General features: G+C 59.5%; 55 protein-coding genes (2 of these 55 cut by a window edge). 36 read left to right on the top strand and 19 right to left on the bottom strand.

Going from position 1 to position 57,073, the window contains the following annotated elements; all coding sequences use genetic code 11:
- Together secD and secF are read left to right on the top strand one after the other, a co-directional pair.
- Window positions 1-1,382 carry the 3' portion of a protein translocase subunit SecD gene (gene secD, locus KBY49_RS03385; RefSeq protein WP_254933345.1) on the top strand. 97 nt of this gene lie to the left of the window's left edge, so 1,382 of the gene's 1,479 nt are visible here — the last part of the coding sequence; its start codon lies off the left edge, out of view; it ends in the stop codon at window positions 1,380-1,382.
- Window positions 1,379-2,356 (top strand): protein translocase subunit SecF, encoded by a 978-nt coding sequence (gene secF, locus KBY49_RS03380; protein WP_254933344.1) that lies wholly within the window; start codon window positions 1,379-1,381, stop codon window positions 2,354-2,356. The genes secD and secF overlap by 4 nt, the downstream gene beginning before the upstream one ends.
- A 186-nt stretch (window positions 2,357-2,542) precedes the next feature.
- Here secF and KBY49_RS03375 read toward each other — a convergent pair whose 3' ends face one another.
- The 4 genes from KBY49_RS03375 to mnmH are packed head-to-tail and all read right to left on the bottom strand — an operon-like array spanning window position 2,543 to window position 6,096.
- Window positions 2,543-3,544 carry an AI-2E family transporter gene (locus KBY49_RS03375; RefSeq protein WP_254933343.1) on the bottom strand — a complete coding sequence of 334 codons (1,002 nt, stop codon included), beginning with the start codon at window positions 3,542-3,544 and terminating at the stop codon, window positions 2,543-2,545.
- Entirely contained in the window at window positions 3,541-4,629 is a 1,089-nt protein-coding gene (locus tag KBY49_RS03370; protein ID WP_254933342.1) for an AI-2E family transporter, read from the bottom strand. The genes KBY49_RS03375 and KBY49_RS03370 overlap by 4 nt, the downstream gene beginning before the upstream one ends.
- Window positions 4,630-4,633: 4 nt before the next feature.
- Window positions 4,634-5,017 carry a photosystem II reaction center protein Psb28 gene (psb28, locus tag KBY49_RS03365; RefSeq protein ID WP_254933341.1) on the bottom strand — a complete coding sequence of 128 codons (384 nt, stop codon included), beginning with the start codon at window positions 5,015-5,017 and terminating at the stop codon, window positions 4,634-4,636.
- Between the two features lie 23 nt (window positions 5,018-5,040).
- On the bottom strand, window positions 5,041-6,096 hold the full coding sequence (gene mnmH / locus KBY49_RS03360) for a tRNA 2-selenouridine(34) synthase MnmH (RefSeq protein WP_254933340.1): 1,056 nt from the start codon (window positions 6,094-6,096) through the stop codon (window positions 5,041-5,043).
- A 61-nt stretch (window positions 6,097-6,157) separates the two neighbouring features.
- Between mnmH and KBY49_RS03355 the strand changes: the two genes are divergently transcribed.
- Both KBY49_RS03355 and KBY49_RS03350 read left to right on the top strand, forming a co-directional pair.
- Window positions 6,158-6,880 (top strand): GUN4 domain-containing protein, encoded by a 723-nt coding sequence (locus KBY49_RS03355; protein ID WP_254933339.1) that lies wholly within the window; start codon window positions 6,158-6,160, stop codon window positions 6,878-6,880.
- A 44-nt stretch (window positions 6,881-6,924) separates the two neighbouring features.
- The gene (locus KBY49_RS03350; protein WP_315856989.1) at window positions 6,925-7,308 is read left to right on the top strand and encodes an ATP-binding protein; all 384 of its coding nucleotides are present in this window, start codon (window positions 6,925-6,927) and stop codon (window positions 7,306-7,308) included.
- Here the strand turns inward: KBY49_RS03350 and KBY49_RS03345 are convergent.
- A complete protein-coding gene (locus KBY49_RS03345) occupies window positions 7,305-7,598 on the bottom strand; it encodes a DUF6439 family protein (protein ID WP_254933337.1) in 294 nt (97 codons plus the stop codon). The genes KBY49_RS03350 and KBY49_RS03345 overlap by 4 nt on opposite strands.
- 53 nt (window positions 7,599-7,651) lie before the next feature.
- Between KBY49_RS03345 and KBY49_RS03340 the strand changes: the two genes are divergently transcribed.
- Complete coding sequence (locus KBY49_RS03340; protein WP_254933336.1) at window positions 7,652-7,927, top strand: hypothetical protein; 276 nt, start codon at window positions 7,652-7,654, stop codon at window positions 7,925-7,927.
- Between the two features lie 4 nt (window positions 7,928-7,931).
- On the opposite strand, the gene KBY49_RS03335 is transcribed toward KBY49_RS03340, so the two are convergent.
- Window positions 7,932-9,029 carry a class I SAM-dependent methyltransferase gene (locus KBY49_RS03335; protein ID WP_254933335.1) on the bottom strand — a complete coding sequence of 366 codons (1,098 nt, stop codon included), beginning with the start codon at window positions 9,027-9,029 and terminating at the stop codon, window positions 7,932-7,934.
- 62 nt (window positions 9,030-9,091) lie between these two features.
- Complete coding sequence (gene glnA, locus KBY49_RS03330) at window positions 9,092-10,510, bottom strand: type I glutamate--ammonia ligase (protein WP_254933334.1); 1,419 nt, start codon at window positions 10,508-10,510, stop codon at window positions 9,092-9,094.
- Between the two features lie 209 nt (window positions 10,511-10,719).
- Here glnA and KBY49_RS03325 point away from each other — a divergent pair, with 209 nt between their 5' ends.
- Window positions 10,720-11,238 (top strand): allophycocyanin subunit beta, encoded by a 519-nt coding sequence (locus KBY49_RS03325; RefSeq protein WP_254933333.1) that lies wholly within the window; start codon window positions 10,720-10,722, stop codon window positions 11,236-11,238.
- A 57-nt stretch (window positions 11,239-11,295) separates the two neighbouring features.
- On the top strand, window positions 11,296-12,471 hold the full coding sequence (locus tag KBY49_RS03320; protein WP_396099291.1) for a pyridoxal-phosphate-dependent aminotransferase family protein: 1,176 nt from the start codon (window positions 11,296-11,298) through the stop codon (window positions 12,469-12,471).
- Here KBY49_RS03320 and KBY49_RS03315 read toward each other — a convergent pair.
- Window positions 12,413-12,886, bottom strand: a complete 474-nt coding sequence (locus tag KBY49_RS03315) for a nucleoside deaminase (RefSeq protein ID WP_315856988.1) — start codon at window positions 12,884-12,886, stop codon at window positions 12,413-12,415. The genes KBY49_RS03320 and KBY49_RS03315 overlap by 59 nt on opposite strands.
- Window positions 12,887-12,988: 102 nt before the next feature.
- On the opposite strand from KBY49_RS03315, the gene KBY49_RS03310 reads away from it, so the two are divergent.
- Complete coding sequence (locus tag KBY49_RS03310) at window positions 12,989-14,419, top strand: aminotransferase class V-fold PLP-dependent enzyme (RefSeq protein ID WP_254933331.1); 1,431 nt, start codon at window positions 12,989-12,991, stop codon at window positions 14,417-14,419.
- A 137-nt stretch (window positions 14,420-14,556) separates the two neighbouring features.
- On the opposite strand, the gene KBY49_RS03305 is transcribed toward KBY49_RS03310, so the two are convergent.
- Genes KBY49_RS03305 through KBY49_RS03290 form a run of 4 tightly spaced genes read right to left on the bottom strand, consistent with a single transcriptional unit; the run spans window position 14,557 to window position 19,302 of the window.
- Window positions 14,557-16,110 carry a YcjF family protein gene (locus KBY49_RS03305; RefSeq protein ID WP_254933330.1) on the bottom strand — a complete coding sequence of 518 codons (1,554 nt, stop codon included), beginning with the start codon at window positions 16,108-16,110 and terminating at the stop codon, window positions 14,557-14,559.
- Window positions 16,111-16,125: 15 nt separating this feature from the next.
- The gene (locus tag KBY49_RS03300) at window positions 16,126-18,285 is read right to left on the bottom strand and encodes a transglycosylase domain-containing protein (protein ID WP_254933329.1); all 2,160 of its coding nucleotides are present in this window, start codon (window positions 18,283-18,285) and stop codon (window positions 16,126-16,128) included.
- Window positions 18,266-18,733, bottom strand: coding sequence for a signal peptidase II (gene lspA / locus KBY49_RS03295; protein ID WP_254933328.1), 468 nt, complete (start codon window positions 18,731-18,733; stop codon window positions 18,266-18,268). The genes KBY49_RS03300 and lspA overlap by 20 nt, the downstream gene beginning before the upstream one ends.
- Window positions 18,730-19,302, bottom strand: coding sequence for a biotin transporter BioY (locus KBY49_RS03290; RefSeq protein WP_254933327.1), 573 nt, complete (start codon window positions 19,300-19,302; stop codon window positions 18,730-18,732). Before KBY49_RS03290 ends, lspA begins: the two co-directional genes overlap by 4 nt.
- Window positions 19,303-19,383: 81 nt before the next feature.
- Here KBY49_RS03290 and KBY49_RS03285 point away from each other — a divergent pair, with 81 nt between their 5' ends.
- Entirely contained in the window at window positions 19,384-19,614 is a 231-nt protein-coding gene (locus KBY49_RS03285) for an NAD(P)H dehydrogenase assembly family protein (RefSeq protein WP_254933326.1), read from the top strand.
- Window positions 19,615-19,645: 31 nt separating this feature from the next.
- Here KBY49_RS03285 and KBY49_RS03280 read toward each other — a convergent pair whose 3' ends face one another.
- Together KBY49_RS03280 and KBY49_RS03275 are read right to left on the bottom strand one after the other, a co-directional pair.
- Window positions 19,646-20,920 (bottom strand): pitrilysin family protein, encoded by a 1,275-nt coding sequence (locus tag KBY49_RS03280; protein ID WP_254933325.1) that lies wholly within the window; start codon window positions 20,918-20,920, stop codon window positions 19,646-19,648.
- Entirely contained in the window at window positions 20,917-22,185 is a 1,269-nt protein-coding gene (locus KBY49_RS03275; protein ID WP_254933324.1) for a pitrilysin family protein, read from the bottom strand. Before KBY49_RS03275 ends, KBY49_RS03280 begins: the two co-directional genes overlap by 4 nt.
- Before the next feature lie 47 nt (window positions 22,186-22,232).
- Here KBY49_RS03275 and KBY49_RS03270 point away from each other — a divergent pair, with 47 nt between their 5' ends.
- From KBY49_RS03270 to KBY49_RS03220, 11 genes are all read left to right on the top strand, one after another.
- Window positions 22,233-22,988, top strand: coding sequence for a phycocyanobilin:ferredoxin oxidoreductase (locus KBY49_RS03270; RefSeq protein WP_254933323.1), 756 nt, complete (start codon window positions 22,233-22,235; stop codon window positions 22,986-22,988).
- A complete protein-coding gene (locus tag KBY49_RS03265) occupies window positions 22,988-23,908 on the top strand; it encodes an efflux RND transporter periplasmic adaptor subunit (RefSeq protein ID WP_254933322.1) in 921 nt (306 codons plus the stop codon). The genes KBY49_RS03270 and KBY49_RS03265 overlap by 1 nt, the downstream gene beginning before the upstream one ends.
- Window positions 23,909-23,961: 53 nt before the next feature.
- Window positions 23,962-25,092: an ABC transporter permease DevC gene (gene devC / locus KBY49_RS03260; RefSeq protein ID WP_254933999.1), complete on the top strand. Its 1,131-nt coding sequence runs from the start codon at window positions 23,962-23,964 to the stop codon at window positions 25,090-25,092.
- An 8-nt stretch (window positions 25,093-25,100) separates the two neighbouring features.
- Window positions 25,101-25,784 carry an ATP-binding cassette domain-containing protein gene (locus tag KBY49_RS03255; protein WP_396099543.1) on the top strand — a complete coding sequence of 228 codons (684 nt, stop codon included), beginning with the start codon at window positions 25,101-25,103 and terminating at the stop codon, window positions 25,782-25,784.
- Window positions 25,785-25,820: 36 nt separating this feature from the next.
- The gene (locus KBY49_RS03250) at window positions 25,821-25,976 is read left to right on the top strand and encodes a hypothetical protein (RefSeq protein ID WP_011293689.1); all 156 of its coding nucleotides are present in this window, start codon (window positions 25,821-25,823) and stop codon (window positions 25,974-25,976) included.
- Between the two features lie 122 nt (window positions 25,977-26,098).
- Complete coding sequence (locus KBY49_RS03245; RefSeq protein WP_254933320.1) at window positions 26,099-27,034, top strand: glycosyltransferase family 2 protein; 936 nt, start codon at window positions 26,099-26,101, stop codon at window positions 27,032-27,034.
- A 111-nt stretch (window positions 27,035-27,145) separates the two neighbouring features.
- Window positions 27,146-27,859, top strand: a complete 714-nt coding sequence (gene rpsB, locus KBY49_RS03240) for a 30S ribosomal protein S2 (protein ID WP_254933319.1) — start codon at window positions 27,146-27,148, stop codon at window positions 27,857-27,859.
- 55 nt (window positions 27,860-27,914) lie between these two features.
- Window positions 27,915-28,574, top strand: coding sequence for a translation elongation factor Ts (gene tsf, locus KBY49_RS03235; RefSeq protein ID WP_254933318.1), 660 nt, complete (start codon window positions 27,915-27,917; stop codon window positions 28,572-28,574).
- Window positions 28,575-28,616: 42 nt separating this feature from the next.
- A complete protein-coding gene (locus tag KBY49_RS03230) occupies window positions 28,617-29,735 on the top strand; it encodes a hypothetical protein (RefSeq protein WP_254933317.1) in 1,119 nt (372 codons plus the stop codon).
- Window positions 29,699-32,257: an ATP-dependent DNA helicase RecG gene (gene recG / locus KBY49_RS03225; protein ID WP_254933316.1), complete on the top strand. Its 2,559-nt coding sequence runs from the start codon at window positions 29,699-29,701 to the stop codon at window positions 32,255-32,257. Before KBY49_RS03230 ends, recG begins: the two co-directional genes overlap by 37 nt.
- Window positions 32,258-32,278: 21 nt before the next feature.
- A complete protein-coding gene (locus KBY49_RS03220) occupies window positions 32,279-32,998 on the top strand; it encodes a M15 family metallopeptidase (protein WP_254933315.1) in 720 nt (239 codons plus the stop codon).
- Here the strand turns inward: KBY49_RS03220 and sir are convergent.
- Complete coding sequence (gene sir / locus KBY49_RS03215; RefSeq protein ID WP_254933314.1) at window positions 32,995-34,746, bottom strand: sulfite reductase, ferredoxin dependent; 1,752 nt, start codon at window positions 34,744-34,746, stop codon at window positions 32,995-32,997. The two genes, KBY49_RS03220 and sir, sit on opposite strands and share 4 nt — an antisense overlap.
- Before the next feature lie 95 nt (window positions 34,747-34,841).
- Here sir and glyS point away from each other — a divergent pair, with 95 nt between their 5' ends.
- Window positions 34,842-37,007: a glycine--tRNA ligase subunit beta gene (glyS, locus tag KBY49_RS03210; protein ID WP_254933998.1), complete on the top strand. Its 2,166-nt coding sequence runs from the start codon at window positions 34,842-34,844 to the stop codon at window positions 37,005-37,007.
- Window positions 37,008-37,035: 28 nt separating this feature from the next.
- Here glyS and chlP read toward each other — a convergent pair whose 3' ends face one another.
- Window positions 37,036-38,391, bottom strand: coding sequence for a geranylgeranyl reductase (chlP, locus tag KBY49_RS03205; RefSeq protein WP_254933313.1), 1,356 nt, complete (start codon window positions 38,389-38,391; stop codon window positions 37,036-37,038).
- A gap of 116 nt (window positions 38,392-38,507) precedes the next feature.
- Between chlP and KBY49_RS03200 the strand changes: the two genes are divergently transcribed.
- The 8 genes from KBY49_RS03200 (at window position 38,508) to ccsB (ending at window position 47,527) form a co-directional block, all read left to right on the top strand.
- Complete coding sequence (locus tag KBY49_RS03200; protein WP_254933312.1) at window positions 38,508-39,251, top strand: D-alanyl-D-alanine carboxypeptidase family protein; 744 nt, start codon at window positions 38,508-38,510, stop codon at window positions 39,249-39,251.
- Entirely contained in the window at window positions 39,251-41,815 is a 2,565-nt protein-coding gene (locus KBY49_RS03195) for a U32 family peptidase (RefSeq protein ID WP_254933311.1), read from the top strand. Before KBY49_RS03200 ends, KBY49_RS03195 begins: the two co-directional genes overlap by 1 nt.
- Window positions 41,816-41,905: 90 nt before the next feature.
- A complete protein-coding gene (typA, locus tag KBY49_RS03190; RefSeq protein ID WP_254933310.1) occupies window positions 41,906-43,714 on the top strand; it encodes a translational GTPase TypA in 1,809 nt (602 codons plus the stop codon).
- 18 nt (window positions 43,715-43,732) lie between these two features.
- Complete coding sequence (locus KBY49_RS03185; RefSeq protein ID WP_254933309.1) at window positions 43,733-44,131, top strand: DUF309 domain-containing protein; 399 nt, start codon at window positions 43,733-43,735, stop codon at window positions 44,129-44,131.
- 77 nt (window positions 44,132-44,208) lie between these two features.
- Entirely contained in the window at window positions 44,209-44,646 is a 438-nt protein-coding gene (locus KBY49_RS03180; protein ID WP_396099541.1) for an LPS-assembly protein LptD, read from the top strand.
- Window positions 44,643-45,371: an LPS export ABC transporter ATP-binding protein gene (gene lptB / locus KBY49_RS03175; RefSeq protein ID WP_254933307.1), complete on the top strand. Its 729-nt coding sequence runs from the start codon at window positions 44,643-44,645 to the stop codon at window positions 45,369-45,371. The genes KBY49_RS03180 and lptB overlap by 4 nt, the downstream gene beginning before the upstream one ends.
- The gene (locus KBY49_RS03170; RefSeq protein WP_254933306.1) at window positions 45,368-46,543 is read left to right on the top strand and encodes an LptF/LptG family permease; all 1,176 of its coding nucleotides are present in this window, start codon (window positions 45,368-45,370) and stop codon (window positions 46,541-46,543) included. The genes lptB and KBY49_RS03170 overlap by 4 nt, the downstream gene beginning before the upstream one ends.
- 54 nt (window positions 46,544-46,597) lie before the next feature.
- Window positions 46,598-47,527: a c-type cytochrome biogenesis protein CcsB gene (gene ccsB / locus KBY49_RS03165; protein ID WP_254933305.1), complete on the top strand. Its 930-nt coding sequence runs from the start codon at window positions 46,598-46,600 to the stop codon at window positions 47,525-47,527.
- Here the strand turns inward: ccsB and rpe are convergent.
- Complete coding sequence (gene rpe, locus KBY49_RS03160) at window positions 47,524-48,198, bottom strand: ribulose-phosphate 3-epimerase (protein ID WP_254933304.1); 675 nt, start codon at window positions 48,196-48,198, stop codon at window positions 47,524-47,526. The genes ccsB and rpe overlap by 4 nt on opposite strands.
- A gap of 180 nt (window positions 48,199-48,378) precedes the next feature.
- Here rpe and glpX point away from each other — a divergent pair, with 180 nt between their 5' ends.
- The 7 genes from glpX to KBY49_RS11710 all read left to right on the top strand — a co-directional run bounded on the left by glpX (window position 48,379) and on the right by KBY49_RS11710 (window position 55,299).
- Entirely contained in the window at window positions 48,379-49,383 is a 1,005-nt protein-coding gene (gene glpX, locus KBY49_RS03155; protein ID WP_254933303.1) for a class II fructose-bisphosphatase, read from the top strand.
- A 34-nt stretch (window positions 49,384-49,417) separates the two neighbouring features.
- Window positions 49,418-50,746 (top strand): glutamyl-tRNA reductase, encoded by a 1,329-nt coding sequence (locus KBY49_RS03150; RefSeq protein WP_254933302.1) that lies wholly within the window; start codon window positions 49,418-49,420, stop codon window positions 50,744-50,746.
- Window positions 50,747-50,845: 99 nt separating this feature from the next.
- Window positions 50,846-52,141, top strand: a complete 1,296-nt coding sequence (locus tag KBY49_RS03145; RefSeq protein WP_254933301.1) for a glucose-1-phosphate adenylyltransferase — start codon at window positions 50,846-50,848, stop codon at window positions 52,139-52,141.
- A gap of 116 nt (window positions 52,142-52,257) precedes the next feature.
- Window positions 52,258-53,676, top strand: coding sequence for an NADP-dependent phosphogluconate dehydrogenase (gene gndA, locus KBY49_RS03140; RefSeq protein ID WP_254933300.1), 1,419 nt, complete (start codon window positions 52,258-52,260; stop codon window positions 53,674-53,676).
- Window positions 53,677-53,687: 11 nt separating this feature from the next.
- A complete protein-coding gene (pgl, locus tag KBY49_RS03135; RefSeq protein ID WP_254933299.1) occupies window positions 53,688-54,410 on the top strand; it encodes a 6-phosphogluconolactonase in 723 nt (240 codons plus the stop codon).
- Complete coding sequence (locus KBY49_RS03130) at window positions 54,411-54,950, top strand: CIA30 family protein (RefSeq protein ID WP_254933298.1); 540 nt, start codon at window positions 54,411-54,413, stop codon at window positions 54,948-54,950. It abuts the gene before it with no gap.
- Between the two features lie 190 nt (window positions 54,951-55,140).
- Window positions 55,141-55,299, top strand: coding sequence for a hypothetical protein (locus tag KBY49_RS11710; RefSeq protein ID WP_315856987.1), 159 nt, complete (start codon window positions 55,141-55,143; stop codon window positions 55,297-55,299).
- Here the strand turns inward: KBY49_RS11710 and ilvD are convergent.
- The gene (ilvD, locus tag KBY49_RS03120) at window positions 55,290-56,972 is read right to left on the bottom strand and encodes a dihydroxy-acid dehydratase (protein WP_254933297.1); all 1,683 of its coding nucleotides are present in this window, start codon (window positions 56,970-56,972) and stop codon (window positions 55,290-55,292) included. The genes KBY49_RS11710 and ilvD overlap by 10 nt on opposite strands.
- A 32-nt stretch (window positions 56,973-57,004) precedes the next feature.
- Window positions 57,005-57,073: the final stretch of a hypothetical protein gene (locus KBY49_RS03115; protein WP_254933296.1), read on the bottom strand. Its footprint extends 255 nt past the window's final position; 69 of the gene's 324 nt are visible here — the last part of the coding sequence; the start codon falls outside the window, past its right edge; its stop codon occupies window positions 57,005-57,007.

Raw genomic sequence — 57,073 nt, 5'->3', positions numbered from 1 at the left:
TCCAAGGTGGAAGCCAGCTCACCCTCCAGGTGCTCCCCAGTGGGGCGATCAAGAAGGTGGAAAAGGAACAGCTGGAATCCGTAAAGGAGGTTTTGGATCGGCGCATTAATGGACTCGGGGTATCCGAATCAACTCTGCAAACCGTTGGCAATGACCAGCTGATCCTGCAACTGCCAGGCGAGCAGGACCCCAGTAGGGCTGCCAAGGTGCTTGGCACCACTGCCCTACTTGAATTTCGGGCCCAAAAAGCTGGCACCGATGCGGAAATGCAGGGCCTGTTGAAACTCAAGCGCCAGGCCACTGCTGCCCGGATCAAGGTGGCCAGTGAAGATCCATCGCCCGACACGAAAATCAAGGCAGAGGAACTGGCGGACGCCCTGAAGGCCCTGGGCATTGCCGTGCCCCCAGGCAGCAGTGAAACCGATCAACTGGAGCTGTTGCTGGCAACGGTTAACACTAAGATCGTTGGCCTCTATGAGCCCTCCCAGCTCACCGGCAAGGATTTGGTGGGTGCGGGCCGGCAGCAGCAGCAAACTGGCAACGGCTGGGATGTGACCCTGACTTTCAACCGTGAGGGCGGCGAAAAGTTCGCAGAACTAACTAAGTCGATTGCCGGTAGCAACCGTTTGCTCGGCATCGTTTTGGATGGACGCTCAATCAGTGAGGCCAGCGTGGGGCCCCAATTCCAGGTGGCAGGAATTACCGGAGGTGCCGCCAGCATTACGGGCAATTTCAGCTCAGAGGAGGCCCGGGATCTGGAGGTTCAGCTCAAGGGTGGCTCCTTGCCCCTACCGGTGCGGGTGATCGAACAGCGCACCATTGGGGCAACCCTGGGCACTGAAAACGTGCGCCGCAGCCTGGTGGCGGCCCTTTCTGGCTTGGCCCTAGTGGCCCTGTTCATGGTGGTTGTGTACCGCCTGCCTGGGGTGGTGGCGGTGATCGCCTTGAGCCTCTACGCCCTGTTCAACCTGGCCATCTACTCACTGATTCCAGTCACCCTCACCCTGCCGGGGATCGCGGGATTCATCCTCTCAATCGGCATGGCAGTGGATGCGAATGTTTTGATCTTTGAGCGGGTCAAGGAGGAATTGCGCTCGGGCAACACCCTGATTCGCTCAATGGACACCGGCTTTTCCCTGGCCTTCTCTTCGATCATTGATGGCCATGTGACGGGCCTGATCAGCTGCGTGGCCCTATTTGCCCTGGGCACTGGCCTGGTTAAGGGCTTTGCCGTAACCCTGGCAATCGGTCTGCTGCTGAGCCTGTTCACCGCCCTCACCTGCACCCGCACAATCCTGCGACTGTTGCTCAGCTACGGCGCTTTGCGCCAGCCCAACTATTTCCTACCCGCCAACCAATTGCCCGTCAAAGCAGCCGGATGATTTCTTCAGCTTCCACCCCTTCTCAGCCCCGTTTTCGGATCAGTCGCCACCGGCATACGGCCTGGTGGGGTTCCGGTGTGGCCGCCATTTTGAGTGTGGTCGGCCTGGTCCTCTGCTGGTTAAACCCATCTATTCAGGCGCCCCTCAAGCCTGGCCTTGATTTCACCGGCGGCACCCAGATCCAGCTGGAACGGGTCTGTGACCAGCAAGCCTGCTCTGGGATCAGTGCCCCTGAGATCCAGGCGGCCCTTGCCCAGTTGAGCCTGCCCGCCCAGGACGGCCAGCCGGCCCCAAACCTGGCCAATGCGGTGGTTCAGGTACTTGATCAGGGCCACTCCCTAGTCATGAGGCTCCAGGATCTGGGCCCCATCCAGACGGCAGCCCTGGTGCAGCAGATGCCAAAAATTGTGGGTCCCCTTGATCCAAATGGCATTTCTGTGGACACGATCGGGCCAACCCTTGGCCAACAATTACTGCAGGGCAGCGTTCTTTCCCTTTTGGTGAGCTTTGCCGCCATCGCCGTTTATATCACTTTTCGCTACAACGGTGTCTTTGCCTTCCTGGCCCTTTTCACCCTTGGCCACGATGTTTTGCTTACCTGTGGAGCCTTTGCCTGGCTTGGCTTATTAGCCGGTGTGGAAGTGGATTCCCTTTTTGCCGTTTCCCTAATTACGGTTGCTGGCTATTCGGTAACTGACACAGTTGTGGTTTTTGACCGGATCCGTGAACAGCGCACAACCCTTGCCGATTTGCCGCTAGTTGAACAGGTGGATGTGGCTGTTGATGCAACCCTCACCAGATCCTTGTACACATCTCTGACCACCATTTTACCCCTGCTGGGCTTGATATTATTTGGCGGCGCTAGTCTCTTCTGGTTTGCGGTGGCGCTGACCATAGGTATTGCCGTGGGCAGTTGGTCAAGTATCGGTGTTGCCCCCACACTTTTGCCAGTGCTTTCTAGGCCCCGCAATTGAATCAGCCACTTCGCTGGCTGCCATTTTTTTTGGCGGTTCTGGCAATTCTTGATTTACGAGTCGAGTTGGTGCTGCTACTAGATCACTTCACATTTACTAGCTTGGCAACGGGAATTGCAACCCATCCTTTGGCCATTGCTGTGCTGGTGTTAATGCCGTCGTTAATACGTCGATATCGCTAGTTGATCAGGCCCAGCGATCCATTAGCTCCTTGACGATCACTTCTTCGCATATTACCTGTAAGACAACTACCAGGGGCAGGGCAAGCAGCACCCCCGGCAGCCCCAGTAGGGCCCCTAGGCACAACTGGGCCATCAGGGCAACAGTGGGCAGCAGGTTAACCGTGCGGCTTAGCAGTATTGGCGTGATTAGGAATGCTTCAACATTCTGAATGATCAGCCTTAGAATCAATACCTGAACTAGGGCTGTTGGTGATACCAGCAGAGCCACCGCAAGGGGTAGCAAGGTGGCCACCGTAGGGCCAATGGTGGGCACAAAGGTGAGCAGACCACAGGCCAAGGCGCTCAGTAGGGCCAGGGGTATCTTTAAAAGCGACAGGCCTGCCCAGGTAAGTAGGAAGACGCTTGCCGCCGAAATTGTCATGCCGGCTAGCCAGCCACCCAGGGCTACGCGGCACTCCCCAAGCACTTCCTTGGTCTTATATCTCCAGAGCTTTGGGGTGATCGCAATTAGGAGGTTTTGATGATTGCGAGGATCTAATGCCAACAGCAGGGCAAGTAAGACCATCAATAGCAACTGAATGCTTGTGTTTGCGGCCCCGCCCGCCAGGCCCAGCAGCTGGCTGCCCACCGGCTGTAATTTTTCCAGTAGTCCGGGTTGAAGCAACTGGTTTTCTATTGAGGGCAGCCAGTTCACATGGCTGGCCATCGCCACTATTCGCTGAGACAGCACCGGGATCAGGATCGAAAGCTGGTTGATTTGATCGAGAAGCTCAGGAATTAGCAGCCGTCCCAGCCAACCCCCAACAACCACGATCGCCACGATCACGCTTACCAGGGCGGCCGGTCGATTCAGGGGCAGGATTCGACGCAACAGGGTGATTGGCACATCCAGGGCCACCGCAAGAACCACCGCCCCATACAAAACCAGCAGCACCCAGCGCAGTTCCCAGGCCAGCAGGCCCAGCACCACAAGCGCCAGCAGGCCAAGCAGAGCCCTGTTGTTCATGTCGGGCGCATCCTTTTCCAGGGATCCAGCACATCACGGATTAGCACCTCCCGCACAATCACCTGCAGGCATACGGCCATCGGTAGGGCCAGCAACAGACCCAGGGGGCCAAAGATCACGGTGAAAAGCAGTTGGGCAGCCAGGGTTAGGCCCGGCAGCAACCTCAACTGGTGGTGCATCACGGATGGGGTAATTACATAGCTCTCCAGGTTTTGGACGGTTATGTAAAGCAGCAACACGGCCAACGACTTCCAGGGCGCGTCTAACAGGGCGACGGCCATGGGGAAGACCGTGCTCAGGGTGGGGCCGATGTTGGGAATGATGTTGAGCAGGCCGGCCAGCACGGCATTGGCTGCCACCAGCTTCACCCCCAGCAGGCTTAGGCCAATGGCCGCCAGCGTGCCCACGCAAAGGGAGCTGATCAGCACCCCCACCATCCAGGCACTGAGGGCATCACCGCAGAGGATCAATACCTGGCGCAGCCGGCGTCGGTAAAAGGATGGAGCCAGCAGTACGACCACCTCCCTATAGGGGGTTGGCTGAATGGCGACCATTAGGCCAACCGCGGCCACGAACAGACCTTGCAATACGGCGCCACCCAGGCCACTTGCCAGGCCCAGGAGACCCATCAGGCTGGCCAGCCAATTGGTTCGGCCAGCGTCCTGGCCGCCGAAATTGATTTTGCCAAGCTCTACATTGCCGAACCGGTCCCTAAGCCAGCTGAGATTTCCATCTCCCTGGCCATAGATCATCTGACCGACATTGCTTAGGCCGGTGCGCAGTAGTTGCGCCAGGGTGGCTGCGGCATCAGGCAGCTTGGCCAGGAGTTGGCTGAATTCCCCCACAAAAGGAGGGATCACCACCGTGGCAATTAGCAATGCCGCCAGCAGGATCAGTCCGAGCCCTAGGGCCAGGGCCACTGGGCGGCCACAGCCAAGCCTTTGGCGCACCCAATTGACCAGGGTGCAAAGGGCTATGGCCACCACTACGGCGGCAAACAGGATGATCAGGCTTTGGCGCAGGCTCCAGAGCAAGGTGGCGGCTGCCACCAAGGCAAGAATCCCTAGCCATTGGCCGAATTTCAAAGGATCAGTCCCCTTCGGGCTCCTGGCCCCCTTCCTGTTCGGCCTCTTCCTCCTTGCCGGCGAAGCCGAGATCGTGACTTTCGGCGTAGCGCTGGGCAAAACGCATGAAGCGCTCGAAATCTGCGCTTGTCTTCCAGGTATAGGTGGCCTCTAGGGCCGCAGCCTTGCCGTTGACAAACCGGGCGTTGACCTCCCTCGTCACCATCTGGCCCTCCTCATCAAGCATGTACATGCCGCCGATATCCCCCATTGCTTCTGGGGCTAGGGCCTCAGGCTGCTCAAAAACAAAGATCGCTTGGCCGGTGCGGCCGTCCCGCGAGCGGGTCATGCGGATGTCGGGCACGACCGGTTCATCCACCCCTTGGAAGAACTGAATGGCAGCGCCCATAGCAACCGGATCAAAAAATGATCTTAAAGGTGGCTGGTTGCGACAAGGGCCTGCGCCAGTAGTTGTTTAGAAGCTTCTTGGTCGTCAAGACCGGCCAGATCGAGGCTGGCCAGGGCCGGCTGCTGGCGGCGGGCCAGTTCGTGGTCGTAGCAGCGGTCGTAGTAATCGAGCATCTGCCCACAGGCTTCCTGCAGGTTGCCCGTGGCGATGGCCCCAAGGGCGATGGCCGTTCGCTGGGGGCCCAGGCGCCTGGAAATGCGCTCGGTTGCCTCCGCAAGTTCGCCCCGGTCGTGGGGGCCGTAAACGGCCACTAGCCGCTCCAATCGTTCGACCATGGGCCGCTGGATTTCAATGGTTGGGGCCTGTTGCATTTGGCGCCAGATGGCGGTTGGGATCCGGCATCGCCCCACCTGGGCGCTCTCCGCCTCAACCCAGATCCAGCTGTCATCTCGACAGCCATCGAGCACGGAGGCCAATTCGTTTTCGAAGTGCTCATTGCTTGGCTGGGGCGCCTGACCCAGCCCGCCAAAGCTGCTGCCGCGGTGGTTCGCCAGTCCCTCGAGGTCCAACACCTGCTGGCCCTGGTCCCTCAGGGCCAATAGAAGATCGGTTTTGCCCGTGCCGGTCCGGCCACTGAGCAAAAGCAGTCGCCTGGGTTGCTCCAAGCTCGCCAAAACCCATTGTCGATAGGCCTTGTAACCCCCCTCAAGCAATAGGCAGGGTTGGTCCCCAACCCCCGCCAGCCAGGCAACGCTGGCTGATCGCATGCCACCCCGCCAGCAGTGGATCCGCAGGGCTTCCTGGCTTTGGTCCGGGTCAGACTGATGGCCGGCAAGGGCTCTGCCGAGCTCGGCCAATTTCGGGCCCACCAACTCCAGCCCGAGTCCCACAGCCGCTGCTCGGCCCTGCTGCTTGTAAGCGGTGCCCACCAGGGCCCTTTCCTCATCAGAGAAGAGCGCCAGGTTGCGGGCCCCGGGAATGTGGCCTTGGCCAAATTCTCCTGGGCTGCGCACATCAATGATCGGCCCAGGTTCCTGGAGGAAACTTTCGACCGACAACCGCGGGCAGTCGGCTTCCATCACGGGCCCCTATCTCTGCTGACATAGTGGGCCATACGAGGCACGAGCACTTTCGGTACCCATGCTTTCTGGCCCCCAGGTCACGGCAACAGCTAGCCCAGAAGCGCTGCTTGACACCTTTAGGGCAGCCTCCCAGCGCCAGAAGCGTGCCCTGATTACCCAGCTTGAGCAGAGGCTGCCTGAGCTGCAGCCACTGCTGGCGGGCGAGCTCGATCAATTCGATGCCACCGGCGACGATTGGGCCGCCGGCCTATTGATCCAGTGGCTGGTGGCCGAGCCAGGGTACGAACGAGATCAATTTTTTGGCCAATATCCCTCCGGCTGGCTGGCAACCCCCAGCTCCCAGGGCATTGATTACGCCCCCCTGCAAAAAGCCCTTGTTTTGCAGCAGTGGGAGGAGGCAGACCGACTCACCAGCTCGATCCTGCGGGAGCTGGCTGGTGGAGAAGCCGTTAGGCGCGGCTACGTCTATTACAGCGAGGTGGCTGCCATGGGAGCGGCAGATCTGGAGAATCTTGATCGTCTCTGGGTTTGCTTCTCTAGGGGGCGATTTGGTTTTTCCGTTCAAGGGCGTCTGCTGGGGGCCTGTAACGGCCGCTGGGAGGACCTATGGCTCAAGCTTGGGTGGAAGCAGGGGGGCATTTGGACCCGCTATCCGGCCAGTTTTGATTGGTCAATTGGGGCCCCAGAGGGCCATATGCCCCTGGTAAACCAATTGCGGGGCGTTCGGCTCATGGATGCCCTGCTTCAGCAACCCGCCTTGCAACAGCGGATCAAGACCTAGGGTTTTGATCTCTCCAGAGCTTGGAGCAGACGGTGCTGCGTTGGTTGAATTTCACAACTCCATCCACCCTTCAGCTGGGCACCCTTGTGGAGCTGCTCCTGAACCCTGTGCCTTGCCCCAACCTGCAGGCCCAGTTGCATTTGGGATTACATGAGGCCCTCGTCAATGCAGTGCGCCATGGCAATGGCAATGATCCTGAAAAATCCGTCCGGATTCGCCGCACAGAAACCACCAATTGGTTGGTTTGGCAGGTCCAGGACGAGGGGCCAGGCATCCCCCCCCATTGCCGCAGGGCCGATCTTTGTGGGCAGCTAGATGCCTCCCATGGCCGGGGCCTCTTTCTGATTCACCACTGTTTTGACGATGTGCGCTGGAGTCGTCAGGGCAACAGGGTGCAGTTGGCCGTAAGGCGCGAGCGGCCCTGCTAATGGCCGTGGCTGGGGCAGCCGGGATCACTAACCTCCGCCCTAAGCCATTGCAGGGCATGTTCGGTCAAGGCAATGGCGCGCTCACGGGCCTCGGTGGGCCGGCTGTGGCCAGGTTCATCGCCATGCAGCAGCAGTACAAGGGCGGCAGCCAGTTGCTCAGCCCCCCGGCGGGGGCGCTGGTGTTTGAGGGCGTGCCAGTCACGCTCGCCGATTACCAATTGGCGCTGCAACTGTTCGGCCAATTCGCGGCTGCCCTCGGGCCAGCAGGCATGGGGTCGGCTTTGGGCCACTAGACGGAGCTACTCGGCAGGCCCCATCCTGGCCGTAGATCGATTGCGTTGTCATGGTCAGACCCGTAAGGCATTCGCTGCGCCAGTCTGTGCGCCAACCAGTGCGGCTTTTCCACCTCCTAGATGGGCTCCTGACCCAGGCGGCCCTGGCAAAGAACTGCAGTGGCTCCAACCAACGCCGCCATCGCCAAAGACTGGCCATGGCCCAGCGGCTTTTGGATCCCTTACCGCTAGAACTGGTGCCCCCAAACCAGGGTGAGACCTTGTTCTGGCGTTCGCTGCGCTGGGGCACGGGCGGCTTCCTAGTTGCCCTTTTGCTGAATCGCTAGGTCTTCAATTTGACGGTTTGCGGGCAGTCCAGATGCGGGTCATGAAGTGGGATTCCCCCGCCACAGCCTCGAATCCGGCCTGCTTAAGGCGATCGTCAATCGGGTCGCTGATGTAGTCGCGGTAGTAGGGCTCATGGAAGACACGCCTGAAGTTTTCCATCACCGTGCTGAATTGGGGCGAATCGGCCAGCTGGACTGAATCGGCCAATACCAGCACTCCCCCGGGCTCCAGCAGCCGGAAGCAGTCGTTGAGGACGTTTTGGCGGGCTTCGCCCGGTAGTTCGTGGAACAGAAATACGCAGGTAATGGCCTGATAGGAGCCGTCGGCGAAGGGCATGGCCTCGCCATTACCCTGCACAAGCTGGGGTAGTTCACCGGGCAATTCGCTCAGCCAACGGTTGGCCTGCCTCAGATAGGCGCTTGAAAGATCCAGCCCGACCATTTGGGCCTTGGGCAGGGCCCCCCTCAATTGCCTCAGGGTGCGGCCGGTACCGGTAGCCACGTCAAGGACCCGAATCTGGCCGGCCGGTCGATCAGCAAAGGCCTTGAGACCCTGCAGCAGGGGGGCGATTACCCGGCGCCGCATCGGATCGGCGGTGCCGTTGAAAAGAATTTCGACCTGTAGGTCGTAGAGGGCTGCCGAGTGGTCGCTCAGGTAGCCGTCGGTTTGGTGATGGAAATTTTGTAGGTAGTAGTCGGGAAAATCGCCCTGGTCCACATCATCTGGCAGGTCACGCACATTTCGCTCCTTGCGGCGATTCCAGGTGCTGGGCATGTCCAGCCAGATCAGGGGGTAGCGACTGGCCCAATCCAGCCACGGCGCAGCAAAGAGCAGGGAGGTCGGATAGAGGCCCTGCTCAGCCTCCTGCCAATCGCGCTCCTGCAGCGTTTCCATCGAAGCCTTGAGCCTGCCCATTAGCTCCGGGGGCGCCGGAACCGTTTTGGGAGTGCCCTCGGGGGCAAGCACCCCCATCAACTTTGTGCTCACCTCCTTATGGGCCAAACCCAGCAGGCTCTTGCCCTGCTGCATGGTTTGGTAAGCCAGCTTGGTGAGCTGATCGGGCATGGCGTCGTCTTGCGGAGCTGTTTGCTGTGCACCCATTCCAACAAAAAAGCCCCGGGATCGCCGGGGCTGGAACCAACTAGCTGAATTGGCTGGCTTGATCAGGCGTCGTAGTACATCGTGTACTCGTGGGGATGGGGCCGTTGACGCAGCTGCTGCACCTCCTCGTATTTCAGGGCAATCCAGTTGTCGATGAAGTCTTCCGAGAAGACACCACCGGCTAACAGGTAATCCTTGTCTGCCTTTAGGGCTTCCAGGGCCCCGTTGAGGGAGGAGGGCACGGTCGAGATTTTTGCCAGCTCCTCAGCCGAGAGTTCGAATAGGTCCACGTCAGTGCCATCGCCCGGGTCGATCTGGTTTTTGATGCCATCGATTCCCGCCATCAACATCGCCGAGAAGCCGATGTAGGGGTTGGAGAGGGCATCACCGGAGCGGAATTCAAGGCGCTTGGCCTTGGGGCTTGGGCCGGTGAGCGGAATGCGAACCGCAGCTGAGCGGTTGCCCTGGGAATAAACCAGGTTTACGGGGGCTTCGAAGCCCGGCACCAGCCGCTTGTAGCTGTTGGTGGTGGGGTTAGTGAAGGCCAGGAAGCTGGGGGCGTGCTTCAGCAGGCCACCGATGTACCACCGGGCGGTCTGAGAAAGATTGGCGTAGGTGCCTTCGCCAAAGAAAAGGGGATTTCCACCCTTCCAGAGGCTCTGGTGCACGTGCATGCCACTGCCGTTGTCTCCGAAGATCGGCTTGGGCATGAAGGTGGCTGTCTTGCCGTACTTCTTGGCAATGTTGCGCACCACGTACTTGTAAATCATCACGTTGTCGGCGGCGCTGATCAGCTCCGCAAACTTGATCCCGAGCTCGTGTTGGGCAGTTGCCACCTCATGGTGCTGCTTTTCAACTGGGACGCCCAGGGAAGCCATGGTCAGCAGCATTTCGCTGCGCATATCCTGGAGAGTGTCGTTTGGCGAGACCGGGAAATATCCCTCCTTGAGCTGGATTTTGTTGGCAAGGTTGCCGCCCTCCTCAAGCCGATCGGTGTTCCAGGGGGCCTCAACCGAATCAACGCTGTAAAAACTCGAGCCGTTGGCACTCTTGTAGCGGACGTCGTCGAAGATGAAAAATTCGGGTTCCGGGCCGAAGAAGGCAGTGTCTGCCATGCCGGTGGAGGCCAGGTAATTGAGGGCCTTCTGGGCCAGGGCCCGGGGGCAACGGCCATAGGGTTGGCCGCTGCGCGGCTCCTGAATGGAGCAGATCAGGCTGAGGGTTTTGTGGCTGTAGAAGGGGTCAATCCAGGCGGTGTTGGGATCGGGCACCATTGCCATGTCCGATTCGTTGATGGCCTTCCAGCCCCGAATCGAGGAGCCATCAAAGGCAACCCCCTCGGTGAACGACTCTTCGTCTATTAGGTCGTTGCAGACGGTGAGGTGTTGCCACTTGCCGTGTAGGTCGACAAATTTCAAGTCGATGAGTTCGATGCCCTCGTCCTTGATTTGACGCAGGACCTCTTGGGCTGTTTTGGCCATGTCTAAAGGGAAGGGAAAAGCCGATCCGATGCGGCGTTGACGGGAACGTAAGTACCCACCGAACTCGGTTTTGTATCTGTCGTAACAAAATTCCAGCTGGTGCTTGCGTAACCGTTTCTGTCAGATTCCCCAAATCCCCTATCTGGCCTGGGTTTTGGCGAAATGTAGGTGCTAGTTTCAACTCGCAGCTGCGTCGATTCACTCCCGCCATGCGCGATGCCATTACCGGCTTGATTGGCCGTTACGACCAGCTGGGCCGCTACCTCGATCGAGACGCGATCGATCGGATTTCCACCTATTACTCGGAGTCGGCCCTGCGCCTGGCGGCCGTCGAATTGATCAACCGCGAGGCCACGGAACTCGTGCGGGAAGCTGCCCAGCGCCTCTGGCTGGAGGATCCTGAGTTGATCCTGCCGGGTGGAAACGCCTACACCACCCGCCGACTCTCGGCCTGCCTGCGGGACATGGACTACTTCCTGCGTTATGCCAGCTATGCCCTGATCGCTGACGATTCGACGATCCTCAACGAGCGGGTCCTCAATGGCCTCGATGACACCTATAAGAGCCTGGGCGTGCCAACGGGACCAACCGTGCGCAGCATTTCCCTGCTGGCGGATGTGGTCTGCGAAAAGCTTTCAGAAGAGGGCCTGGAGGCCAGCTCAGTAGTGCGAGCCCCTTTCGAGCATCTCTGCCGTGGCCTTGCTGCCACAAACGTTGGCGCCCGCTAGAGCCGCTGACTAATCTCGATTTCAATCCATTCCGACAGGTCTTTGGCTCCTATTTCCGTGCAGCAACCCATTAACGATTCCCATCGCCGCACGCTCGATCCGATCGCCACGCCAGAAAGGCTTTTGCTGGGCCCGGGCCCATCGAATGCCCATCCCACGGTCTTGCAGGCCATGGCCCGCATGCCCATCGGCCACCTGGACCCCCTCTATGTGGAGCTGATGGGGGAGGTCCAGGAACTGCTCCGCTACACCTGGCAGACAGACAACCGCCTCACCATTCCCATGAGCGGCACCGGCAGTGCGGCCATGGAGGCCACCCTCGCCAACACGATCGAACCGGGAGACAAGGTTCTTGTGGCGATCAAGGGGTACTTCGGCCTGCGCCTGGCCGACATGGCGGGCCGCTATCGGGCCGATGTGGTCACGATTGAGCGCCCCTGGGGCGAGGCGTTCAGCCTAGAAGAGATTGAACAGGCCCTGGAAACCCATCGCCCAGCAATTTTTGCAATCGTCCATGCCGAAACATCCACTGGCATTTGCCAGCCGATGGATGGCATCGGTGATCTTTGCCGTAAATACGACTGTCTGCTGCTCCTAGATACGGTCACTTCCCTGGGGGCTGTGCCCCTCTACCTAGATGATTGGAAGGTGGATCTGGCCTACAGCTGCAGCCAGAAGGGCCTCAGTTGCCCCCCTGGTTTGGGCCCCTTCAGCATGGGACCAAGGGCCGAGGCCAAGATGATGGGCCGCTCTGGGAAGGTGCCCAACTGGTATCTGGATGTGACCCTGCTTAACCAGTACTGGGGTAGCGATCGGGTCTATCACCACACGGCACCGGTAAATATGAATTTCGGCATGCGCGAAGCCCTGCGCCTGCTGGCCGAGGAGGGCCTAGAGGCCTCCTGGAGCCGCCATCGCAGCAATGCTGAGTATTTGTGGGCGGGCCTGGAGGGCCTGGGCTTGGAAATGCATGCCCCAGAGCACCTGCGCCTGCCCACCCTCACCACCGTGCGAATCCCTGAGGGGGTCAATGGCAAGGCCTTCACCCAGCACCTGCTGAACGAGCACGGCATCGAGGTGGGCGGTGGCCTGGGTGCCCTGGCCGGCAAGGTTTGGCGTGTGGGGCTGATGGGCTACAACAGCCAAAGGGCCAATGTGGATCGGCTCCTCAACCTCATTGAGACTGAGTTGCCGGCCTTCCGGGGCTCCGCCCCTGTTGCCGCCGCTGTTTGAACCAGGCCTCCAGTTGATCCCTGGCCCTCTCCTCAAGTAAGCCCCCCTCCACCTCCATCTGGTGGTGGGCGCTGGGGTGGCCGGCCAGGTCTAGGCAGCCACCTAGGGCGCCCCGTTTGGGATCGGCTGTTGCATATATCACCCGACCCATGCGGGCCTGCACCAGGGCTCCGGCGCACATCGGACAGGGTTCGAGGGTTACAAGCAGGGTGCAATCGTTGAAGCGCCATTCACCCCGCAGTCGGGCCGCCTGGCCTAGGGCCGATAGCTCGGCATGGCCCAACGGGTCGTTGTGGAGGTGTCTGCGGTTGCTGCCCCAGCCCATGGAGCGGCCCTGGCCATCAAGAACGACTGCTGCCACTGGGATTTCCCCCTGCTGGCCCACCCTGGCGCCGTAGCGCAGCAGGCGTGCCATCCAGAGCTCAAGCTCCTGTGGGGGGATCGTCGAGCCGTAAACCATGGGCCACTTGTAGCCCAACCTCCACAGGCGAGAATGGTTTGACCTGACATTTCACCGTTGGCGAGCGCTAAACCGGCCCACCAGGTTTGCCAGTCGCTGCCCTTTGCCAACCCTGCCCAGTTCGATCCCGCCCTGCAGTTGTTTCTGGAGCAGGCCAGTAGCCAGCTGTGTAGGTGGTTGGGGTCGGCAGATAGCCGGCCGCCCCTGCCAGGCCTCAGTGTGTTGCCAGAAATTGAGCCCCAACAGCAGGGACTGGGCCAGGACCAGCTGCTGGCCGACCTGCAACTGGTGATGGAGGGGGCCTACAACCCGGGCCACCCTGGAGCCCTTGCCCACCTCGATCCGCCTCCCCTGACCGGATCTGTGGTGGCTGATCTGATCTGCGCCGGCTTGAACAACAACCTGCTGGCCGAGGAACTGGCGCCGAGCCTGAGTCGCCTGGAGACAAGCGTGATTGCCTGGCTTGCCTCCCAGTTGGGGTTGCCCGAGGGCACTGGCGGGGTGGCCGCCAGTGGGGGAAGCCTTTCAAATTTGATCGCCCTTGTGGTGGCCAGGGCCGCGCGGGGTCTACAGGGCCGCCAGGACGCGGTGGTCTTGGCCAGCGCCGATGCCCATGTGTCCCTGGCTAAGGCCCTAATGGTGATGGGGCTGCCCCGGCAGGCCCTGCGGGCCATTCCGATCGATGGCGACGGCCGCCTCAATTGCGATCAGCTGGAGCAGGTGCTGCAGCAATTGCGCCTGCAGGGTGTGCCCGTATTGGCTGTCGTGGCAACGGCAGGCACCACCGTGCGGGGAGCGGTTGATCCGCTGGAGCCCATGGCCACCCTTTGTAATCAGCACGGGGTTTGGCTGCATGTGGATGGGGCGATTGGAGCCGTATTTGGCCTGGCGCCTAACCACCGCCATCGGGTCGAGGGCATCGGTAGGGCTGATTCGCTCACGGTCAATCCCCAAAAGCTGCTGGGCATCACCAAGACCTCATCGGTGTTGCTGCTGGCAGAGCCCCAGTTGCTCTCCGATGTCTTTCACACCGGGCTGCCCTACATGGAGCCCAGTTGGGGGGGGGGCCATGGTGGCGAGAGGGGATTGCAGGGCAGTAGACCCGCCGAAATCCTCAAGCTCTGGCTGGGGCTGCGCCAGTTGGGCATGGAGGGGATCGGAGCGATTCTTGATGGCGCCATCGACCGGCGCCGTCAGCTTTCAGCTCTGTTGGCTGGGGAATCGGGCCTGAGGCAGGTGGGCGGAGCCACGCATTTGCTGGCCTTTACCCCGGCAGGGTTAAGCCCCGAACAGGCCGGGATCTGGAGTGAGCAGACCCGCCAGGACCTGCTCTCCCACCAGCTAATGCTTTCAAGGCCGCTGTATCAGGGCCACCACCATCTCAAGGCCGTGCTCGGCAACCCCCACACCCAGTCGAGCCACCTTGAGCAACTGGCGCGCATCCTTCAGGCTTCGCTTAGTGCAAGTGGGGCTAGACAGCGTGGCTGATACCAAAAAACGTTGGGTGGCGATCGTCACCGGCGTGATCTCTGTGCTGATCGCCATTTTTTATCTGGCCCTGGTCACCGTGCTCGATAGCCGAGGACCGATGCAGCCCCCACCACCGGAGGCGATGGGCCTGTTGCCTAGTCCTGGGGCGGGCGCGGTGGCAGCTGGCGCTCCCGTTCCGAGAGAGGTTCAACCACCCGGTTGAAGGCCACCTCCAGAAAACGTTTCAGCACGCCTTCCCTACGGCTTAGGTCGTAGTGCTGCCTAACCACCTCGGCAACACCGCCGTCACCCCAATCCTGGTCTCGCTCGAAGTAGGTGATGAAGCTCAGGCCAGCCACCCGGGTCAGCCAGGCTGCAGTTATGGCCTGGATTGCCCTGCTAAGCACCAGCGCTGGCAAATTGAGGCTCATCGCCGCCGTAATAAGGCCGACGCCCCCCTTGACCAGCCCGAGGCCGGCGAGGGTTCTGCCAACCGAAAGGGCCAGCTCCTGGGCACTTTGGCGGCTGAGGCTGATGCCATAGATCTTGGCTATCTCAACCGCCATTTGGGCATTCACCGCGGCTGCCCCGAGCAAGTCGATACCGGGGATTGGCGTAATTGCCAACACCCCTGCGCCGATCCACATGTTGCGATCCACCACCACCTCGCCATCCCTGCGCCTTTGCTCGGCAAGTAGGTCCCTGCTCGATTGATTGAGTTGGCGACATTGGAGCAGCAGGTTGTCGGCGATCAGATTTTCACCGTCTGCATGGAGCACGGCGGCGATCCGCACCAGCAGGGCCTCCACCTCTGGTGCGGGTTGCAGCGGCCTCGCCCCAGGCATCGGCAAGCTCTGGGGTGCTGCGCTGGCTGGAATTACATCTGCGCTCTCGATTTTGCCGCGGCTGCGTTCGCGCAGCAGTTCAAGCAACCTCTGCTCCTCCCGCTCGCCCCTGAGATCGCATTTGTTGAGCACCAGGATCAGGCGCTTGCCCAGCTCAGCAAGGGTGGTGAATACCTCCATTTCTGCTGCCCGCAGGTCGCCATCCACCACTAGAAGCAGAAGATCCGCCTTGCTTGCCTGCTGGCGGGATAGTCGTTCCCTTTCGTGGCCAGCGCTGCCCGCTTCCAAAATCCCCGGGGTGTCCACCAGCCAGACCGCCCGCTGCAATCCCTTCAGCCTGAGCCGATAGCGCTGGGATTGGTCGGTGCTGCCCATGGCAGCCCCCACCTTGCCCACCAATTCCCGCAGCAGGGCGCGAATTAGGGAGGTCTTGCCAGAGGAGCCGGCACCAAAGACCACGATCACCAGATCGCCCCGCTCCAGCTCCTCCTGCATCCGTTCACGCTCCTGTTTCAGGGCCTCTCGCTCGACCGCATCCCTAACCCGCTCAAGGGTTTGCTCAATCGCCTCGAGATTTTGTTTCGCCGCCTCCCGGGTCGTATTTGCGGCAGTTGGCGGCCGGGCCGAGGCCTGCCTGCCGTTGCGCCGATTAATTGCCGAGGTGATCCAGGGCCAGGCCAGCTGGGCCACCAGCAGCACAACACCCAAAAAAATGATCGCCATCACCGGCCCGACCAGGCCGTAGGGCAAAAACGAACTGAGTTGCCAGGTCAGCTGGTTAACCAGCTGCAGCACCATCCCCAGGCCAACCAATGCCGCCACAGCTAGGCCGGCAATCAACCACAGGCGGGTGCGCAACTTCAAAGCTCTGGGGTACCCCTACAAATGGTTTGATCGAATGATCTCGCCCCAGAGTTGGGCGGCAAGGGCACTGCTGGCCGCGGTTGGACTGTTGTCATCGTTGCCCAGCCATATGCCGATCACCCAATGCCGTTTGGGTTCGTAGCCCACAAAGAGCAAATCACGGCCGGAGTTGGTGGTGCCGGTTTTGCCACCTTCCTGGCCCCCCAGGTATGCGGCCTGGCCAGTTCCGCTTTGCACCACGGCCCTCAGCAGCTGCTGCATCGTCTTGGCGGTGGCCTGGGAACTGATCCGCCTCCCCGGTGGAGTGGCTGCAGGGTTTTGGCGGCAATTGCTGGCCCCTGCAGTCGAACAGGTCTCCGCATCGGTGAGGCGGCGAATGCTGGTGGGGGCATGCCACAGGCCGTTGTTGGCTACGGCGCCATAGGCGGCCGTGAGTTCGAGCAGGGTGACCTCGCTTTGGCCAAGGGCCACCCCAGGAACGGCGGCCAGGGGGGTGGTGATGCCCAGATCCCTTGCTTTCTGCACAAGCGTTTCCAGGCCCACCCGCTGGGCAAGGCGCAGGGCCGCGGTATTGCTGCTGCGGGCAAAGGCGGAGCGCAGGCTGATGCGGCCCTGGCAATCACTGCCAAACGATTGGCCAAGCCAATTGAGGGGGGAACAGCTAACCGCGTCTTCGGGGCTGGCCCCCCTTTCCAGGGCCGCCAAATAGGGCACCAATTTGAAGGTGCTTCCAGGCTGGCGCAGGGCCATCGAAGCTCGATTGAATTGGCTTTGTTGGTAGTCGCGGCCACCGGCAATCGCCAGAATTCCGCCATTGCGGTAGTCGAGCGCCACTACCGCCCCCTCCATAACACCCATTGCCTTGCTGGCGTTAAGCCGTTGGCGAAGCAGTTTTTCCACCTGCTCCTGCAGGGGCCGATCCAGGTAAGTGTCGATTAGGAAATTGCCCTCAATTGCCACCTCCCTCCCAACTGCCCGATCAAGATCTCGGCGCACCTGATCGGTATAAAACGGTGCACCCCGCAGCCTCTGACTGCTCTTGCAGGCATCCGGCGAGAGGGCAATGGCGCTGCGGCGGGCCTGCCTGGCCTGATCATCCGAAATCCGACCCGTATCAGCCATCTTGGCCAGCACTGCGTTGCGTGCCGCCAGGGCTGCGGAGGGATCGAAGCAGGGGTCATAGCCATTGGGTGAGGGCAGGAGTCCAACCAGCAGGGCCGCTTCTGGTAGCTGGAGTTGGGCTGCGGGTTTGCCGAAGTAATGGCGGGAGGCATCCTCAAAGCCCCAGCCCACGCCGAGGTAAACCCGGTTGAGATAGCTGAGCAGCAGGTCCCTTTTGCTGAAGCGGGCCTCCAGTTGTAAGGCGACCAGCAGCTCTCTCCACTTGCGCTCAAGGGTTTCGCCCTGGCCAACCTCATCGGGATAGAGGGTTCTCGCCAGTTGCTGGGTGAGGGTGCTGCCCCCCTCCAAAACCCTGCCGCCCAGCAGATTGATGACCAGGGCCCTGGCGGTACCAACGGGATCAACCCCCGGATGCCACCAAAAGCGGCTGTCCTCGCTGGCCAGCAACGCATCAATCAGCACACCGGGATAGTGGCGCAGGCCATTGGGCTCTCGATGCCGCAGGGCATCGGCGGATGTGATCGGCTTGCCCTGGCGGTCATAGAGCACCAGGGGGCCCCGCACCGCCGCCAGGCTTCCACGAATCGGCGATTGAACCAGCGATAGGCCAAGTAGCAGTAGGCCACTGCCGGCAATGCCTGCCCCCACCAGGCTTGCGGTGCGAATCGCCCTTTGCCATTGGGGCATCGGCCGAATTTGGAATTCCAATTCCGGAAGGCCTGCCTGCTGGCTTGGTCCAAAGCGCACGCTGTCGCCATCCCGCAGCAACAAATCCCGCACCCTCCTGTTGCGCCACCAGATCCCGTTGGTTGAGCCCTGGTCACTGAGCAGCCATTGATGGCCCTGCCGCTCGAGCAGGGCATGGTTACGGCTCACGGCGTTGTGCTCGATCGTGATCTGGCAATCACTGCCCCGTCCGATCCGATAGGCCCCGCCATGCACTGCGATGGGATGGCTGGGTTGACCGGGCAGATGGATCAGCACCTGCACCTGGGCCGGTTCGCGGAACCTCAGCCAGCGGCGGCGAAGCCGCTCAAGGGTGGGATTTGCCATGGCCCCTCAATAAGTCGATGGCAAAAAACAGCACGGCCAGGTTGATGGCCACATCAGCCCCATTAAAAATTGGGAAGTGGATGGGCACCAGGGCTAGGAAATCCACAACTGCTCCAGCTCTCCAACGATCAAGCCCATTGCCGATTGCCCCACCTAGCACGAGGGCAGTCCCCAGTTGCCTGAGCAGGGTGATCGATCCGTGGCGCTCACACCAGACCACCACCCCTATGGCCACCGCCAAGCTGACCACGGCCAAGGGTTTAGTTGAGCCGGTCAACAGGCTGAAGGCAGCGCCGGTGTTGTGGGTCAGCTGTAGGTCCAGCAGGCCAGGTAAAAACTGCACTGGCCTCTGCGGCAGAAGGTTTGTGGTAGCCCATAGCTTTGAGAGCTGGTCCAGCAAAGCCACCAAAATGGCCAGGCCGTAGACGAGGGGCCGGGAGCGTCTCACGCTTCGATCAGCACAAAGCGGCGCAGGCCAAGGGCCAGGGGAGCTACGGCGCAAATAACCAAAATCTGGGGAATCAGGGGGGCCAGGCTGTAGCTAATCAGCAGGGGCACCAGATTTCCCCCCCAATTTCCCACCAGGGAACCCAGTAAGAGGTTGAGCAGCCCGCATCCCTGCAGCACGGCCAGACCCACCAGGCTGGCCCCAAGCAAGCCGATCAGGTCCCCCATGCCGCTCTGGCGGGCCAGTTTTCCCGTAATCCAGGCTGCCGGTACAAAGCCGGCCAGGTAGCCAAAGCCAGGATCCAGCACATAGCTGGCCCCACCACCTCCCTGGAAAACCGGCAACTGGAGCAGGCCCAGGCTCAAATAGGCCACCGCCGCCAGAAGGGCACTGCGGGGGCCGCAAACCAGGGCCGTGAGCAGGAGGGCCGGTACTTGCAGCGTTACCGGCAGGTTCGTGATCGTGATGCCCGTACTGCTCGGCAGGGGGAAGGCCGCCTGGATGAGGCTGCCCACCAAGATCAGCAGGAGGCCGGCGATGGCTCCGCTCCAGATGGCCAGGGACCGCAATTGCTCATCTATCCACTGAATACCAGTTTGGGGTCTTAAGCGCGATCCGCACCTAAGTTCGCCGAACAAAGGCTTCGATCCATGGAAGATCTTCCCCTGACCATCGGCGCCAATGTTCGCTTGTTGAAGCAACCCTCTTTTTTAAAGACAGCTGATCCCATGCCGATGCTGCGTCCCCCGGACCTGGTCGACCTCGAGGAGACGGGTGCAGTTGTGGCGCTTAGGGCAATCAACCAGGTGGCGGTACGGTTTCGTCGGGGCACTTTTTTGATTGATGCCGCTGACCTGGGACCCGCGATTGAGGTGCCCTAGCGCTCCGACCGATTACCAACAAAATCCCTTCCTACCAAGACCTCCCATCCCAGCAGGCGCTGGCCTGGCTGATCGCCTCCCCCGGACCGCAAAGGCTCAGACAGGGCTTGGCAAGGTGCCTTTGGGCTGCATCAAGCAGGGCTGCAGGGGTAAGGGTTTCGGTGCGCTGAAGGTTCTCCTCAATGAAGCTGGCAGGTAGGCCGTGGCCGAGCACAAGGGCCTGGCGGTCGGCAATTTGCCCGCATGTCTGGCGCCCCATGGCGTCCTGGCCCCGGTATTTGGCCTTGGCTAGCTCGAACTCAGCAGCGCCAAGGGGCTCATTCAGCATCCTTTGCCACTCATCAAGTAGGCAGCCGCAGGCCTCAGATGCCCTCTCAAGGGAAGTGGATAGGTGCCAGAGGAAGGGGGTGGAGCCTCGACGGGCGGGCATGTGCACCCCCACGTCGTAGGCAAGACCGTGCTCCTCTCGCATCACCACAAACAAACGGCTCGACATTCCCATCCCTAGATGGGCCTGGAGGATGCGCAGGGCCAAGGCATCTGGATGGCCCAGGGGAACGGTCGCAACACCGAGCATCAGCACCAGTTGCTCCGTGTCCTGCTCCAGCCCAGCCAGGCCCTTTTTTTCCTTCTCAAAAGAGGATTTTTCTACACTGGCCTTTGGCATCTGGGTATGCCAAGGGCGATCTTTTAATTGCCTGTTCAGTTGTTGCGGGAGCTCGGAGGGAACAGATCCGGTAAGCACCAATAGGGCCCCTTCTTCACCCAGAGAGGGCAGCAGGGTAAGCAGTTGCTCACGGCCCAGCAGGGCAAGCTCCGGCTCGATTCCCAGGGGATCGTGGCCATAGGGACCACTGCCAAAGAGCTGGGATCGGATTTGGTCGTGGGCCAGCTGGAAGGGATCTTCCTGTTGGCGCTGCAGGGCCTGCAGGTTTAGGTCCCGTTCAATGGCCACTTGGCCTTGTTCGAGCAAGGGCTCCAGCACCATCGACAGCAGCAGGCCCACGAGGGTCTGGGCATCGCTGGCCGCACATTTGAGACTTAAAACCAGGCTGTCCTCGCTGGCCTCACTGCGAAGGCCTGCCCCATAGCCCTCGACCAGATCGGCCAGGGCATTTGCATCCAAGCTTCCACAGCCCCGGGCCATGGAGCCCGCTAGTAATTGGTGGGCGCCACGCTGGCCAGGCCTATCGCCGCTGCTACCACCCCGAATCCAAAGCCTGGCAGCAACGATCGAGGGGCCCGGGCGGTCTTGCCATATAAGGGGCAATCCACCCTCAAGTATTTCCTGGTTCCAATTGTTCACGCGGGCAGGGCCTCCAGCACAAAGGCTCGCTGGGGATCAAGGCAAGGCAGCATCTGGTTGTGCAACCTTTCGGCACTCCATCGCTCCAGCAGGGCCAGGGGCGTTTCCAGGGCAGGGGGCCTGCCCCAGAGGGCATTGCTGCCTATCAAACCGGCCACTCCCCCGGGTGCCTCGAGGCCAAAGCGATAGCCATTTGCCACCAGCCGCTGGGCCCGTTGCCACTCGGATTCACCCAGGGGTTGCTCCATTAACTCTTGCCATACCTGGCCTATGGCGTCCCTTACGGCGGGCAGGTCCTCCACGTCGCAGACCGCTTCAAGCAGGGCAAAGCTGCCGCTTTCTAGGGCATGCAATTCGAGGTCGATGCTCTCAACAATGCGCAGCTGTTCACGCAGCCGATCCACCAGGCGACTGCGCCTGCCTTCCGCCAGCACCGTGGTGAGGATGTCGGCTCCCATAACGGCCTCCAGCTCGGAGGCCTTGGGCATCGGCCAAAGCATCAGAAGCCTGGCCGATTCCAACCGCGGTAGGGAAATGCGGTGTTGGCCAGCTGCCACCTCCAGCATTTGCCCCGGCGGGGGCCCATCCACCACCTTCAGCCTGGCCAGGGCGCTGGAGTTGAGATGTTGTTCAAGTTCGAGGCCCTCCAGCTGGCCGGCCATGGCCAACACACAGCGATTGGCCCCATACAGACGTTGACCAAAAGCCCCCATCGCCGCCGGGGTATGGCCAAGCAGGGCCTCCCTTTGGCCCAGGATTGCCTCGCCGTAGGGATGGTTCGGACAGCCCATGCTCAGGAGCGTTTGCAGGGCCACCTCATCGGGCTGATCCTGGCTTTGGGCTAATTCCTCAAGAACCACCTGGCGCTCCATGTTGAAGGCCTCTTGATCAAGCCTCGGCTCCAGCACCAGCTCCATCAACAGCTCCAGTGCTTCGGCTGCCGCCACTGGGGGAATCAGCAGATGGAAGTGCACATCATCAAAACCCGTGGCCGCATTGCTTTGGCCTCCCAGGGCCTCGATGCGCCGATCGAATTCCCCAGCGGCCAAGGTGCGACTGCCCTTAAAAACCATGTGCTCAAGGAAGTGGGCCATGCCGCTTTCCCCTGGGCCCTCGAAGGCACTGCCAGCCCGGCACCAAAAATCAATGCAGACAAGGGGTGCGCTTTCCATCGACAGACTTACTACCCGGGCCCCATTGCCAAGCACCCACTCGTGGGGCTGGTTCAGGCCAGGCAGGAGGGTGATCGCTTCAGCCGTGGACAAGACAGCAACCGTGGCAAGATCTGCATTCTGCTGGCTGCAAGCCGTTCGTGAGCGCTGCCCCCTCCCCCAGGCCCCTATCCGGCAAAGGCAGCGTCCATCCCTTGGTGGATGCCCTGGCAGGCCAGATTCGCCATCGCTGGCAAAGCTTGCCTGGCCTTGAGGAGCTCAGCATTGATCCTGAGCTGGAGGAGATCACCGGCCAACTCGACGGCAATGCCCTCTTCATCAGCAATGAGCTGCGCCGGTGCCATGGCCTGCGCAAATTGCATCTAGAAACGGCCAGGCTCGGAGTAGGCCTCCAGATTCTCCATTGCGTGCTTTTCCCTGACCCCTGCTTTGATCTGCCCGTGTTCGGGGCAGACATCGTCGCCGGTCCCGCGGGCATTTCCGCGGCGATTGTGGACCTTTCTCCTGTTTGCGGGAAATTGCCCCCTTTAGTCGACGAGGCCCTAGCCAGGAGGCCTGCTCGCAGCTATTCCCAGCGCCGGGAGTTGCCGCCCTGGGGTTCAATTTTTTCTCCCCACGTCTGCTTTGTAAGGCCCTCCACCGTCGAGGAGGAGGGTTGGTTCATCGATGAGGTGGGCGATTTCATCGACGCCCTGGCCTCGGCCATTGACGGCACCAGCCCCGATGCCCCCGATGCACCCGCCAGCATTGAGCGTTGGCGGGGCCAACTGCGCTACTGCCAGCAGCAAAAGCAAAACGACAAGACCCGCAGGGTTTTAGAGAAGGCCTTCAATCCCGCTTGGGCTGATCGCTATATCGAGGAACTGCTTTTCGACGATCCCCTCCCCCCGGTTTGATGTTCGATCAATTGCGCCAAAGCCCCAAGAAAGTTGCCCTTGCCACTGGCTCGTTGGTTTTGCTTGGCCTGCTGCTTGCTGGTTTGAGGGCCCAACTAGCTCCCAAGCCCCAGGCCTCAGCACCTTCCCCGAAGGCGGCCGCCCTGCCTGAGTCCGTATCCGCACTAGGTCGGTTGGAGCCTGATGGCGATATTCACAAATTGGCTGCCCCCCTTGGCGCCATGGGGGGTAGCCCCAGGATTGCCAGATTGCTTGTCCAGGAAGGGGACCCAGTGGTTAGGGGCCAGCTCCTGGCCAGCTTCGACAGCCGGCCCGGCCTACTTGCAGATCAGTCGTTGCTGCAAACCCGAATCCTCAATACCACCCAGCAACTCCGATTACTGGAGCGGGATACCAACCGCTATCGCCGCCTGGCCCAGAGCGGCGCCACACCCTCCGGCGACCTGGATAACCGGGAGGTGAAGCTGCTCGAGCTGCGGGGCCAGCTGGCCCAGGCCCGGGATCAATTGCGTAAGACCCAGACTGAACTTGTGCAGAGCGAGTTGCTATCGCCCATTGACGGCCGGGTGCTGCGAATCCTGGCCAGGCCCGGGGAGCGACCCGGCAGTGAGGGCATTTTGGAACTGGGTGCCACCGACCAGATGCAAGCGGTGGCTGAGGTTTACGAAAGCGACATCAGCCGGGTGCGATTGGGGCAACCCGTGAAATTGATCAGTGAAAACGGCGGCTTTGAAGGAACCATTAGGGGGCGGGTGGTTCGCATTGCCCCCCAGGTTCGCCAGCGAAAGATGCTCTCCACGGACCCCACCGGTGATGCCGATGCCCGGGTGGTGGAAGTGCGCATCAGCCTTGATCCTGTTGGAGCAGAAAGGGTGCAGCGCCTCACGGGCCTAAAGGTGATCGTCCGCTTCCAGCCGTGAACCCCCTCAATTGGCTAAGGGCCCGATGGGCTGGGCGGGGTATTCCCCTTTCAATGCTGCTACTTACCCGTCAGCCCGTGCGGTTGGCGGTGGCCCTGGCTGGCATCAGCTTCGCCGGAATTCTGATGTTCATGCAGCTCGGCTTTCGCGATGGGCTTTTCGACGCCAGCGTCACCATCCACCGGCTATTTGACGCCGATTTAGTGCTGATTAGCCCCCGTTCCAGCAGCTCCGTGAGCATGGCGGGCTTCCCCCGGCGGCGCCTTGTACAAGCCATGGCCGATCCGAGCGTGGAGGGCATTACTCCGGTGCACTGGAACCTATTGCTTTGGCGTAATCCCGAAACCCGTGCCACCAGATCAATTCTGGCCCTGGGCTTTGAACCCAATGACACCCTTTTTTTAGGATCTGATTTGGCGCCCAAGACCAGGGTTCTGACGGAAAAGGGGCGGGTCCTATTCGACGAACTTTCCCGCCCGGAATTCGGTCCGGTGAGCAGCTGGTTTAAATCTGGGCGCACCGTGGAGAGCGAAATCTCAGGCAAGCGGGTCCGGGTTGGCGGGCTGGTGGCATTGGGCACCTCCTTTGGCGCCGACGGCAATTTGCTCACCAGCAGTGAAACCTTTCTTTCCCTGCAGCCAAATACCCCCCCCGGCAGCATCGAGGTGGGCCTCATACGGCTGCAGCCTGGAGCCGACCCCCAGACGGTTTTGGCCCGTCTGAAAAAACGCCTGCCGGCGGATGTGAAGGTGCTCACCAAGCAGGGCTTCATTGATTTCGAGCAGGACTACTGGCGAACCAGCACCTCGATCGGTTTCATCTTCACCCTGGGAGCCGCCATGGGCTTTGTGGTGGGTTGCGTGATTGTCTACCAAGTGCTCTATTCCGACGTCAGTGACCACCTGCCTGAATACGCGACCCTGATGGCCATGGGCTATCCGCTCTCCAGCCTTGTGGGGGTGGTGGCCCGGGAAGGACTGCTCCTCGCTGCCTTTGGCTATCTGCCTGCCTATGCCGCGGGCCAGGGCCTCTATTTATTGGTGCGCAATGCCACCCAACTGCCAGTTGCCATGGACACGACCCGAGCTGTGACTGTCTTTGTGATGATTTTGGTGATGTGTATGGGTTCGGCCACCCTGGCGATGCGACGACTGGCCGATGCGGACCCGGCGGAGATTTTCTGATGGCCGCGATGGTTCAGCTCACTGGTTTGGTCCACAGCTATGGCAGCGGTGCCATGTGCCGGCAGGTGCTTCGGGACATCAACCTCAAAGTTGAAGCTGGTGAGGTGGTGTTGCTCACGGGCCCTTCAGGCTGCGGCAAAACAACCCTCCTAACCTTGATTGGGGCTCTGAGACAGGTACAGGAAGGTTCTGTTCAGGTCTTTGGCGAGGAGCTGCGGGGGGCAAGTCGGTCCCGCCGCCTGCGCCTACGGCGCCGCATCGGCATGATCATCCAAGGCCACAACCTGCTGCGCTGCCTCACGGCTGAGCAAAACGTGCAGATGGGTGCGGACCTTCTCAAGGGCCCTGGCTATCGCGCCCGCCGGGATATGGCCCGCCATTGGCTGCGGGCCGTTGGCCTGGGTGACGAAATGGACAAGCTGCCCCATGACCTCTCTGGCGGGCAAAAGCAACGGGTGGCAATCGCCAGGGCCCTGGCCGCCAAGCCCCAGTTGCTTCTCGCGGACGAACCCACCGCCTCCCTGGATTCGCGCACCGGTCGTGAGGTGGTTGAGCTGCTCAAGGGCCTGGCCAAGGAACAGGGCTGCGGGGTGTTGATGGTCACCCACGATCCCCGGATTGTCGATGTGGCCGACCGGCTTGTGCAGATGGAGGATGGGCAGCTGCGCCTTGGGGCCTTCGCCATTGGCTAGGATGGGATTTGGAATTTCATTGAGTACACGGCTCGCATGTCCAAGCGCAGGAACCTGAAGAAGGAAAAGCAGGAGCGCAACCGCGCCTACGCCCGCAAGTTCAAGAAGCGCAAGCTCCGCAACGATGGCCGCGGTGAAGGTGCAGGCAACGGCGTGACCGGCACTGCCAACAACGGCGGCGCTGCCGATTGATCTGGCTTTTCAAAGCCAATGGGCTTTGCAGAGGCAATTGGCTCTACAGCCCCCTTTGATCAGATTCAGTTACCTAGTTGGGGATCCTGCGGGATCTCCTTTTTTTTGCCCCCACAGCGGCCATGTTCATCAGCGTTGTCATACCCACCTACAACCGCCTGCCAATACTCCAGAAGTGCCTGGCGGCTCTAGAAAACCAGCAGATTGGGGCACCCATCGATGGGTACGAGGTGGTGCTCGTCGACGACGGTTCCACCGACGCCACGGTTGATTGGTTGACCCAAAGCGCCCACGAGCTTCCCCATGTGCGCCTGATTAAGCAGAGCCACGGCGGACCAGCCCAGGGCCGCAACAGGGGGGTGGAGCATGCCCAAGGCGATGTGATCGTCTTTATAGACAGCGATTTGGTGGTGGAGGATGACTTCCTGCTGGCCCATGCCAGGGGCCTTGAGCGCCAATGGCAGAAGCAGGCCAACAGGCTCTGCTTTACCTACGGGGCGGTGATCAATACCGCAAATTTTGCTTCCCCCAGCAGTGAACCCCACAAGCTGCGTGACCTTTCCTGGGCCTATTTCGCCACTGGCAATGTGGCCATTGATCGCCAGCTTCTAGAGCGCTCCGGCCTTTTTGATCCGCGCTTTCACCTCTATGGCTGGGAAGACCTGGAATTGGGGGAACGACTGCGCCGCCTAGGAGTTGTGCTGGTGCGATGCCCAGAGGCGGTTGGTTATCACTGGCACCCAGCCCTGGGCCTGGAGCAAATTCCAGATCTGATCCGGGTCGAGCAGGAACGATCAAAGATGGCCCTGGTCTTCTTCCGCAAACACCCCACCTGGAGGGTGCGGTTCATCATCCAGTACACCCGTTTGCACTTTCTTCTGTGGGAGCTCCTCACCCTTGGCGGACTGCTCAATGAGCGCAGTTTGAGGCCCCTACTGGGGTGGTTGATTCGCCGCGGCCAGGCCTCCTGGGCCATGGAGTTGTTGCGACTGCCCCTCAACCGCATAGGAGTGCGGGCCATCTACAGGCAGGCAAAGGCGGCTAGCCCCACCATTTGATAACTTGAACTAGTCCCAACACACCGCACACCTGCATGTTTCGGGTGATGGCAGCACGCTTTTCGTGTTCCGTCCCTGGCAGGTGGAGGCAAACCCGAAACCCTTGAAACCATGGCTGTCGTAACTCTCGCCGAAATGATGGAGGCTGGTGCCCACTTTGGGCACCAAACTCGCCGCTGGAACCCGAAGATGTCGCGCTACATCTACTGCGCGCGCAACGGTGTCCACATCATTGACCTCGTGCAAACCGCCGTTTGCATGAACAACGCCTACAAGTGGACCCGCAGTGCCGCCCGCAGCGGCAAGCGTTTTCTGTTTGTCGGCACCAAGAAGCAGGCCTCTGAAGTGATTGCCCTGGAGGCCACCCGCTGTGGTGCCTCCTATGTGAATCAGCGCTGGCTGGGCGGCATGCTCACCAACTGGACCACAATGCGGGCCAGGATTGATCGCCTCAAAGATCTGGAGCGCATGGAGAGCTCCGGTGCCATCGCGATGCGTCCCAAGAAGGAAGCTGCCGTGCTGCGCCGGGAGCTGGAGCGCCTCCAGAAGTATCTCGGTGGCCTGAAAAACATGCGCCGCCTGCCTGATGTGGTGGTGCTGGTTGACCAGCGCCGAGAGTCGACCGCCGTGCTCGAGGCCCGCAAGCTCGACATTCCCCTGGTGTCGATGCTCGACACCAACTGTGATCCCGACCTCTGCGATGTGCCCATTCCCTGCAACGACGACGCCGTTCGTTCCGTGCAGTTAGTGCTGGGTCGCCTGGCCGATGCGATTAACGAAGGCCGCCATGGCTCCAATGAGCAGGGCCGCGACGACGACGCCTGAGTAACCATCTAATTCTTATTGTCGGATCTAATCCACTTCAATCCACCCCATGACCATGGCTGAGATTTCAGCGAAATTAGTAAAAGAGCTGCGCGACAAAACGGGCGCAGGAATGATGGACTGCAAAAAAGCCCTGTCCGAAAATGGCGGGGATACCACCAAGGCCACCGAATGGCTGCGCCAAAAGGGCATTGCCACTGCGGAGAAGAAGGCTGGCCGCACCGCCGCTGAGGGCTCCATTGGCAGCTATATCCACACCGGTGCACGGGTTGGCGTGCTGGTCGAAGTCAACTGCGAAACCGACTTCGTCGCCCGTGGCGAGGCCTTCCAGGAACTGCTGCGCAATGTGGCGATGCAGATTGCGGCATGCCCCAACGTGGAATATGTCTCCGTAGATGAGATTCCAGCAGCGGTCTCCGATCGCGAGAAGAAAATCGAGATGGGCCGCGACGACCTAGACGGCAAGCCCGAACAGATGAAGGTGAAGATCGTCGAAGGCCGCATTGGCAAGCGGCTGAAGGAACTGGCCCTGCTGGACCAGCCCTACATCAAGGACAGCACCATCAACGTTTCCGAATTGGTCAAGCAGGTGGCGGGCAAGGTGGGAGAAAACATCCAGGTGCGTCGCTTCACCCGCTTCACCCTGGGAGAGGGGATTGAGGTTGAGAAAATGGACTTCGCCGCTGAGGTTGCCGCCATGGGCGGCGCTTCTTGATAGCTTCCATTTACCTCCTGCATCGCCACTGAGCTTCCTGATATGGATCTGCTCGTCGATGCCAGGCTGGAGCTGGAGCGCTTTGGTGAGCAGCTGAGTAGCAGCAATCCCGAGCTCTATCGCCATCTGGCCCTCTACCTTCAAGTCCTGCGTCAAGGCCTGTTGAACTCGCTTCAGCAGGCCTGTTTTCATGTCTCAACCCAGATTGATCCCCAGCGGTATTTGCAGCTATCGCAGCGGCGGCGGCAGCATCTTCACCTGCGATTAATCAGCCTGGCAAGCCGCGCCAGCAGCCTGCTCACGGTTGAGCAGCTCTGCCAGCTAGCCAACCAAATGCATAAAAATCGGCTCCGCAGCCACCGCAACCGCCAGCAAAGGCTGTTTGAGGCCCTGCAGGGTCAAGGCACCAACGATGGGCAGATTTCCTCCCAGGGCCATGGCAACTCCCTTAATCCATCCTTTAGACCACCAGAGGGATCAGTAAACCTGGGCCTGGCCCTGCCCCTGGGGCGCAATTTTTTGGGCGAAACCGGCCTGGCAGCCTTAATGCCCAGCGAAGGTGTCGATCGGCTCCGCTCCGATGGCCCCCAGGAGGATGAACTCCCGGTGATTGACCAGCCGGGCGCACTCGAGGCGATGGCGGCAGTATTTAGTGAGGCCTTTTCCAGCTTCGATGATTCCCCTGAGGCCATCACCCCCTGGGATGGGGGGCAATTGCCAGTTAATCCAGCCACCCTGCTGCGCTGGCTAGAGGGCTACGAGCGGGCCCTGGTCCAACGGCTGCGCAACCTTTCCCATGCCGTGAATGTGGAGTTGTTGCGCCAGGAGGTCACCTCCAGCCTGTTGCCGGTTTCACTGCTGGATGCCGTGCTGCAGGGGCAAATGGATCCCCTCACGGCACCGGCAAATGTGCTGCGTCTACAGCTGCCCCTGATGGCCGAGGATTCGGCACCCTCCATGGAATCGGTTGCAGTTTTGCTGCGGCTTGCTGATCTTGAACAAGACCAGCCCAAATTGCGCACCTGCCGTTCCCGACTCCAACAGCACCGCCAGGAGGTACGCAGAATGGCCCAGCAATATCGTCGACTTGAGCGGCGGGTCCAAGCATTGGAGGCGGAAAAGCTTTGGCTGCAGGACATCTCCACAGCCAAGAACTCCTAGGTGCCCAGCCGCTAAACGATTGGCTTAAAACCCTTCAGCAGGCCCTCCAACTGGAGGCAGATAGGGGCTTTACCAATCTCCAGGGGCGGCAGGAGCGATTTAACAGCTTCATGGTCCGCTGCCTTGGCGACGGTCCGCCGCTGGCTGGGTTGCAATTAACCGCATCGGAGCTAAGGCCTGAGGTCGCTGCGGCGCTCCTGCGCCTAGGGGAGCTGGGTGCAGCATTTCAGGCCTATGAATCCCAGTCTCTTTCGAGGCGCCAGACCCTGGTGCGCCAAAGCCGGGAGCGGCTGCACCAGTTGCGCCAGGTCCTGCAGCCCCCATCCCCAGTTGGGCCGCCAAGGTTGCGCCTGCCCGAGCACATAAATGGCCCAGCCAAGGGAGCGGGGGGCACGAACTCCTGGGGCAACCTTGATCCCGATGCCCCCTTGGCAGAGATCAAGGGCGTCGGGCCAAAAACAGCCACTCGGCTAGCCCAGCTTGGTCTGTTTGTAGTCAGAGATTTGGTGCACTATTACCCGCGCGACTATCTCGACTACGGCAATTTGGTCAGGATCATGCAGCTGGAGCCAGGCCGTACCGCCACCATCGTCGCCACGGTGCGGCGCAGTAATGCATTCGCCAGCCCCCGCAATCCCAACCTCTCGATCCTGGAGCTCCATCTCGCCGACATCACAGGCAAAATCCGGGTCAGCCGCTTTTTTGCGGGCAAGCGTTTCTCCACACCAGCCTGGCTAAAGGGTCAGCAACGGCTGTTTCCCCCCGGGGCCACCGTGGCCGTAAGTGGCTTAGTCAAGGAAACCCCCTACGGCCCTGGTTTTACCGATCCCCTGATGGAGGTGCTGGAGAGTCCCAATGCTCCAGTGCAGTCGGAAAGTATCGGCAGGCTTCTGCCGGTCTACGGCCTCACCGAGGGGCTGGGGGCCGATCGACTGCGCTCAGCCCTTTCCTCAGTGTTGCCCCTGGTGCGGGGCTGGACAGATCCCCTGCCAGAGGCCATTAAACTGGCCCAGGGCCTGATTGGCAGGTCGGAGGCACTCCAACTAATCCACCAGCCAAAAGACCAGGTAAATCTGCAGGCCAGCCGTCGCCGCCTGATCTTTGACGAATTCCTATTGCTCCAACTCGGCCTGCTGCAGCGCAGGCACCAGCTGCGCCAGCGGCCGGCCCCAGTCCTGAGTATTGCCCCTGGCCGTGATGCCCTCGTCCAACGTTTTCTCGAGCTGTTGCCCTTTGCCCTCACCGGCGCCCAGGAAAGGGTGCTGGCCGAGATTCGCCAGGATCTGCTGCGACCCCAGCCCATGGCCCGGCTGGTCCAGGGGGATGTGGGCAGCGGTAAAACCGTCGTGGCCCTGGCCTCGCTCCTCAGTGCCATTGAGGCCGGTTGCCAGGGGGCACTGATGGCGCCCACGGAGGTGCTGGCGGAACAGCACTTCCAGAAACTGGCGGAGTGGCTGCCCCAGCTCCATGTGACAACAGCCCTGCTTACGGGATCAACGCCGGCTGCCCGCCGCCGGGAATTGCTTCAGGACCTAGTCAATGGCCAGCTCCAACTCCTGGTGGGCACCCATGCCCTGCTGGAGGATCCGGTTCAATTTGCCCGCCTTGGTTTGGTGGTGGTGGATGAGCAGCACCGCTTTGGGGTGCGCCAACGCAACCGGTTGCTGGCCAAGGGCCTCCAGCCCCATCTGCTGACCATGACCGCCACACCCATACCGAGGACCCTGGCCCTTTCAGTTCATGGCGACCTGGATGTGAGTCAAATAGACGAACTACCGCCAGGTCGCCAGCCAATCAAGACCCTGATGCTCAAGGGCGGAAGACGGGAGCAGGCCTATGGCCTGGTTAGGGAGCAGGTGAATCTGGGTCAGCGGGCCTACGTGGTTTTGCCGCTGGTGGATGAATCGGAAAAGCTTGACCTGCGATCGGCCGTGGAGGTGCACCGCCAACTGCGTGATGAGATATTCCCGGATCTCAGGGTGGGCCTGCTACACGGCAGGCTGAATAGTGCCGATAAACAGGCGGCCATTGGCGCCTTTGCCAGGGGCGAAACCCAGGTTTTGGTTAGTACCACCGTGGTGGAGGTGGGAGTGGATGTGCCAGAGGCCAGCGTGATGGTGATCGAGCACGCAGAGCGCTTTGGCCTGGCCCAATTGCACCAATTGCGGGGCCGGGTGGGCCGGGGCGCAGCCGCCTCCTACTGCCTATTGATCAACGACAGCAGCAATCCCCAGGCCAGGCAACGACTTGATGTCCTGGTGCGCACCAGTGATGGCTTTGAAATCGCCGAAATGGATCTGCGCCTTAGGGGACCTGGCCAGGTTTTGGGAACCCGCCAATCTGGCCTGCCAGATCTCGCCCTTGCCAGCCTCACCGATGATGGGGAAGTCCTGGAGTTGGCCCGCCAGGTGGCCCAGCAGATCACATCTCAGGATCCCGAATTGACCTCCCATCAGGGTTTGGCCGGGGCCCTTGCCGACCAACGCCGGCGCCACATTGAACAGGCCTCAAGACTCAACTGATAGTCACCAACCATCGCCGCCATGGCAAATGCCCCAAATGTCAGGCCCTGGCACCAGGTTGAGATAGCCGAAAGTGGGGAACCGTTAATTGATATCCCCAGCCAATTCCACCGGCTTGAACCCCACCCCTATCAATCCCTTGGTGCGCCCTATGGCCGGGGCTTAAGTCCCTTTCGGCTTCGCCAAGGGGTGGTGCAAAGGCTGCTTGCCGCCCAGGCCCAATTGCAATCCCACCATCCAGATTGGCGATTGGCGATTTTTGATGGTTGGCGCCCGGTGGAGGTACAGGCCTTCATGGTGGAGCATGCGTTTCAAACGGAATGCGCTAGCCGCGGCCTGGGCCTGCAAAGCAGCCCAGCGGCACTCGATGCGGTGAGAGCGGAGATTGGGCGCTTTTGGGCACCGGCCAGCGAAGATCCCCTCAGCCCCCCACCCCATAGCACTGGGGCTGCGGTTGATCTCACCCTGGCTGAAATCGATGGCCGACCTCTCACGATGGGGGGCGACATCGATGCGATTGGTTCGATTTCCGAACCAAACCACTACGGCACCATGGCGATAACCAATCCGGAATCTCCTGAAGGCCAGTGGCACCGGCAGAGGCAATTGCTTGCGGCCGCCATGGCCTCGGCTGGTTTTGCCCAACACCCCAATGAGTGGTGGCATTTCAGCCATGGGGACCAGCTGTGGGCCTGGCGCAGTAAACAACCCATGGCCTGCTACGGCAGGGCTCCTGCCTAATGGGCCAGCAGCTGCTCGACGGCGGGGCGACCCGAGCGCTCAACAAATTCCCCGAAACTGCGGCGTCCGCCGGCATCCTTCCAGGCCCTAAGCAGGGGCTCAAGGGTGGTTTCCAGCTGGTCGAGGGGCATTTTCTCGAGGTAAGGCTCGGCCAGCCGGCTGAGGTTGGGTGTGCCCCCCAGCCAAAGCTGGTATTGATCTAGCCCGCTGCCCACCAATCCAATCTCGGCCATGTAGGGGCGGGCGCAGCCATTGGGACAACCGGTCATGCGCACCAGTACGGACCGCTCAATGCCAAGGCTGGCGAATTGGCGCTCCAGGCGCTCCAAAACGCTTGGAAGGATGCGTTCAGCCTCCGTAACGGCTAGGCCACAGAGCGGTAGTGCCGGACAGGCAATGGCATGGCGGGCGAGGGGTGCCGGTGCATCAGGCGCTTCAAAGCCAAGCTTGACTAGGGCGTCGCGCACGGTTTTGCGCTGGGCATTACCGATGTTGCAGAGGAGTAGGTCTTGGTTGGGGGTTACGCGCACCTCTAGTTGGTAGGTCTCAACCAAACTCCTCAGGCCCCGCTTCAAGTCACCCGCCAGGCGGCCGCAGAGAATTGGTATTCCAATGAACCAAAGGCCCGCACTTTGGCGCTGCCAACCCAGGTAATCCTCGAGCTTGGCCTTTGGCTCTACCCGCATCCCCTTGATGGGGTGCTTGAAGTATTTCTCCTTTAATTCAGCCCTAAACCAGTTGACGCCCCGATCTTGAATCAGATATTTCATCCGGGCATGGCGGCGCTGTTGCCTGTCTCCGAAATCTCGCTGAAGGGCAACGATTGCCTGAATTAAATCGAGCACATCTGGGTAGGCCACGTAGCCCAGGGGATCCGCCGTGCGCGCAAAGGTCTCCTCCTTGTTGTGGGTGCGGCCCATGCCACCGCCCACATAGACATTGCAACCCTGGGGCCGGCCCTGGGGATCGCAAAACAGCACCAGCCCGATGTCCTGGGTGAGCAGGTCCACGGAGTTGTCGCCCGGCACAGTGACGGCCACCTTGAATTTTCTGGGCAGGTAGGTGCTGCCGTAGAGGGGTTCAGAGCCATCGCCACTGAAGACCGCACCTTCCTGCTGGCGTGCCTTGACCTTCTTAACTGCTGCTGCCGGCTTGATTCTGTAGCTGAGATCCCCATCTACCCAGAGGTCGAGGTAGGAGCCCTCCGCTGCCTGGGGTGTGAGCAGGTCGGCAATTTGATCCGCTAATTCACGGGCAGCCGGGTAGCCACCACGTTCAAAGGGGGCGGCGGGAGCCATCACATTGCGGTTGATATCCCCACAGGCCGCCAGGGTGGAGCCCATGTGACGCACGATTGTGCCAATCACCTCCTTGAGATCAGCCTTGGCAATTCCATGCATTTGGAATGCCTGCCTGGTGGTGGCCCTGAGGGTGCCGTTACCGAGCTCTTCCGCCAAGGTATCGATCGCCAAATAAAGCGACGGAGGGATGCGGCCGCCGGGGCTGCGGAGGCGCAGCATCATCTGCCAGTCCTTTTCCTCGCCCTTGCGTCTGTTCTCCCGGTTGTCCTGCTGATAACTGCCGTGAAACTTCAGGATTTGGACGGCCCCCTCGGTGAAGTTGGGAGCTCCATTGGCCAACTCACTCAGGAGCGGTTCCTTGAGATGGCCACTGGCGGCCTTGAGCTGCTCAAACTTTGTTGGTGCAGTGGCGGAGCCAATATCTGCTGCGCTTTGCCCCTTATCCACAGCGCTTACAGAGCATCGATTTCGATCGACCGTAGCGAACCAATGGGGCTTTAGGGCACCAAAACATAGAGTTGTTGGTTGATGTCTTGAGCCGCTTGTCGACCTTCCTGCTGGAGATCGGGACCGAGGAGCTGCCCGCAGATTTTGCCCGCCTGGCCCTGCCCCAGTTGGAGGCCCTGGTGCGCAGGGATCTCGGAACCGCCAGGTTGTCGCACGCAGAGCTGGATTGCACCAGCACCCCGCGCCGATTGGCGGTGGTGGTGAGCGGGCTGCTGGCAGCCCAGCCCGATCTGGAGGAGGAGCGCAAGGGGCCGCCGGCCTCCCAGGCCTTTAAGGACGGAAATGCCACCCAGGCCGCCCTGGGTTTCGCCAGTCGCTGTGGAGTTGAGCCATCAGATCTAGAGGTGCGCGAAACGCCCAAGGGTCCCTTTGTCTTTGCCCGTTGCCTGGAGCCGGGAAGGCCCAGTGCTGAGGTTCTTGCCGAGTTGATTCCCCAGTGGCTGCTGGCCCTCCAGGGGCGGCGCTTCATGCGTTGGGGGGAGGGTGACGCCCGCTTTTCCCGTCCGCTGCGCTGGTTGGTGGCACTCCTGGATGCCGACGTAATCCCGCTCACCCTGGCCGATTGTGATCCCCCGATCAGCAGTGGTCGCCAGAGCCGAGGCCACCGACTCAGCTGCGGGGCCGTTGATTTGCCCTCGGCAGATCAGTACCAATCTGTGCTTCAGCAGGCTGGGGTGCTGGTCAGCCGCAGTGGCCGCTCGAACCTGATCAATAACGCTGTGGCTGAAGCGGCTGGGCGCCTTTCGGCCGTAGCAGATTTCCCCCCCTCCCTGGCCGATGAACTGACTGATCTGGTGGAGGCCCCGCTGCTGATCGAAGGCCAAATTGACGACCATTACCTGGCCCTTCCCGCCGAGGTGCTGGGCACGGTGATGCGCTCCCACCAGCGCTATGTGCCCCTTTATCGCCCCGGCAACGCTCCAGACCCCCTCGCCCCCGATGCCAGAGACACCCTGTTACCCCAGTTTTTGTGCATTGGCAATGGCTCAGCCGATGCGGCCGATACCGTCCGCCGAGGTAATGAGAGGGTCCTGAGGGCCCGGCTCGACGATGCCCAGTTTTTTGTCGAGGCCGATCTGGCCACAGCCAGCATCGATCGCCGAGAAAAATTAGCGAGGGTCACCTTTGCTGAGGGCTTGGGCAGCCTGAGGGATCGCACCGAACGATTGGAGTGGCTCACCGATTTATTGCTTGAGCAACTAGCCCTGCCAAGCTATACGGCAGGCCATGCGCGCAGGGCTGCCCATCTCTGCAAGCACGACCTGGTTAGCCAGATGGTGGGCGAATTTCCAGAACTTCAGGGGGTAATGGGCGGCAAGTACCTATTGGCCGAGGGTGAACAGCGGCAGGTGGCCCTGGCGGTACTTGAGCACTACCTGCCCAGGGGCGCGGGTGATGCCCTGCCGGGCTCCGATGCCGGTGCCGTGGTGGCCCTGGCGGAGCGACTCGAGCTGCTCCTGAGCATTTATGCCAAGGGGGAGCGCCCAAGCGGCTCCTCCGATCCCTATGCCCTGCGGCGCGCTGGTAATGGAATCCTGCAAATCCTCTGGGATCGCAGCTGGCGCCTTGATATACAGAGTGTTCTGCGGCGCTCAACGGCCCGTTGGAGCGAACTGTTTAGCCATTTCACAGTGGATGCCCCTGGCCTGGCAGCGGAACTGGGCGAGTTCCTGCGCCTGCGACTGGTCAGCCTGCTAGAGGAGCAGGGCTGCGACCTGGATTTGCTCCAAGCAGTGGCTGGTGAGGGAGTGGACATTGATCGGGTGCTGGTCGATCCGGCCGATGCCCGTGCACGCGCCGACCTACTTGCGGCCCTTAGAAAGAGCGGTGAACTGACAAGTGTTCAGGCCGTGGTGAACCGGGCCGCCCGCCTGGCCGAGAAGGGGAACCTGGCTGGATCAGTCATTAGCCCCCAAGGCCTGGTGGATCCGCTCCTGTTTGAGAAGGCAAGTGAGGCAGCGATGCTCGAGGTGCTCGAACAACTGGCACCCATCGCCGCCAGCCAAGGCGTGGCTCGCTACGCCGAATTGGCAAGGGTTCTTGCCGCTAGCCGCGGGGCCCTAGCGGCATTTTTTGATGGCGATCAAAGCGTGATGGTGCTGGCCGATGTGCCGGCGGTGCGGGCCAACCGGCTCAATCTTCTTGGCGTACTTACTAACCAAGCAGCCGTATTAGCGGATTTTAGCCGCATCAGTGGCTGATCAGGGCTAGGTGGTTGGCCACCTTTAATTAGCCCTTGCCCGCCAGTACAGGCTCCCTCTCATCGGTTTGGGCGGGCACCTTGATGCCTCCCTTAATTGCACCTAGGGCGAGCATTGCCATGGCATCTTCCTCGGTGCGCACCGCACTGGCCACCGGCTTGTAGGAAGCGGGGGCTAGGGCATTTCCCCGAAGCACCGAGCCGAGGGTCAGCAGGGACAACTTAATTTGCTGCCACGGATTCATCATCACCACGCGCTTATAGAGATAGCTATCAAAGGTGAGACGCTGTACATCCTTGTCGTCGCACATTTCCACGAAGGCTTCGCGGGCTGCGTCGTTGCGATAGAAGATATTTTGCAGAATTTCCAGCACTTTATAGGTGGCGCCATATTGGCGATCCCATTTTTTGATGTAGACCTTCAGATCCTTTTCAGTGGGAACCTTTGAACCGTTGGCACTGGCAGCCACGATCTGTTCGGCGCACATGCGGCCGCTCTTGGCGGCAAAATAGATGCCTTCGCCAGAGCTCTTAGTTACGTAGCCAGCGGCATCCCCCACCAGTGCCATGCGGCCCACGACCCTGCGGGGCCTGGGATGCTCTGGAATTGGGTGGGCTTCTACCTTGATGACTTCGCCATTGAGCAACCGTTTTTTGGCACGCTCCCGGATGCCCACCTGAAGGCTTTTGATGAGAGATTGATTCTCTTGCATGGTGCCAGTACCGACTGCCACGTGGTCGTACTTAGGAAATACCCAGGCGTAGAAATCCGGAGATACGTCTGTGCCCACATACATCTCAGCCAGACTTTCATAATATTTCATTTCCTCGGGGGGCAACTTAATGCGCTCCTGAAACGCAATCGCCACGTTGTAATCGCCAGCATCCATGGCCTTGGCAACTCTGCTATTGGCACCATCGGCTCCAATGATTACGTCTACCTCGAGGGTTTTTGCCTCGCCGGTAGCTTCTCCTGAAGCATAATCTGAGTAGGTCAGGGTATAGGGGCCCTGGCGTTTGCTACCCGTATCTATTTTTGTAACCAAGCCATTAACCAGTTGGGCTCCTAGATCGGCGGCCCGATTACGGAGGAAGGCATCCATCACTTCCCTGCGGCACATGCCGATGTATTCACCTTCGTTTTCTAGATTGATATCCACCTCCCGATTTGAGGGGGAAATCATTTTCATATTTCTAACCTTGCGGTCAATGATCGAGTCTGGAAGTTCAAACTCGTCAACCATGCAGAGCGGTATGGCACCACCGCAGGGTTTGGCATTGTCGAGCTTGCGCTCAAAGATCCAGGTCGCAATGCCCGCCTTGGCGAGCACTTCAGCCGCACAGGAGCCGCTTGGACCGCCGCCAACCACTGCGACACGCAACATCAGAAAACCGCTCCGCCTTAATTCAGTCGGGGTGGAAGCTAACACCGATGCCCCATGCACTGCTGGGCAATCGGGGCTTCCCACCTAGGATCTTTACTGCTTTGGGCGCAGCTCAGGTGAATGGTGCCAAGCGGGGGCGAGCAGCACAGCAGGGTGTCGACGACATCCCCGTAGCCCATCGCTCTACCCCAAAATCCTCCAGCCGGGCCAGCGGATTTTCACCGCTGGCTAACGCAGTGGCCGCAATGGTGGTGGTGCTGACTGCGTTGGCCCTGATTTTCCCCCAGCCCCTGCGGCGTCTACTGGGGCCACCCCCCATCCAGGGGCTCAATGCCCGCCCTGGCATAGATGGTCGCTTGCTCGGACATTTTCCCTATGGCGAGATCAGGAGCCGCGAATTGACGCCGATTGCGCCCGGTATTGAGCTCCAACGGGATGCGGCTGAATCCTTCGCCGCCATGCAGGCAGCGGCAGCTGCTGAAGGTATGGATTTGGTGGTTTTAAGTGGCTATAGATCAACTTCCCTGCAAAAGCACCTCTTTTTTGATGTCAAGGCTGAACGGAACCAGACCGCCCGCGAAAGGGCCCTCGTCAGTGCACCTCCTGGCTATTCAGAGCACGCCACGGGCTTTGCCCTCGACATCGGTGACGGCAATGCGGCTGGTACAAATTTGTCCCAGTCGTTTGACCAGACCGCAGCCTTTGCCTGGCTTCAGGCCAATGCGGCCCGCTATCAATTCGCCCTTTCCTTCCCCAGATCCAATGCCCAAGGGGTCAACTACGAGCCCTGGCACTGGCGCTATGAGGGCAGTACGGATGCCCTGAAGGTCTTTGAGCCGGCCCAGCGTCTTGCCAAATGATGGCTGAGCTACCAACGCCTACTTCCGCAGCCTTCACCCCTGAACTGCTCTCACCTGCAGGCAATTGGGATGCACTCAAGGCAGCCGTGGCCAATGGGGCCGACGCCGTCTATTTCGGAGTTGAGGTCTTCAACGCCCGGATGCGGGCCGCAAATTTCCAGCTAGCCGAACTGCCAGCCGTAATGGATTGGCTGCACCGGCGTGGCGTGAAGGGTTTCTTGACGGTCAACGTGCTGGTCTTTACAGCTGAGCTAGAGGAAGCGGCCCAGTTGCTACTGGCTGCATCGACGGCGCAGGTGGATGCCCTAATTGTCCAGGACATAGGCCTGGCGATGCTTGCCAGATCCCTGACTCCAGGCCTGGCAATCCACGGTTCCACCCAGATGTCGATCACCAGTGCGGCAGGGGTGGCCCAGGCCGCCGCCCTCGGTTGTGTGCGGGTGGTGCTGGCCCGGGAGCTGGCCCTGAAGGATTTGGGCAGGATCCAGAACCAACTCAAGCAACGCCAGTTGGCGATGCCCCTGGAGGTGTTTGTCCACGGAGCACTATGTGTGGCCTATTCAGGCCAGTGCCTCACCAGCGAGGCCCTGGGCCAGCGCAGTGCCAACAGGGGGGAGTGTGCCCAGGCCTGCAGGCTTCCCTATGCCCTGATCGTCGATGGCCAGGAGCAGGATCTCGGCGACCAGCGCTATCTGCTTTCCCCCCAGGATCTTTCCGCCTGGGAACTTCTACCTGAGCTGGCAGGTATCGGCATTGCCAGCCTAAAAATTGAGGGAAGACTCAAGGACGCCGCCTATGTGGCAGCAGTCACGGATCTCTACCGCCGAAGCCTTGATCGGATCGAGCTGGGGGGCATGCGAGAGGAGCAGCGGGCAATCCATAGGCAAAGCATGGAGCTCAGCTTTTCCCGGGGCCTGGGCACGGGTTGGCTAGGGGGGGTGGACCACAGGCAATTGGTCCATGGCCGCTGGAGCAAAAAGCGTGGGCCCCTAGTCGGCCAGCTCAAGAGCATCGAAAAGGATGGTTGGTGGCTACTTGAAACCTCAGCAAACCTCAAGCCCGGGGATGGCCTGGTTTGGGAATGTCCATCGCCAACAGCCCTGGAGGTGCCCAAGGAAATCGGTGGTCGAGTGATGGTGGTTGAGCGGCGTACATCCCGGTTGCTGGCCCTGCGCATGGGCCCAGGCAGGATCGACGCTAGGGGCCTGCAAAAGGGCAGTCCCTGCTGGCTGACCAGCGACCCTGCCTTTGAGAAGCATTGGCAACGCCTGGCCCAAACCCCCACCGCTGAGTCGCCCCAGCCCCTCCACCTGAAGGTCGTAGGCAAAAAAGGGATGCCGCTTGTGGTTTACCTGCTGGGGGAAGGGCATGGATGCTCTGAATGGCGATCCTCCACAGATCTGGAACCAGCCATGGGGCAGGCCCTAGACCGCAATCGGTTGGAGAGCCAATTGGGGAGATTGGGAGGCACGCCCTGGTTCTTGGAAAGCCTCGATCTGGATCTGGAACCCGGCCTGTTCCTGCCGATAAGTGAGCTGAACAGACTGCGCAGGCAGATTGTTGAGCAACTGGCAAATGTTGGCGAACCCCAGGCGCCAGAACTGGTTGAGAGCCTCAGCCATAACAGGCAAGAGATTGCCGGGCTGATCAGATCATTGGGGGTATCAATTGCCCATGCAAGCAGTCCGGATGATCAGCCGGAGCCGAGTCCGGAACTGGAGGCCGGGTTAGTGGTCCTGGTGCGCAGCCTCGAGCAACTAAAAGCCCTACGGGATCTGCCACTGCAAAGGGTGATCGCCGAATTGGAGCAACCCCACGAGCTGAAGGAGGCTGTTGCCCTGGGCAGGGGCTGCTGGCCAGGCGGGTTGTGGCTGGCCGGTGCCCGCATAACTAGGCCCAATGAAAGCTGGACAATCGAACCCCTGATCCAGGCCGCTGCCGATGGCTATCTGGTGCGCAATGCCGATCAACTGGAATTGCTCACCCCAATCGCCCCTTGTGTGGGCGATTTTTCGCTGAATGTGGCCAATCCGATCACTGCCGCCTGGTATCTCCAGGAATGGCAACTGGAACGGGTCACCGCCAGCTACGACCTCTGCCTTGAGCAACTGCTTGAGCTGGTGGGCGAGATACCAAAAGGTTGCGTTGAGGTGACCGTGCACCAGCACATGCCCCTCTTCCACATGGAGCATTGCCTGTTTTGTGCCTTCCTCTCGGACGGCCACGACCACACAGATTGCGGGCGTCCCTGCGAGACACACCAGGTGCTGCTCCGTGATCGCAGTGGCAGCGAACACCCCCTAAGGGCAGACCTGGGTTGTCGCAACACATTGTTCAATGGCACTGCCCAGACAGCCGCCGAAGCCCTGCCGGCCCTGCAGAGGGCTGGGGTGAGGCATTTCCGCCTTGAAATGCTCAACGAATCCGCCGCAGAGGCCCGTCAAAGGGTTGGCCAGTACGGGGCAGCGCTGAAGGGAGAGATCTCCGGACGGGAGTTGTGGCAGCGGGAACGGCTGGAAAGTCGACTTGGGGTTACTAGGGGAAGCCTCAAGGGCCGCAGCTGAAGTGATCGGACGAAGAGATACAGTGCATCCTCGGCTTCAAGGCTTGAAACGGGCTGACGAGCTTTAAATAACTTCTAGGAATTTCAACGCATGAGCGGCGCACATCCAGGCACGCCTATTCGCAATATTGCGATTATTGCCCACGTTGACCATGGCAAGACCACATTGGTGGATGCCCTGTTGAATCAATCTGGCATTTTTCGCGAGGGTGAAGCGATTCCCACCTGTGTAATGGATTCAAACGATCTTGAGCGGGAAAGGGGGATCACAATTCTGTCTAAAAATACTGCCGTCGATTACGAAGGGATCCGAATCAATATCGTTGATACGCCTGGCCACGCCGACTTTGGCGGTGAGGTTGAGCGGGTTTTGGGGATGGTCGATGGCTGCCTACTGATTGTTGATGCCAATGAGGGGCCCATGCCCCAAACCAGATTTGTATTGAAGAAGGCACTTGAAAAGGGTCTACGCCCAATTGTCTTTGTCAACAAAATTGATCGGGCTCGGGTCGATCCTGAAATTGCCGTGGACAAGGTTCTTGATCTTTTTCTAGAACTTGGCGCCGATGATGACCAGTGTGATTTCACCTACCTATTTGGTAGTGGCATGGCGGGCTATGCCAAGCCCGACATGAAGACAGAAAGCGACAATATGAAGCCTCTATTTGAAGCGATCCTCCGCCATGTACCACCCCCCGTCGGAGATCCCACAAAGCCCCTGCAGCTGCACGTAACCACCCTCGATTACAGCGACTTTCTGGGGCGGATCATGATTGGCCGGATCCACAACGGCACAATTAAGGCCGGGCAACCAGCTGCCCTTATTCGTGATGACGGCAGCATCAAACGCGGTCGGATTAGCAAGTTGCTGGGTTTTAAGGGTCTCCAGAGGGTAGAAATTGAGGAGGCCCGGGCCGGCGACCTAGTGGCAGTGGCCGGATTTGACGAAGTTAACATTGGCGAAACCATTGCCTGCCCCGACAACCCCGAAGCCCTGCCCCTGATCAAGGTTGATGAACCAACCCTGCAGATGACCTTCGTGGTCAACGATTCACCCTTCGCAGGTAAGGAAGGAAAGTTCGTAACCAGCCGCCAGCTCAGGGATCGCCTCCAGCGCGAGTTACTAACAAACGTGGCGCTTCGGGTCGAAGACACCGATTCCCCTGACCGGTTCTCCGTTAGCGGCCGGGGTGAATTACACCTCGGCATCTTAATCGAAACAATGCGCCGGGAGGGCTACGAATTCCAGGTGAGCCAGCCCCAGGTGATCTTCCGCACGATCAACGACAGCCCCCACGAACCATTTGAAACCCTCGTGATGGACGTGCCTGAGGCCGCTGTAGGGGGCTGTATTGAGCGCCTCGGAACGCGCAAGGGTGAAATGCAAAATATGGAAAATACAAACGATGGCCGCACCCAGCTGGAGTTTGTTGTGCCATCACGGGGCCTGATCGGCTTCCGTGGAGACTTCATCAGGGCTACTCGTGGTGAGGGAATCATGAGCCACTCATTCCTTGACTATCGGCGCATGCAGGGGGACATGGACAACCGCCGCAATGGCGTATTGGTGGCCTTTGAGGAAGGCACAGCCACCTTCTATGCCCTTAAGGGCGCTGAAGATCGAGGTCAATTCTTTATTACCCCTGGCACAAAGGTCTACAAGGGCATGATTGTGGGTGAACACAGCCGGCCACCGGATCTCGAGCTCAACGTCTGCAAGGCCAAGCAGGTCACAAACATCCGCTCCGCCGGCGCTGAGGTGCTCGACACCCTCCAGGCACCGATCCAGATGACCCTGGAGCGGGCCCTTGAGTACATCGGACCCGACGAAATGCTTGAGGTAACCCCTGAGTCAATCCGGCTTAGAAAGCTTCCTGCCAAGAAGGTGGCAAAGCGCTAGGGGGGATAGGCGCAAGCTATGGCTTCTCCCCATGGATCCTGCCTAGAGGAGGAACTCTTGATGGCCGATCCCAGGCTTGGCAGGGCTATCGAACTCTTCAATCAAGGCGAGTGGTATGCCTGCCACGACTGCCTCGAAGAGCTTTGGCATGAAACTGCTGGCCCAATGCGACCAGTACTTCACGGAGTTTTACAGATGGCAGTGGCCGAGCTGCACCTGGAAAGGGGGAATTTGCGCGGTGCCACGCTTCTGCTGGGTGAGGCCCTTGGCCGCTTGAAAACCGCCCCCGACCAAGCCCTTGGCCTTGATCTGAAGGCCCTGCAGGTCACCGGCGCTGGTCGCCTCGATGCACTGCATAGGCAGAGCTCCCTGGTTGGCATTGATCAGCCCAAATTGACTGCAGCGCAACAAGAGTGACTATGTATAGGACCATAGATTGCAGCTACCCATTCTGTAGATTGAATGCCGTTAGGGCGGCATACCCGTTGGCTTCTGTGCTGAAACGACTGGTCGCCATAGGTGTTGCCACCTTTGCCTTCCATGGCATGGGCCTGGCCACGGCTGCTTCAGCAGTTCCAGCCGAGCAGCGGATCGTTACACCTACTACGGGACTTGTCAGCATTGAATCTGATCTTCAGCAGGCAGACAACTCAACTGGGGTGGTAACTGCCACTGGCAATGTAAAAATCGTCTATCCGGACCAGCGAGTTATCGCAACTGCCCGCCAAGCCCAATACTTTTCCAAGGAGAATCGAGTAGTCCTGAGCGGCGATGTGGACGTGGTTCAGGCAGATGGGCACTCGATTAGGGCTGAACAGGTGGTGTATCTAGTTGAGCGTGAGCGGCTTGTAGCCCAGCCCCTAGCTGGGGGCCAGGTGGTGTCGAAGTATCGACTCAACTCCGCTCCTACCCAGGCGGTTAAGGCCCCATGAGTCTGCAACTCAAGGATGTAGTACTGGCTATCCAGGGTCGTGTTCTGGTTGATAATGTTTCCCTGGAACTATCGCCAGGCGAGGTGGTGGGCCTGCTGGGTCCAAATGGAGCAGGTAAAACCACAACCTTTGGGCTTGTCACGGGTCTGCTGCGGCCCGATTCGGGCACAATTTTAATGGACGGGACTGACGTTCAATCCCTATCGATGCCCCAGCGGGCCCGTCTAGGTATCGGCTACTTACCCCAGGAGCCGAGTGTTTTCAGGCAACTCTCGGTTAGGGATAACCTCAGATTGGCCCTAGATGGGAGTGCGACGCCTAAATCAATCCGTAGGGATCGCCTTGAGTCGCTGGTGGAAGACTTCCATCTTCAGGCTTTTCAAAATCGCAAGGGTTACCAACTCTCCGGCGGCGAACGTCGCCGGACAGAGGTGGCAAGGGCGCTGGCGGTTGGTGAATCGGGACCTCGCTATTTGCTTCTCGATGAACCCTTTGCAGGGGTGGACCCCATTGCGGTTGCAGATCTTCAGGAACTAATCGATCAACTACGCCAGCGCGGCATGGGCTTGCTGGTTACGGACCATAACGTCCGTGAAACCCTGGCCATAACTGATCGAGCCTATATTCTTTCCGAAGGTTCCATTCTTGCTTCTGGATCATCCGCAGAGGTTGGATCTAATCCCCTTGTGCGCCGTCACTACCTTGGCGAGGATTTCAGGCTATGACAGCCATTGACAATGTTCAGACTAAAATTCTAGGGGGCTGGCGGCGAATTCCCCTACTGGATCGCTGGCTACTTTCTGAGTTGCTTGGTCCGCTGCTGTTTGGCATTGCGGCATTCACGGCTGTTTCCCTGTCGGTTGGTGCTGTATTTGATTTGGTACGCAAAGTTGCGGAATCAGGTCTGCCCATAAATGTGGCGGCCCATGTGCTGTTATTGCAGATGCCTCAGTTCTTGGTGTTGTCATTTCCGATGGCTACACTAATGGCCACACTGCTTACCTACAGCAAACTCTCAGGCAACAGTGAGCTCACCGCCCTCCGCTCGGTTGGAGTTGCCACCTGGAGGATGGTTGTGCCAGCCCTGGCAATTGCCCTGGCGATGACCTTAATAACCTTTACCTTTAATGAGGTGGTTGTACCCCAGACCCTGAGGGAATCAAAAGTTGTACTGAATAAAGCCCTTGGCAGAGCCATAGCAGGTGAACAGCAGGATAATGTGATGTTCTCAAAGTACGGAAAAATTAGCTTTCCGGATGGTTCTCGTCAGCGAGGTTTGACCCACTTCTTCTATGCCCAACGCTTTAACAAAGGCGTTATGGAACAGGTCACCCTTTTGGATCTTTCTAGAGGTAATCAAAGGGTTTTGTTGACTGCCGAGAGGGCCAATTGGAGCGAGAAGGATGCCCAATGGATATTTCGAGACGGACACCTATTCTCCGTCGATCCAGACTCTAAGGGCGCTACCACATCTGCAGATTTTGATCGATACCTTTATCCCCTTGGGAGCGAGCCCCAGGAGATGGCGAAGATACCCGGTTATGAAACAATGACAATCGGCCAGGCTAAAACGGCAGTTAAATTGCTGCGTCAATCTGGCGATCAGAAGCAGGCCCGTAAACTTACTGTTCGAATTCAGGAGCGCTTTTCCTTTCCCGCTGTCTGCCTGGTGTTTGGTCTGATCGGCAGCAGCCTTGGTGTGCAACCCCAATCTCGCCACAGCCGCAGCCAGGGATTTGGTCTGAGTGTTTTGCTGATATTCGGCTACTACCTTGTGGCCTTCATGTCGAGCGCCCTCGGAGTCAAGGGCACATTGCTGCCGTTCATTTCAGCCTGGTTCCCGGTTGTCCTGGGTCTGTCAGGGGGTGTGTATCTGTTGCGCCAATCAAGTCGCTGAAGCCTGGGCGTTGCGCCAAAATGGGAGCCGGACTCCCGTTGCAGCCAAACAAATTTGAGCGCCCTGTTACACGACCCAGTTCTCGCCCTGGGGCTTGGGGCTTTTGCCCTGCTTCTGCTGGTATTACCCCTATCTTTCTGGGCCCTTAGTGGCGGCCGCAACAGTTCAGCCGTGCGGTTGCTTGTTGCCTCTGCAAACCTCTGCCTAACGGCCCAATTGGTCCTGCGCTGGCTGGATTCGGGCCATTTCCCGATCAGCAATCTCTACGAATCCCTGTGCTTTTTGGCCTGGGCCTGCACCTTCACCCAGTTACTCGTGGAGCGCAGTTGGCCCTCTCCGCTTGTTCCAGCAGCTGCAACGCCCATGGCCTTGGGATGTGTGGCCTTTGCCAGTTTTGCCCTGCCCGGCACCCTTCAAGAGGCATCACCCCTGGTTCCGGCCCTTCGCTCCAGCTGGCTGATCATGCACGTCAGCGTGATCATGGTGAGTTATGCGGCGCTCCTTGTGGGCTCCCTGCTCTCCCTGGCGGTGCTCTTTACGGACAGGGGACAGGTGCTCGAGTTGCGCAGTAATTCCATCGGCAGTGGCGGCTATCGCCAGGCCCAACTTGCTACCGCCGGGGGAAATCCAGGGCCAGCCCAGCTGAGCAGTGTGGCAATGCCGGTGGCTGAGCAACTCGATTCGCTCAGCTACAGAACGATCACAGTTGGCTTTTTGCTGCTGTCTGTTGGCTTGGTAAGTGGGGCCGTTTGGGCTAACGAAGCCTGGGGAAGCTGGTGGAGCTGGGATCCCAAGGAAACCTGGGCTCTGATTTGTTGGCTGGTTTACGCCGCCTACCTACACACCCGCCTAATTCGCGGCTGGCAGGGCCGCAAGCCAGCATTCGTTGCCGTAGCAGGTCTGGTCGTCATAGCTGTTTGCTACATCGGCGTAAACCTGCTCGGCATTGGCCTGCACAGCTACGGCTGGTTCTTTGACAGCTAGGCGCCCGGCCGGCGGCTGTTGCGAATGCCGGTAATTGCTTCTGCGTAGCTCGGCTGGTTGAAGACCCCCGAGCCACTAACAATTGCGTTTGCGCCGGCCTCGATAACCTGCCAGGCATTTTCTGCCTTAATGCCGCCATCCACCTCGATCCAGGGATCCAAGCCCTTTGCATCACACATCCGGCGCAGATCGCGGATTTTGTCTACTTGGGAAGGAATAAAGCTTTGACCCCCAAAGCCCGGGTTGACGCTCATGATCAAAACCAGGTCACAGAGTTCCAGGCAATACTCGAGGGTATCCAGGGGAGTGCTGGGGTTTAGAACCGCCCCTGCCATTTTGCCGAGATCCTTGATCTGGGCCAAATTCCGGTGAAGGTGCGGACAGGCTTCGACTTGGACGCTGATGATGTCTGCGCCGGCCTTGGCAAAATCGGCCACATACCTTTCGGGCTCCACGATCATCAGGTGGACATCCAGGGTCTTGGTTGTCACAGGTCTCAGGGCCTGAACGATCAGTGGTCCAATCGTGATGTTGGGAACGAAGCGCCCATCCATCACGTCCACATGAATCCAGTCGGCCCCTGCCTCGTCTACGGCACGGACATCGTCACCAAGTCTGGAAAAATCAGCCGAGAGGATCGAAGGGGAGATCACCAGAGACTTGGTGCTCATGGGAGAACCTCAGGGGGGCAGGGGAAATCGATTGTAAGGAGCCGACCCTTAGCCCCCTTGTTCACTGATACAGTTGCGGCCGCTTCAAGACTTGAAAGCCACTGCAGCATCTGGCGCTTGCCTGTCTGCCACAGCCTTCACCTAGAGCGCTGAAGCCCATCTCCCCCCTGCCGGATCATTGTGGATCGCACCCTCATCCAGGAAATTCTCGAGGTCGTTGAACAGGCCGCCATCGCATCAGCTGAACTGACCGGCCTGGGCAAAAAAGACGAAGCCGATGCCGCTGCTGTTGAAGCCATGCGCACGCGCATGGGCAAGATTCAAATGCAAGGTCGGATCGTGATTGGCGAGGGTGAGCGCGATGAAGCGCCCATGCTCTACATCGGCGAGGAAGTGGGCAGTGGCACCGGTCCCGGTGTGGATTTTGCCGTTGATCCCTGCGAAGGCACAAACCTTTGCGCCAACAGCCAGAGGGGTTCGATGGCGGTACTTGCCGCCTCAGACCGTGGTGGCCTCTTCAACGCCCCCGACTTCTACATGAAGAAGCTGGCTGCCCCCCCTGCCGCCAAGGGCAAGGTGGATATCCGCAAGTCGGCCACTGAAAACATCAGCATCCTCAGTGAGGTCCTTGGCCTGGCCGCCAGTGAGCTGACCATTGTGGTGATGGATCGGGCCCGGCACAAGGATTTGATTGCTGAAATCCGTGCCACAGGTGCCCGGGTGCAGCCCATTTCCGATGGAGATGTCCAGGCCGCCATCGCCTGTGGATTTGCTGGCACAGGTACCCACTGCCTGATGGGTATTGGTGCCGCCCCTGAGGGTGTCATTTCCGCCGCTGCCATGCGAGCTCTTGGCGGCCACTTCCAGGGCCAGCTGGTCTATGACCCCGCTGTGGCCCAGACCAGCGAGTGGGCCGATTACACCAAGGAGGGCAACATCGCCCGGCTCAACGAAATGGGCATCACCGATGTGGACAAGATCTACGAAGCCGAGGAACTGGCCTCAGGTGAAAACGTTGTTTTTGCTGGCAGTGGCATCACCGATGGCTTGCTTTTCCATGGGGTGAAGTTTGAGAAAGACTGCACCCGCACCAGCAGCCTGGTGATCAGCACCCTCGACGACACCGCCCGCTTCACCAACACCATCCACATCAAACAGGGGGCTAAGAGCATCGCCCTCACCTGATTCAAGTAGGTAGCCGAGCACCAGAGCATCCTCCATGCACATCGCCGTAGTCGGCCTTAGTCACCGCACGGCTCCAGTGGAGATCCGGGAGCGCCTCAGCATCCCGGACCAAACCATGGAGGCATCGCTCAACCAGCTTCGAGCTGACGAGCAGGTGCTTGAGGCTTCAATCCTCAGCACCTGTAACCGGCTCGAGATCTACACCCTGCTCCGCAATCCGGAGCAGGGTATTTCTGCTGTTGGATCCTTCCTGAGCCAGCATTCAGGGCTTGACGTGGAGGATCTGAGCCCCCACCTATTCACCTATCACCACGAAGAGGCGATCAGCCATCTGTTGCGGGTAGCAGCGGGACTCGATTCCCTAGTGCTGGGAGAGGGACAGATCCTTTCCCAGGTAAAGAAAATGGTTCGGCTGGGCCAGGAGCATCGTTCCGTAGGGCCGATTCTGAACAGGTTGTTGACCCAGGCCGTAAGTACGGGCAAGCGGGTCAGAACCGAAACCAACCTGGGCACGGGAGCTGTTTCGATCAGTTCAGCAGCCGTCGAATTGGCCCAGCTAAAGGTCGGCCAGGCAAGGGGCCTAGATGACCTCGTCCCCCTTGATCAGGAGCAGGTGGCCGTGGTCGGCGCCGGGCGCATGGCACGGCTACTGCTCCAGCATCTCCAGGCGAAGGGCTGTAAGGGGGTGGTTCTGCTCAATCGCACCGTCAGTAGGGCCGAGCTATTGGCAGCTGATTTCCCTGCATTGCCGGTCCAATGCAGGCCCCTCACCGACCTCAACCACTGCCTCAGCACCTGCTCCCTCGTATTTACGAGTACGGCGGCAGATGAACCGATCATCAGCGCAGCCAGCCTCTCAGCCCTAAACCGCCGCTCAAGCTTGATCCTGGTAGACATCGGCGTACCGCGCAATATCTCCGCCGATACCGCTGATCTGGCTGGGGTCTCCGCCTATGACGTGGATGACCTCCAGGAGGTGGTGGCCAGAAACCAGGAGGCTCGCAGGGAAATAGCGGCCGAGGCCGAGGGTTTGCTCGAGGAGGAATCCAGGATTTTTCTCGAATGGTGGGATGGGCTTGAGGCCGTTCCAGTGGTGAACAGGCTAAGGCGCCAACTGGAGGACATCCGCGAACAGGAGCTTCAGAAGGCCCTTAGCCGCATGGGACCGGACCTTTCAGCGCGGGAACGGAAGGTGGTCGAGGCCCTCAGTAAGGGGATCATCAATAAGGTCCTGCATACCCCCGTCACCAACCTGAGGTCACCCCAGCCCCGTCAACAGCGCCACACAGCCATGCGGGTGCTCCAGGACCTCTTTGAGCTCAATTCAGACCAGGGATTGGCTGATGGTTCCAGCAACCAGTAATGCCAACGCAACAGTTCGTACCCGCAGTGCTCCCAGCACTCGCCTAGCGGTGCACTGCTCCAGTACGGTCGCTCCATCTCGCATAGGGGAAGCAGGCCGATGAAGCGCGTTTTGGCGATCATTCTTGGTGGCGGTGCCGGTACCCGCCTTTATCCCCTCACCAAGACCAGGGCCAAGCCCGCTGTGCCCCTGGCTGGTAAGTACCGGCTGATTGATATTCCCATCAGCAATTGCATCAATTCAGAGATCAACAAGATCTATGTGCTGACCCAATTCAACAGTGCCTCGCTCAACCGTCACCTGACGATGAGCTACAACCTCTCGGCCGGCTTTGGTCAGGGCTTTGTGGAGGTGCTGGCAGCCCAGCAAACCCCCGATAGCCCCAGCTGGTTTGAGGGCACCGCAGACGCCGTTCGTAAATACCAGTGGCTGTTCCAGGAATGGGATGTGGACCACTACCTGATCCTTTCCGGCGACCAGCTGTACCGGATGGATTACAGCAAATTTGTTGAGCACCACATCGCCACTGGTGCCCAGCTCACGGTGGGAGCCTTGCCTGTTGATGCGGCCCAGGCTCAGGAATTCGGGTTAATGCGAACGGATTCCGAGGGCAGCATTGCTGAATTTAGGGAGAAGCCCAAGGGAGAGGCCCTTGAAGCCATGCGTGTGGATACCCAGAGCCTTGGCCTTTCGCCTGAGGAAGCCGAGAAGCGACCATTTCTAGCCTCGATGGGAATCTATGTATTTAGTCGGGAAACCCTGTTTAATTTATTGAGCAGCAATCCCAGTGCCACTGATTTTGGTAAGGAGATAATCCCCTCTTCCCTGGCCCGGGGCGATCGGCTCCAAAGCTTCCTGTTTGATGATTACTGGGAAGATATCGGTACAATTGGGGCCTTCTTTGAGGCAAATCTTGCCCTTACAGACCAGCCCAATCCCGCATTTTCCTTCTATGACGAAAAATTTCCTATTTATACTCGGCCACGCTACTTGCCCCCCAGCAAGCTGCAGGATTCCCAAGTTACTGAATCCATTATTGGCGAAGGATCGCTGCTAAAAGCTTGCACAATTCATCACTGTGTTCTAGGCGTTAGAAGTCGCATCGAGGATGAGGTAGTACTCCAGGACACCCTTCTCATGGGGGCAGATTACTTCGAATCATCTGAAGAGCGTGCTGTTCTTAGGGAGAGGGGTGGCATTCCCATTGGTGTGGGCAAAGGTACAACGGTGAAGCGGGCAATCCTGGATAAAAACGTTCGAATTGGTAGTAATGTCTCGATAATCAACAAGGACCGGGTCGAAGAGGCAGACAGGCCTGAACTAAATTTTTATATTCGCAATGGCATCGTGGTTGTCGTCAAAAATGGAACCATTGCCGACGGATCGGTGATTTAAAAGACAACAGCCATCTCTTGGCTAGGAGTTGCTGACATAGGCCCCCTACTGTCGTGACAATTAAGGCAATCAACCTGATTGCTGGCCAATATGGGGAGATCTGTAATCAGATTTCCATGGGTAAGGCACATTTCGGCCTAATTGGTCTGGGCGTAATGGGGGAAAACCTTGTGCTCAACGCTGAGCGCAATGGTTTCTCGAGTGCCGTCTACAACCGCACCTGGTCCAAGACCGAGGATTTCCTTGCTGGTTTGGGTGCGGGCAAGGACATCGTCGGTGCCGCAACGCTGCAGGAGCTAGTTGAAAAGCTGGAACGGCCTAGACGCATCCTGATGATGGTTAAGGCCGGCCAGCCCGTAGATGACACGATCGCTGCCATTTCCCCCTACCTGGAGGAGGGTGATCTCCTGATTGATGGGGGAAATTCCCTCTACACCGACACCGAGCGTCGGGTGGCCGAACTCGAGAGTAATAGCTTTGGATATATCGGCATGGGGGTTTCCGGGGGAGCCAAGGGAGCACTGGAGGGCCCGAGCATGATGCCCGGGGGTACCAAGGCGGCCTACGACGCCATTGAGCCCCTAGTCCGCAAAATGGCCGCCCAGGTCGATGACGGCCCCTGCGTCACATATATCGGCCCCGGCGGCGCCGGCCACTTCGTCAAGACAGTCCACAACGGCATTGAGTACGGCATTGAGCAAATTCTTGCCGAGGCCTATGACCTGATGAAGAGGGTCGCGGGTCTCAATGGCGATCAAATGGCCGATGTGCTTGGTCAGTGGAACCAAACCGAGGAATTGGCCTCATTCCTGGTTGAAATCACCGAGGTCTGCCTGCGTACCAAGGATCCGGCTGACGGAAGCGACCTCGTTGAGAAAATTGTTGATGCTGCAGGTCAAAAGGGTACAGGTCTCTGGACCGTTGTCAGCGCCCTGGAAATGGGTGTGCCCGTACCGACTATTTATGCCGCCCTCAATGCCCGGGTACTCAGCTCCCTGCGACCGGAACGGCTAGCAGCCGAGACAGTTATTTCTGCCCCCCCTGCCCATGGCTTCGATCTGGGTTCGCCCGAGGCGGGGATGGAGCACCTTCGCGATGCATGCATCGCCGCCTGCATCGTCAGCTACGGCCAGGGCATGGCCCTTATGCAGGAGGCTTCCAAGCTCCACGACTACAAACTCAATTTCTCAGCAATCGGCCAAATCTGGAAAGGGGGCTGCATCATTCGTGCCCGCCTGCTTCAGCGAATCCAGGACGCCTATGGGACCAATCCCGATCTGGCCAACCTGATGCTCGATCCCTGGTTTGCTGACCAGATCAACCGCAGGCTTCCAGGCCTACGCCGGGTGGTGGCTGGGGCAGCCCTTGCTGGCATTCCGGTGCCTTGCCTGACCAGCACCCTGGATTACATCGACAGCTATCGCACCGGACGTCTGCCCCAGAATCTGGTTCAGGCGATGCGGGACTGCTTTGGATCCCACACCTATGCCAGGGTCGACCAGCCTGGCAATTTCCATACAGAGTGGCTCGACTAGGGGACAGGCAAATGGGTTCAGACAGTCGCTACGAACTTGTGGTTATTGATGGGGCGGCGGAGCTGGCCAGCCAGACCGCCCAACGGATCGGGGTGGCCATCGATCTGGTGCTTGCCGAGAGGGATCGCTGCCAAATTGCCCTGGCAGGAGGTGAAACACCTAAGGCTGTCTACAGGCTGCTGGGCCAGCAACACTTGCCCTGGGACCGGGTCGACGTGCTTCTAGGTGATGAGCGCTGGGTGCCAGCTGATGATCCCTCCAGCAATGCCCGCATGGTGAGGGAAACCCTGATGGCAACGGCTCCCGGATCCAGGGCCAGCCTGCACCCTGTGGCTACTGATGCAGCTGAGCCCCTTGAAGGGGCAAAGAGCTATGCAAGTCTTCTGGAGACCCTCTGCGGGGGCACACCACCCGTGCTTGATCTTGTGTTGCTGGGCCTTGGCGATGACGGTCATACGGCATCACTTTTTCCTGGTACCAGTGCACCTGGGATTACGGACCAGTTCGTGACGATTGGGGAAGGTAAGGGTTTGCCAAGGGTGACCCTCACGGCTCCTACCCTCTGCGCAGCACGACAGGTGCTTTTCTTGGTGAGTGGTAGTGGCAAGACCCAGGCCTTGAAACGGCTATTGGATCCAATGGAGTCAGCCGATCGGACCCCGGCGAAATTGGTTCAGCCCAAATCCAAAATCGTGATCCTGGCCGATCGAGATGCGGCAGAAGGAATGGCCTAAATGGAGATCTCAGCCGGTACGAAATTCTCCAGCTGGCAGGCCCTAAATGACACTGTGATGGGAGGCCGTAGCAGCGGTAAATGTACCGTCAATCCAGCTGGATTGGAATTTAATGGAACGTTGGTAAGTGAGGGTGGCGGTTTTATTAGTGCCAGGTCTCCCCTGTATTCTCCACCCCTAGATTTATCCGGCTATCAAGGCTTCAAATTGGAGATAAAAGGGGAAGGTAGGAAATTTAAATTAGCTGTTGGCTGTGCTGATGGATTGGGTGGTATTACCAACCTGATCCCAGGGGGACTGCGCTGGGTAACAGAATTTTCAACAGGCGTAGATGGGATTTCTTCTGTGGACTTGCCATTTAGCACCCTCAGGCCCTCGATTAGGGCTAAGCCCGTTGGCCTGCCACTTAAATTTGACACCACTAGAGTAAATCGATTACAGATTCTCCACTCGAAATTCGCCGATGATGGGGGCCTAAATCCTGGCTATCGAGATGGATCAATTCATTGGCAGTTGATTCGAATAAGTGCCTACAACTGACTTCTTTAGCCTAATTGCTGGCGCTGCAGATATTTGCCGATCACCCCTAAGGCATGGGGTTATCGGTGGCATGGAAAACAGTGATGATTACTGTGTTCGCCTGGAGGTTCGAGACGCTGAAGGCGTTCGACTACCAGCAGAGGATCTTGAGTTGGAAATGTACCGAAGTGCGGGCCAAATCAATCTCACCTTGGCCTGGGCTACCTTCCCCGATCGGCCCATGCTTTGGCACGGCAGCCATGCGGTATGGATGGATGGGGCAACAGGCCTGCGCTGTGAACGGCCAGAGGAAGGTTCCCCCATTGAGGCCCTAGGCAGGCGCCTTAGGGCCCTCCTGATTCAGGGTTGATCGGTAACAGCACCCTTACTACTGCTGCTAACTAGCCGGGCGTACTTACCAAGGACACCGGTGGTGTATCTAGGGGTCGGGGCGCACCAGTTAGCCCTACGAGTTGCCAGCTCCTCCTCAGAGACATTCAGCTGAATCAGCAATTTATGGGCATCAACGGTGATGCTGTCACCCTCATGTACAAGGGCAATGGTTCCGCCCACCGCGGCCTCTGGGGCCACATGGCCCACCACCATGCCGTAGGTACCACCGGAAAAACGGCCATCCGTGATTAGGGCCACCTTGTCACCCAATCCCTGACCAATGATCGCTGAAGTGGGAGAAAGCATTTCACGCATACCTGGGCCACCAACGGGGCCTTCGTAGCGAATTACCACCACATCGCCGGCAAGGATCCTGCCTTCCAAAATTGCCTCTAAACAGGCTTCTTCACTTTCAAAAACCCTCGCAGGTCCTGTGACCTGGGGATTTTTAACACCACTGATTTTGGCGACACTTCCTTCGGTGGCTAAATTACCCTTCAGAACAGCCAGGTGGCCCTTGACATAGATGGGATTCTCTAGGGTACGAATTACGTCCTGATCCGATCTCGGCTCGGCAGGCACTCCTGCAAGAGACTCCTCAAGGGTCTTGCCCTCAATTGTTTTGCATTGGCCATGCAAAATCCCAGCATCCAGCAACAACTTCATCACCTGGGGAATTCCCCCTGCCGCATGAAGATCCGTTGTCACGTATTGGCCGCTGGGCTTTAAATCACAGATAACGGGCACTTTTTGGCGGATCAACTCAAAGTCGTCTATCGACAGAGGCACTCCTGCGGTTCGGGCGATTGCAAGAAGGTGCAAAACGGCGTTGGTGGATCCACCAACTGCCATGATCACGGCGATAGCATTCTCAAATGCCTCACGGGTGAGCAGATCGAGGGGACGAATGTTGTTTGCAATTGCCTCAACCAGCACTTCGGCAGAACGGGCAGCACTGTCGGCCTTTTCCGAGTCCTCTGCTGCCATGGTCGAACTACCAGGCAGGCTTAGGCCCATGGCCTCAATTGCTGAACTCATGGTGTTAGCGGTAAACATTCCGCCACAACTACCTGCTCCAGGACAGGCATTTTTCTCAACCGCCGTCAGCTGTTCCTCATCAATTTTGCCGGCAGCTAGCTGACCAACAGCTTCAAATGCACTTACAACCGTCAGGTCGCAGCCCCCTAGCTTGCCTGGCTTAATCGTGCCCCCATAGACAAAGATGGCCGGAATATTCATCCGTGCCATGGCCAACATGGCCCCTGGCATGTTTTTGTCGCAGCCACCCACCGCCAACACGCCATCCATTGATTCACCGTTACAGGCGGTCTCGATGGCATCTGCAATTACCTCTCGCGATACCAGGGAATATTTCATCCCTTCCGTACCCATTGAGATGCCGTCGCTAACCGTGATGGTCCCAAAAAGTTGGGGCATTGCACCGGCTGCCTTAGCGGCTGCCTCGGCGCGTAGGGCTAGGTCATTAAGCCCCATATTGCAGGGGGTAATGGTGCTGTAGCCGTTTGCTATGCCAATGATGGGCTTATTGAAATCCCCATCTCCAAACCCCACCGCCCTTAACATGGCGCGATTAGGCGATCTTTGGACCCCTTGGGTAATGGCTGAAGAGCGAAGTGGTGCAGCTGCCATGGCTTAAAAGATTTACTAGTAGAAAAAGTTAGTTAGCGGCCAGTCGTAGCCATTTCCTCAAGCTGTTGACGGACCTCATCAATGGCTTGGTTGAGCTCATG

Origin of the sequence: Cyanobium sp. WAJ14-Wanaka (genome assembly GCF_024345375.1) — a bacterium.
In the GTDB taxonomy this organism is placed as follows: Bacteria; Cyanobacteriota; Cyanobacteriia; order PCC-6307; family Cyanobiaceae; genus Cyanobium_A.
This window is presented reverse-complemented; position numbering and strand designations above follow the sequence as displayed.

Bases quoted from the DNA above. Each gene is read 5' to 3' on its own strand.
- secF (WP_254933344.1), top strand. From the start codon at position 1,379: ATGATTTCTTCAGCTTCCACCCCTTCTCAGCCCCGTTTTCGGATCAGT.
- KBY49_RS03375 (WP_254933343.1), bottom strand. From the start codon at position 3,544: ATGAACAACAGGGCTCTGCTTGGCCTGCTGGCGCTTGTGGTGCTGGGC.
- psb28 (WP_254933341.1), bottom strand. From the start codon at position 5,017: ATGGGCGCTGCCATTCAGTTCTTCCAAGGGGTGGATGAACCGGTCGTG.
- mnmH (WP_254933340.1), bottom strand. From the start codon at position 6,096: ATGGAAGCCGACTGCCCGCGGTTGTCGGTCGAAAGTTTCCTCCAGGAA.
- KBY49_RS03355 (WP_254933339.1), top strand. From the start codon at position 6,158: ATGCTTTCTGGCCCCCAGGTCACGGCAACAGCTAGCCCAGAAGCGCTG.
- KBY49_RS03340 (WP_254933336.1), top strand. From the start codon at position 7,652: ATGGTCAGACCCGTAAGGCATTCGCTGCGCCAGTCTGTGCGCCAACCA.
- KBY49_RS03335 (WP_254933335.1), bottom strand. From the start codon at position 9,029: ATGGGTGCACAGCAAACAGCTCCGCAAGACGACGCCATGCCCGATCAG.
- glnA (WP_254933334.1), bottom strand. From the start codon at position 10,510: ATGGCCAAAACAGCCCAAGAGGTCCTGCGTCAAATCAAGGACGAGGGC.
- KBY49_RS03325 (WP_254933333.1), top strand. From the start codon at position 10,720: ATGCGCGATGCCATTACCGGCTTGATTGGCCGTTACGACCAGCTGGGC.
- KBY49_RS03315 (WP_315856988.1), bottom strand. From the start codon at position 12,886: ATGGCACGCCTGCTGCGCTACGGCGCCAGGGTGGGCCAGCAGGGGGAA.
- KBY49_RS03300 (WP_254933329.1), bottom strand. From the start codon at position 18,285: ATGGCAAATCCCACCCTTGAGCGGCTTCGCCGCCGCTGGCTGAGGTTC.
- KBY49_RS03285 (WP_254933326.1), top strand. From the start codon at position 19,384: ATGGAAGATCTTCCCCTGACCATCGGCGCCAATGTTCGCTTGTTGAAG.
- KBY49_RS03265 (WP_254933322.1), top strand. From the start codon at position 22,988: ATGTTCGATCAATTGCGCCAAAGCCCCAAGAAAGTTGCCCTTGCCACT.
- devC (WP_254933999.1), top strand. From the start codon at position 23,962: ATGCTGCTACTTACCCGTCAGCCCGTGCGGTTGGCGGTGGCCCTGGCT.
- KBY49_RS03255 (WP_396099543.1), top strand. From the start codon at position 25,101: ATGGTTCAGCTCACTGGTTTGGTCCACAGCTATGGCAGCGGTGCCATG.
- KBY49_RS03250 (WP_011293689.1), top strand. From the start codon at position 25,821: ATGTCCAAGCGCAGGAACCTGAAGAAGGAAAAGCAGGAGCGCAACCGC.
- KBY49_RS03245 (WP_254933320.1), top strand. From the start codon at position 26,099: ATGTTCATCAGCGTTGTCATACCCACCTACAACCGCCTGCCAATACTC.
- rpsB (WP_254933319.1), top strand. From the start codon at position 27,146: ATGGCTGTCGTAACTCTCGCCGAAATGATGGAGGCTGGTGCCCACTTT.
- tsf (WP_254933318.1), top strand. From the start codon at position 27,915: ATGGCTGAGATTTCAGCGAAATTAGTAAAAGAGCTGCGCGACAAAACG.
- KBY49_RS03230 (WP_254933317.1), top strand. From the start codon at position 28,617: ATGGATCTGCTCGTCGATGCCAGGCTGGAGCTGGAGCGCTTTGGTGAG.
- KBY49_RS03220 (WP_254933315.1), top strand. From the start codon at position 32,279: ATGGCAAATGCCCCAAATGTCAGGCCCTGGCACCAGGTTGAGATAGCC.
- chlP (WP_254933313.1), bottom strand. From the start codon at position 38,391: ATGTTGCGTGTCGCAGTGGTTGGCGGCGGTCCAAGCGGCTCCTGTGCG.
- KBY49_RS03195 (WP_254933311.1), top strand. From the start codon at position 39,251: ATGGCTGAGCTACCAACGCCTACTTCCGCAGCCTTCACCCCTGAACTG.
- typA (WP_254933310.1), top strand. From the start codon at position 41,906: ATGAGCGGCGCACATCCAGGCACGCCTATTCGCAATATTGCGATTATT.
- KBY49_RS03185 (WP_254933309.1), top strand. From the start codon at position 43,733: ATGGCTTCTCCCCATGGATCCTGCCTAGAGGAGGAACTCTTGATGGCC.
- lptB (WP_254933307.1), top strand. From the start codon at position 44,643: ATGAGTCTGCAACTCAAGGATGTAGTACTGGCTATCCAGGGTCGTGTT.
- KBY49_RS03170 (WP_254933306.1), top strand. From the start codon at position 45,368: ATGACAGCCATTGACAATGTTCAGACTAAAATTCTAGGGGGCTGGCGG.
- rpe (WP_254933304.1), bottom strand. From the start codon at position 48,198: ATGAGCACCAAGTCTCTGGTGATCTCCCCTTCGATCCTCTCGGCTGAT.
- KBY49_RS03150 (WP_254933302.1), top strand. From the start codon at position 49,418: ATGCACATCGCCGTAGTCGGCCTTAGTCACCGCACGGCTCCAGTGGAG.
- KBY49_RS03145 (WP_254933301.1), top strand. From the start codon at position 50,846: ATGAAGCGCGTTTTGGCGATCATTCTTGGTGGCGGTGCCGGTACCCGC.
- gndA (WP_254933300.1), top strand. From the start codon at position 52,258: ATGGGTAAGGCACATTTCGGCCTAATTGGTCTGGGCGTAATGGGGGAA.
- pgl (WP_254933299.1), top strand. From the start codon at position 53,688: ATGGGTTCAGACAGTCGCTACGAACTTGTGGTTATTGATGGGGCGGCG.
- KBY49_RS03130 (WP_254933298.1), top strand. From the start codon at position 54,411: ATGGAGATCTCAGCCGGTACGAAATTCTCCAGCTGGCAGGCCCTAAAT.
- ilvD (WP_254933297.1), bottom strand. From the start codon at position 56,972: ATGGCAGCTGCACCACTTCGCTCTTCAGCCATTACCCAAGGGGTCCAA.